Below are 49,474 nucleotides of genomic sequence, written 5' to 3' on the forward strand. Positions count from 1 at the left end.
CTGCGTCGTCTGGCGACAATGGAAGCGGCCCTCAACGAGGGCACGTAACTTGATGCGCCTGGGGCTTAGCGAAGCTCGCGCCTGCAAATCAGCCTTCAATGGCCGAGGCCCATGGTGGAGCTCAGGCGCATCTCATATGAATCAGGCGCTGCCGAAGAAACTATGGGGTCAGCTTGGGTTAGTTTCGGTACTGGATACGATAAACCGGCTTAGCCGCATAGCTTGAACCGCCGTATACGGATCCGTACGTACGGTGGTGTGAGAGGACGGCGGCTGTAAAGCCGCCTCCTACTCGATTGACTCGTAAATTTGTGTAACTTCTTCCTTTCCCCCCGAACCCCAGCAGGTCAGTGTAGAAGTACGACACGGGCAGTCAGTATCGCCGGTGTAAACTAAGGGCAGTCACTAGGGGAGAAAAGCGTGAAATATAGAACAGTATTGTTGTTCAGTCTTGCGCTTATATGGCCCCAGGCGCCGGAGAAGGTTCGCCCATGATCGGTGCCGAACTGCTGTCATCGCAAAGCCTCACAGTGGGTTGGCTGATTTACGTGCCGGTGATGATCTGGGCAGTCTGTCGAGCATCGTGGGTCGAACTGTTCAGCGACAGTCGCCGCCAGCATCTGTTGTTTGGCACGGTGTTCGCGCTGTTCATGCTCTGGCTGGTGCGACAAGACTTCGACACCGGCGTGTCCTACCACTTTATCGGCATGACCGCCGTGACCCTGTTGCTCGACTGGCCGCTGGCGATTGTCGGCGGGTTGGTCGCGCAAGCGGGACTAGTACTGCTCGGGCGGCAAGATCTGGCGGCGATGGGGGTCAACGGCGCGCTGCTGATTCTGCTGCCGGTGCTGGTCACCGAGTGCTGCGCCATCCTGGTGGAGCGAGCGCAACCACGTAATCCCTTTGTGTATATCTTCGTGTCCGGGTTTTTTGCAGCGGCGCTGTCGGCGTTGCTGTGTCTGCTGCTGGCGCTGTGGTTGCTGTGGTTCGACGAACGTTTCGCCATGCCGTATTGGCTGGAAGATTTTGTCGGTTATCTGTGGCTGTTGATTTTCCCGGAAGCGTTCATCAACGGCATGGTGGTCAGCGCACTGGTGGTGTTTTGCCCCGAGTGGCTGGAGACGTTCAATCGTACGCGCTACCTTTCGGCGCCCTGGAAAGACGACGATCCCAAATCTTGATCCACATCAAAGGCAAAAATCGCTCACGAATCCATGCTCTGGAAAACCTTCAGGAGCATCGAAATGAGTGTCTACGAATGGGCAAGGCAGGAGTTGCGTCAGAGTCTGGATGGGGCGCAGGAAGTGGGGTTTGATCCGGGGTTGAGCCTGCGCGCCTTGCTCAGTGCAGTGGTGCAACAGAGCAAGGCAGTGCGCAGCGCCGAAGACCTGGCCGATGAGTTGCGTTTTCTTGCGGAAAACCTCGATGACAGCCAGGACTACGGTTTCATGCGGCCTTGAAGATCAGTGACGCGGGTCGAAGTCTTCGCTGAACAGTTCGTCTTCGGCATCCGGGCTGACCGGAATCTTGTGTTCTTCCGAAGCCCAGGCGCCCAGGTCGATCAGTTTGCAACGGTCCGAACAAAACGGCCGGAAGGTGCTTTCTGGGCTCCATTCAACAGGGGCGCCGCAGGTTGGGCATTCGACGGTTGGGGGTTGGCTCATGACTGGCCTCCACGCAAAGTAAGGTAAAAGTGATGCAGGCGTTCAACCTCGCTGTGCAGCCAGGCGAGGTCGCGGTCGTTGACCACCACATCGTTGGCGTGGCTCACGCGGTCCTGTCGGCTGGACTGGGCCTTGAGGATCGCCTGGACCTGTTGCTCGCTGGTCTGGTCACGCTGCAGGGTGCGCTCGATCTGTAGTTGTTCCGGGGCATCGATCACCAGAACCCGTTGGGTCATGGCGTACTGCCCGGACTCGATCAGCAGCGGCGAAACCAGAATCGCGTAAGGCGATTGTGCCTTGGCCAGATGATCGGCGATTTCCTTGGCGATCAACGGATGCAGTAGCGCTTCGAGCCAGCGGCGTTCGTCTGGCACTTCGAAGATCAGTTTACGCAACGCCGCGCGATCCAGCTGCCCGTCGGCTTGCAATACGCCGGGGCCGAAGTGTTCGGCGATCCTGGCCAGCGCCGGGCGCCCCGGTTCCACCACCCAGCGCGCTGCGTGATCGGCGTCCACCACGTGCACGCCCAGATCGATGAAGTGCCGGGCAGCCGCGCTTTTGCCGCTGCCGATGCCGCCGGTCAGGCCGAGAATCCAGGGTTTTTCCACAGGGGTATTCATTTCAAACCGACAAACTGCCAATAGAAGTCGGTTATTTGACCACCCCAGAGCAAGGCAATCCAGCCGGCAATTGCCAGAAAGGGTCCGAAGGGGATCGGCGTGGAGGTTTTCGCCTTGCGCAGGCGCAGTAAAATCACGCCGACAACGGCGCCCACCATCGACGATAACAGGATGGTCAGTGGCAAGATCTGCCAGCCACCCCAGGCGCCGAACATCGCTAACAGCTTGAAATCACCGTGGCCCATGCCGTCTTTGCCGGTGATCAGCTTGAACAGCCAGAACACCGACCACAACGCAATATAGCCGGCCACCGCGCCCCACAACGCTTCATGCAAGGACACGAAAAGTCCGAAGCTGTTGACGATCAGCCCCAGCCATATCAGCGGCAGCACCAGCACATCCGGCAGCAGTTGGTGCTCGGCGTCGATCAGGCTCATCGTCAGCAACCCCCAGCTCAGGAGCAGCGCCATGCAGGCCTGCCAGCCGAAACCGAAATGCCAGGCGATAAACGCCGAAAGCAGACCGCAGGCCAGTTCGGTCAGCGGGTAGCGTTTGCTGATGGCTGCCGTGCAGTTCGAGCATCGACCCCGTAAGAGCAGATAACTGAGCACCGGAATATTTTCCCAGGCGCGGATTTGATGGCCGCAATGTGGGCACTGGGAATGGGGCAGCATCAGGTTGAAGGTCGATAGCGGTGTTTCGCCTGGCAAGCCCAACACTTCACGAGCCTCCTCACGCCATTCGCGGTCAAGCATTTTTGGCAGGCGCCAGACCACCACGTTGAGAAAGCTGCCAATCAGCAGGCCGACCAACATGGCTGAGATTACGAAGGTCAACGGGTAGAGGGTCAGAATGTCGTTCAAGGGCATGTCAGATCGCTGAGCCAAGTTGGAAGATGGGCAGGTACATCGCAACCACCAGACCACCGACGATAACACCCAGCACCACCATGATGAACGGCTCCATCAGGCTGGTGAGGTTATCGACCATATTATCCACTTCGTCCTCGTAGAAGCTCGCGACTTTGTCGAGCATGTCGTCCAGCGCGCCGGACTCTTCGCCAATGGCGGTCATCTGAATCGCCATGTTGGGAAAGATACCGGAGGTGCGCATGGAAAAATTCAGCTGCATGCCGGTGGATACGTCCTGCTTGATGCGCAGCACCGCACGTTTGAACACGATATTGCCGGTCGCGCCGGCCACCGAATCCAGAGCTTCCACCAGCGGCACTCCGGCAGCGAAGGTGGTCGACAGGGTGCGGGCGTAACGGGCCACCGCAGACTTGTACATCAACGTGCCAATCAACGGCAGTTTCAGCAACCAGGTGTCCATCCAGTCCCGAAAGCCCTGAGACGTTTTAAAGGCGTGGCGCACGCCGAAGATGGCCGCGATCAGCACGCCAAGCATCGCCCACCACCAGTCCTGCATGAATTCCGAGAGGCCGATGACCATCACCGTGAAGGCTGGTAATTCGGCGCCAAACCCTTTGAATACCGATTCGAACTGCGGCACCACTTTGACCAGCAGAATCCCGGTCACAATGATCGCGACGAACACCACTGCCAGTGGGTAGGTCATGGCTTTCTTGATCTTGGCTTTGAGGCTTTCGCTCTTTTCCTTATAGGTCGCCACTCTCTCCAACAGGGTATCGAGGGCACCGGCCTGCTCGCCGGCATCGACCAGGTTGCAGTAGAGCTCATCGAAATACTGAGGCTTTTTGCGCAGGGAAGCGGCGAAGCTGTTACCCGCCGCGACTTCCTGTTTTACCTCGTCTATCAGTGTGCGCATGGCCGGGTTATCGAAGCCTTCACCGATGATGTCGAAGGACTGCAACAGCGGTACGCCGGCTTTCATCATGGTCGCCATCTGCCGGGTGAACAGGGCAATGTCCTGGGCCTTGATGCGCTTGCCCAGGTTGAAAATCGAGGTGGACTTCTTGCGCACCTTGCCGGGGTTGATGCCCTGCTTGCGCAACTGGGCCTTGATCAACGCCGGGCTCTGACCGCTCAACTCTCCCGTCACTTTGGTGCCTTTGCGGTCTGTACCTTCCCAGGCGTAGACGCTGATTTTTGCTGCTTTGACCGCCATATTCAGTCCTTGGTGACCCGGTTGATTTCTTCAAGGCTGGTGATGCCTTGCATGGCCTTGAGCAGGCCCGACGTCCGCAGGTCGTTGAAGCCGTCTTTACGCATCTGGATGTCGATTTCCAGTGAGTTGCCTTCGGCCATGATCAGCCGTTGCAGGTCCGGGGTATTCTTCACCACTTCATAAATCCCTACTCGCCCTTTGTAACCGTTGTTGCAGTGATCGCAACCGACTGGCTCATAGATCGTGAATGAGCCGATCCGTTCCTCGGGGAAGCCTTCCTTGAGCAGCGCCTCCCGGGGAATCTCGATGGGTTTCTTGCAATGGCTGCATAGCTTGCGTGCCAGGCGCTGGGCAATGATCAGGCTGATCGAGGTGGCAATGTTGAAACCCGCAATGCCCATGTTGTGCAGGCGAGTCAGGGTTTCGGCGGCGCTGTTGGTGTGCAGGGTCGACAGCACCAGGTGACCGGTCTGGGCCGCTTTAATGGCGATTTCGGCGGTTTCGAGGTCGCGGATCTCACCGACCATGATCACGTCCGGGTCCTGTCGCAGAAATGAGCGCAGCGCCTGGGCGAAGTCCATTCCCTGCTTGGGATTGACGTTGACCTGGTTGATGCCTTCCATGTTGATCTCCACCGGGTCTTCGGCGGTGGAGATGTTGATGTCCACGGTGTTGAGAATGTTCAGCCCGGTGTAGAGCGACACGGTCTTGCCCGAGCCGGTCGGCCCGGTCACCAGAATCATCCCCTGTGGCTGCTTGAGGGCGGCCATGTACAGGTCTTTCTGGTCCGGCTCATAGCCGAGGGCGTCGATGCCCATTTGAGCGCTGGACGGGTCGAGGATCCGGATTACCACTTTCTCGCCCCATAGGGTCGGCAGGGTGTTGACCCGGAAGTCGATGGACTTGCTCTTGGACAGGCGCATCTTGATCCGCCCGTCCTGGGGCCGACGCCGTTCCGAGATGTCGAGACTGGCCATGACTTTCAGTCGCGAGGCGATGCGGTTGGCCAGTTGAATCGGCGGTTTGGCGACTTCACGCAGCATGCCGTCGGTGCGCATCCGCACGCGGTAGGTTTTTTCGTAGGGCTCGAAATGCAGGTCGGAAGAGCCGCTCTTGATCGCGTCGAGCAACATCTTGTGGACGAAGCGCACCACGGGTGCGTCGTCGGCGTCTTGTCCGCCAATGGAATCCTGTTTGTTGTCATCGATCGACTCGATGTCCACACCATCAAGGTCGACATCGGCCATGTCTTCCAGGCCGGTGCTAGGGCTGTCGAAGAATTTTTCGATGGCATCGGTGAGCTTGTCGTCTTCAACCAGAATGGCTTCGGTATTGAGCCCGGTGCTGAACTGGATGTCATTGATGGCCTGGTGATTGGTCGGGTCGGAAACGCCCACGAACAGTTTGTTGCCGCGTCGCCAGAGGGGCAAGGCGTGGTGCTGGCGGATCAGTTTCTCGCTGACCAGACCCTTGGGTTGGGTTTCCTTGTCCAGGCAGTTGAGGTCGAGCAAGGTCATGCCGAAGTGTTCCGACGCGATCTCGGCGACCAGGCGGCTTTTCACCAGCTTGTTCTGCACCAAATAGGTGACTAGCGGGGTTTTATCACGTTGGGCTTGCTGATACGCCTGTTGCGCGCTTTTGTCAGTGAGCAGTTCGGCCAGGACCAATTGCTTGGTCAGACCGCTAAGGGCGATGTCATTCATTGGGATTCCAAGCGCAGACAGTTCATGACTTATAGCCTAGTCAAGCGGAGGAACCAAACCAGCGACGTTCAGGTGACAAAAAGTGTCAGATAGTGCGGATTCTGGGGGTGGGAAAGGGGTTTGTGTCGCTCGCACGCCCCGCCAACACGGGGTGTAGGGCTTGGCATGGGCTGTGCTGCGGCTAATTCAGATCATGAGATTTCGACTCATGCATGGAGCTTGTCTATGAATACTCAGAAAGGTTTTACCCTGATCGAACTGTTGATCGTGGTGGCGATCATCGGGATTCTGGCGACGGTTGCGCTACCGCAATATTCGAAGTATCAAACGCGGGCGAAAGTAACCGCAGGTCTTGCTGAAATATCGGCACTGAAGGTCTCTTACGAAGACATTATCAATCAAGGTAACGCCCCCACCCTCGCTCTGATCGGCGTTGCCGCGACCACAGGTAATTGCACGATTGCGGTGGCGGGCACCGCCGCTACCGGTGTTGGCAGCATTGGCTGCACGATCCTCAATGCAAACGGTCAGGTGGCCGGCAAGACCATTACGCTTGCACGCACGCTTGACGGTGGCTGGACTTGCACCTCGACGGTACCCAAAGAGTACGCGCCTAATGGTTGCCCTGGCGTCTGATCCAATTCCAAGTCTGTCCCATGCCCCGCGATTCACAACGCGGGGCATTTTTTTGTTCGTCATTTGAGGGGTCGATTCAAATAATCAAGAAAATCCCGACATTTCATGGCCTTAGGCCTGCGACAAAACCCGCAACTTGCATGTAGAGAATCTCGCAGTCATGCATTTTGCATGATTTCGGAAACCCCCTGTTTTTATAAGATACTGATTTATAACGGTTTATTGCTTGGCTGAAAGTTGGCACAGCGTTCGCAATATCTCCAGTAACCCTGCTGACAAGACACGCAGCAGACTTTATGAAAAACAGGAGTTACTCGTATGAAGAAGTTCGCTATCGCTGCCGCTACTGCTACCGCGCTGACCCTGACCATGGCCAACGCTGCATTTGCACAGACCACCACCACCCAAGCCCCGATGACTCTGGCGGCGGGTGAAATGACTAAGGCTAAAGAATCCACTTCCGATACCTGGATCACTACCAAAGTCAAAGCAGACCTGGTGACTGAAAAAGGCATTCCTGGTACCGACATTAAAGTCGAAACCAACAAAGGCGTTGTGTCCCTGTCGTCCACCGTTGCGGTGACCGACGCTCAGAAAACCACCGCAGTGGCCATCGCCAAGAAAATCAAAGGCGTCAAAGCGGTCTCCGCTGACGGCCTGAAAGCCGAGTAAGGCAAGACTTCTCGCCTGGACTGGGAGAAGGCGCGGCAGGCGGGCCGAGCAATACGTCAGCCGCTTCTGGAGAGTTCATGCGAAAGGCCATAAGGATGTGGCCATTACAGGCCCCGGCATTCGTGTCGGGGCCTGTTCTATTTGGGTCAAGGCAAAGCACATGTGGGAGCGGGCTTGCTCGCGAACGCGTCGTGTCAGCCAACATAAATGTTGAATGATCAACCGCATTCGCGAGCAAGCCCGCTCCCACATTAAATTGTGCCCACATAAGATAGTGGTGAGTTCAGTTACCACGCTTGCTGGTGATCTGCTTCAAGCGATTACCTTCAAAACGCAGGTACTGATACATCCCGCCGTTGGGCCCGTAGGTCCATTCCTCGACTTGAAACTCTTCCCGCCGGTTAGCGCTGCGCTTGTAGCCCAACAGATCACGGCTGACCGGTTCACCGCATTTCTGCAGTACTTCGCTGGACCTGTCCCCGACACTGACCAATTGACTGCCGCAGCGTAGGGTATCGGCTGCCGAGGCCTGACTGGCAGCCATTGCCAGTGCCAGGTACATCAGCCATTTCGCGCCCATCACTCGGCGTCCAGATGCAACGGCGTCACCACTCGGCCGTCACTTTGCGCTTCGCCGAGGTTAGCGTCGATGAAGTACACGCGGTCATCGGCCAGCTGACCCTTGTCGACCAGATAGTCCTTGATGCTGCTGGCGCGTTCCTGACCCAACTGACGCAACAGCACGTCGCTGGAACTCCAGAACTTGATCACGCCTTCGCGCATTTTTACCGTGCGTTCTTCCTTGCCAAGATCCTTCCACTCGGCGGGCGGCTGCGTCTTCAGGCGCGTGCGGTAAATTCCTTCCAGCAGCGAACCCTTCTCGTTGTCCGGTACTTGCACCAGCGAGGCCTGAGCCGGCACTTTGTCACCGCGGCGCTGGAGCATTTTGTAGTAGTTGTATTGGTATTCCCGTTCCAGACGTTGCTCGGCGATCAGTGGGCCATCGCTGCTTGCGGCAGCCGTGCCTTCGATTTCCAGGCGCAAGGCCGGACGTTCCTTGAGGGCCTGGGACAGTTTGACCAACGAACCCTCGGCATCCTTGCTCAGGTCGCTTGAACCCGGCGCAAACGAGACAGTGCCCAGATCTTCCGAGCCGCCGCCACTGACCAGCCCGCCAATCATTTTGAACGGCGCTGCAGCAGCTTTGACGATCAGATTGCGCAGGGTCTGCCAGACAATCGGCATGATGCTGAACTGTGGGTTGTTCAGGTCGCCGGTCACCGGCAGTTCAATGGAAATCTTGCCGTCGACGTCCTTGAGCAATGCGATCGCCAATTTCAGCGGCAGGCTCACGGCGTCCGGACTGTCGACTTTCTCACCCAGTTGCAGCTGCTCGACCACCACTTTGTTTTCGGCCTTGAGCTGGCCCTTGGTGATCAGGTAATGCAGGTCGAGATTGAGTCGGCCCTTGCGGATGCGGTAGCCGGCGAACTTGCCGGAGTAGGGCGTCAGCGTGGTCAGTTCAACACGTTTGAAGCTGGTGGCGATGTCGAGGCTGGCCATCGGGTCGAACGGGTTGACCGAGCCCTTGATGGTGACCGGTGCATAGCGGTCGACCTTGCCTTTGATATCGACACTGGCTGGTTTCGCCTGACGGCTGTCGATGGTGCCGATCTGGCCGTTGAGTTGTTGCACGGCGGTGGCGAAGTTCGGGGTCAGGCTGAAGTCGGCGAAGTTCGCCGAACCGTCATTGATGGCAATGCCGCCAATGTGGATGCCCAGCGGTTTTTCCTTGCCGGCAGGTTTGGCAGCAGCCGTTTTGGCGCCGGAGTCGGGCGGTTGCGGAATCAGCAGATCATCGATGTTAGTGGTGCGGTCATCGTTGATCATGAAGCGGGCATAAGGCTGGAACAGTTTGACCTTGTCGATCGACAGGCTATCGCCGTGCTGATAATTCAGGCCTTCGAGCACCAACTGCTGCCACTTGAGGAAGTCGCGGGTTTTGAGGGTGTCGAGGGTATGCAGTTGATCGACCTGAGCTTTGCCTGTGACGCTGAATGCCAGCGGCTCGGTGCTTTTCAGATCGACCGCCAGATCACTGCCGAGCATGCCGCTGCGCAGTTCCAGGCGAATGAACGGGGTGATGTAGGACTGGGCGACGCGTAGGTCGATGTCCTTGGTTTGTACTTTTAACTTGGCGCTGACCGGGGCGAGATTGACGATACCGTCTGCCGTGATCTTGCCTTGCTTGCCCACGCCCGTATCGAGCTTGAGGTTAAAAGGCGAGCCATTGAGGCTGTCGAAATTCTGCAGGTCCAGGTTCAGCGGGCCGACGTCCAGCGCCACGGCGGGTTGCGCCTTGCGATCAGCCAGATGCACCTGGTAATCGCGCAGTTGCACGTCTTTGAGCAGCACCTGCCATGGTTTGCTCGGTGGCGCCGGTTCGGGTTTCGGTGAATCGGCAGCTGCCGGGGTGGTGGCCGGTTCGGCTTTGGCTTTGGTGGCTGCTTTGGACGGTTGGCTGGCGAACAGTTTCTGCCAATCGAGTTGCCCGTCGGCTTCGAGGGCGGCCCAGGTTTCCAGTTTCTGGCTGCGGATCTTGCCGACGACCACTTGCTGCTTGGCCAGGTCTACGGTGGTTTCGCTGATGTCCAGCCGCCCAAGCTTCGCCAGCGGCCGACCGTCCGGTGCCTTGATGTTGAAAGGCGCGACGCTGACGGCGACGTTGCTCAGCAGCAATTCGGTTTCTTTGGACAGGTTCAGCTTGTAATCGGTGCTCAGGTTCAGGGTGCCGTTTTCCAGATCCAGCGGCACCGAATCGCGCACGTATGGCCACCAGACTTTCATGTTGCCATCGGTGACTTTCAACTTACCTTCGGAGGCAATCGGGATCAGGCTGAAATTGCCGGTCCAGTCGATCTGTCCACCGGCAGGGCCGACGGCCACCAGGGTCATGTCGGCGTTATCTTCTGGCAGGGTGCTGAGGTTCTTCAGCTCGAAGTCGAGTTTGTCGTAGAGGAATTCGATTGGCTCGCTGGGCCGTGCATCCTGGAAGTGCACATAGCCGTCGGCCAGTTTGATCCGCTCGATGCGCAACGGGAACGGTTTGGCGTTCGGGTCGGCCGGGGTCGGTTCACTGGCGGGGATTTTGAACAGGCCAAGCAGATTGAGCTTACCGTCCTTGCCGAAGAGGATTTCGGTCTTGGGTTTGTCGATTTCGATATCGGACAGGTGCAGCGCCTTGGTCCAGAGGCTGTCGATTTGGAAGTTGGCATACAGTCGCTCGAAGCCGACCTGTTCCTTGCCCGGCTCGCCGATGATCAGTCCCCAAAGGGTGACTTCAAGGCTGAACGGGTTGAGTTCGATCCGCGAAATCGTGGCGGGCGTCGTTGCGTAACTGGCCAATTGTTGATTGGCCACCCGTAACGCGATGCCCGGCAAAATCAGAAACCCCAGCAGGCTGTAGAGGGCTAGAGCGGTCAACAGAGCGCCAATAGCGCGAATCAATCCTTTGGGCATGTGTGGCTTCATCTGTCTGAATCGGAGTGCGTTGGAGTATGGCACGCGTTTCCGGTTCCGAAGTGATCATGCTTTATAGGATTTATCTGATTTTTCGGACGAATCTCAGAGCTGCAGAATCAGGGTTTTCAGCGGCGGCTGCTCATCCATTGACGGAAAATCGCCGCCCGGTTTCATCACTGTCCACTCGCGCACCGGCCGGCCGGCTTTCTCTGCACAGCGCAAAACTTGCTCGCGCCAGTCGTCCATGCTGACTTTTGCCAGGTTGTTGCAGCAGATCAGCACGCCATTGTCGGCGGTGGTCAGTAGTGCCGGCTTCAGCAGGCTCTGATAGTCGCGCAGCAAGTCGACGGTGCCGAAAGCGCTCTTGGCCCAGGCCGGCGGGTCCAGCAGCACCAGGTCGTACTGACGCTGTTCCAGACGCTGATAGCTCGGCAGTTTTTGCCCGCGGCGCTGGCTGATCGGTAGGCCGGCCAATTGGCGGATTGCCGGGAAGTAGTCGGACTGGATGAAGTCCATGGTCGGCAACTGCGGATTGAGCAGGCCGTTCTCACGGCCGACGGCCAGGTTGCCTTCAGCGAAGTCGAGGTTGCAGACTTCGCTCGCGCCACCGGCCGCAGCACTCAGGCCGACGCCACAGGTGTAGGCGAACAGGTTCAGCACACTTTTGTTTTTGCTGTGCTGCTTGACCCAGCCGCGCGTGTTGCGCAAGTCGAGGAACAGCAGCGGATCCTGGCCGGCGTGGCGGCCGCGAACCCGGTAATTCAAGCCCCATTCGTGGCCGATCAAGTCTTGCAGGGCGGCTTCGTCGGCGCGGTAGACGGTGTCTTCACGGTCGATGCGCGAGTTGCCACGGGAGCGATCGTTGTAGACCAGCAGCGTTTCGAGGCCCAGGTGCTGATTGAGGGTGTCGTGCAGTTGCAGCAGCGCGTCTCGCTCCAGCGACTGGTGAAAGCTTTGCACCAGCAATTGCGGGCCGTAGCGGTCGATTGTCAGGCCGCCGGCGCCTTCCTGGCTGCCGTGGAACAAGCGATAGCAATCGGTGCCTTGCTGATGCAGTTCGGCCAGCAGGTCCTGACGACGATCGAGGGCGGCGCGCAGCGCCTGATTCAAGGAAGACATGCTGGGCGCCTTGCAGGAGGGAATTTGGCGCGGGAGTTTAACAGCTTGGCGCGGGACCGCGGTGCTGCCTTCGCGAGCAAGCTCGCTCCCACAGGGGATTTGTGTCGTTCATCAGTCCAATGTGCGGGCTTGCTCCGGGCGGCGATCCGACGAAGCTTTTCAGCTCTTTCTAGCTGAGCAACCCCATCCGTCGTTTGGCCCGGTGCACCGAGCCGTTACGCACCGCCCAACGCAGCATCGGCGTGCTGCGGTTGACGCCGGCGCGGATCAGCTTGCGTTGCAGCGGGCTCTGTTGGACACCCAGCATGTCACTGGCCCAGTCCGGCAGCAGGTCGATCCCGGCCTGCATCATCAAACTGCCGAAAGGTCTGGCCAAACGGCTGGGGGATGGGGCGTTCAACAACAGCCGTAACACCTCTCGACTGCGCTCGTCGCACAGCAGTTGTGGACGAATGCGCTCAAGGTAATCAGCAATTTCCTGCCGTGAACGTGGCACGTCACGGGCGCCGAGCCGTTCGGCAACCAGCGCGATTTCCGCGTAGTAACGATCCTGATCAGCCAGGGACAGGTCCGGATTGCGGTAACGCAAATGGGCTGCGAGGAAGTTGCTGACTTCGGCCACGTGCACCCAGGTCAACAGATCGGGATCACTGGCGGCGTAGGGCCGGCCATCCGGTGCCGTGCCGGTCACTTGCAGGTGGATGGTGCGGACTTTCTCGATCAGCCAGTCGGCGTCCTTTCGCGAACCGAAGGTGGTGCCGGAAATGAACTGCCCGGTGCGACGCAGTCGGCCGAGCATGTCCTCGCGGAAATTCGAATGGTCCCAGACCCCGGCCAGGGCCAGTGGATGTAGAGCTTGCAGCATCAAGGCGCTGATGCCGCCGATCAGCATGCTGCTGAAGTCGCCATGCACTTGCCAGCTCACCGAATCGGGCCCGAACAGGCCGGGATCGCCCTTGGGGTTTTCCAGGTCGAGCTTGCCCAGAGACAGACCGGTCAGGCTCATGATCTGGGTTTCGATGCGGGTTCGAATGAATTCCATGGCGACTCAGTGGCGGAAAAGGAGGCGCGGCCATTAACGGCCGCGCAGGCTTTTGAAACAAGCGATTATTGGTTCAGGCGTTTATCGACCAACTCCTGGACCACGCTCGGGTCAGCCAGGGTCGAGGTGTCGCCCAGGCTGTCCAGTTCGTTGCAGGCGATCTTGCGCAGAATGCGCCGCATGATCTTGCCCGAACGGGTTTTCGGCAAGGCCGGCGCCCACTGGATCAGGTCCGGTTTGGCGAAGCTGCCGATTTCCTCGCTGACGTGAGCCAGCAGTTCTTTCTTCAGTTCGTCACTGGGCTCGGTGCCGTTCATGGGGGTGACGAAGGCGTAGATGCCCTGACCCTTGATGTCGTGGGGGTAACCGACCACCGCCGCTTCGGCGATGCTGTCGTGCAGCACGAGCGCGCTTTCCACTTCCGCGGTGCCGATGCGGTGTCCGGAGACGTTGATCACATCGTCGATGCGCCCAGTGATCCAGTAATCGCCATCCTCATCGCGCCGGGCGCCGTCGCCGGTGAAGTAGTAACCGGGGTAGGGCTTGAAGTAGGTATCGACCATTCGTTGCGGGTCGCCGTAGACGCTGCGGATCTGCGCCGGCCAACTGGACTTGATCGCCAGCACGCCGCTGCCGGCGCCTTTGATTTCCTTGCCCGCTTCATCGAGCAACACCGGTTGCACGCCGAACATCGGTTGCGTGGCGCAGCCGGGTTTGATCCGTTGAGCGCTGACCAGAGGGCTGAGCATGATGCCGCCAGTTTCGGTCTGCCACCAGGTATCGACGATCGGACAACGCTGTTCGCCGACAGCATTGAAGTACCACTCCCACGCTTCCGGGTTGATGGGCTCACCGACACTGCCGAGTAATCTGAGGCTCGCGCGGGAAGTTTCCTTCAACGGTTCGGGGCCTTCACGCATCAGGGAGCGCAGGGCGGTCGGGGCGGTATAGAAAATGTTCACATGGTGCTTGTCGATCACCTGCCAGAAGCGTGAGCTGCTCGGGTAGCTCGGCACGCCTTCGAAGATCAGCGTGGTCGCGCCGTTGGCCAACGGACCGTAGACGATGTAGCTGTGGCCGGTGACCCAGCCGACATCGGCGGTGCACCAGAAGACTTCGTCGTCACGGTAGTCGAGCACGTACTTGAAGGTCATCGCCGCTTGCAGCAGGTAGCCGCCGGTGGTGTGCAGCACGCCTTTGGGTTTGCCGGTGCTGCCGGAGGTGTAGAGGATAAACAGCGGGTCTTCGGCGTCCATTGGTTCAGGCGGGCAATCGTCGCTGACGTCGCGCAGTGCCTGGTGATACCAGATGTCCCGGCCCTCGACCCAGTCCACTTCGCCCTGAGTGCGCTCGACCACGATGACGGTGCTGACGTTCGGACAACTTTGCAGCGCCTTGTCGACCTTCTGCTTGAGCGGCACGACTTTACCGCCGCGCACGCCTTCATCGGCGGTGATCACGGTGCGGCAGTCGGCATCGAGAATCCGGTCACGCACAGAGTCCGGAGAGAAACCACCGAACACCACCGAATGCACCGCACCAATGCGCGTGCAGGCGAGCATGGCGTAGGCGGCTTCGGGGATCATCGGCATGTAGATGCACACGCGGTCGCCTTTCTTCACGCCACGGCTTTTGAGCACATTGGCCAGGCGACAGACGTTGTGATGAAGTTTTTTGTAGGTGATCTGCGCGGATTCGGCAGGGTCGTCGCCTTCCCAGATGATCGCAATTTGATCGCCGCGCTTTTCAAGGTGACGGTCGATGCAGTTGTAACTGACATTCAACTTTCCGCCGGCGAACCAGCTCGCCTCACCGGTTTTCAGGTTATAGCGCTGGACGGTATCCCACGGCTTACTCCAGTCGAGAAAGCGTGTGGCCTGTTCGGCCCAGAAGGTGCTGGGGTGGTCGATGGATTGGCGGTACAGGCGCGTGTAGTCGTCTTGACTTAATTGTGCAGCCCGGCGGACGGCATCGGCTTGGGGGAACGTGCTGATATCGAACATGACGGTTCCTTATTCTTGTTTTGCGACAAGTAATAAAGATGCGCCGAGTAGCGAAAGGGTTCAAGCCAGACACAAAACCAATGTGGGAGCGGGCTTGCTCGCGAAGGCGGTGGGTCAGTCGACATAAATGCTGAATGACAAACCGTCTTCGCGAGCAAGCCCGCTCCCACAGGGTTAGCCGCGGTGACGACCGCGGAAGTAGTTGATCAGGCCTTGGGTTGAAGCATCGTCAGCCGGGGTTTCTTCGCTGCCGACCAGGCGGTTGTAGACGCCTTTGCCCAGCTCTTTACCCAGCTCCACGCCCCACTGGTCGAAGGCGTTGATGCCCCAGATCACGCTTTGCACGAAGACTTTGTGTTCGTACATCGCCACCAATGCGCCGAGACGACGCGGGCTGATGCGCTCAACCACCAAGGTGTTGCTCGGACGGTTGCCCGGGATCACCTTTTGCGGTGCGATTTTGTGCACCTCTTCTTCGCTCATGCCTTTGTCGCGCAACTCGGCTTCGGCCTCGGCAAGGGTCTTGCCCAGCATCAGCGCCTGGCTTTGCGACAGGCAGTTGGCGTACAGCCACTGGTGGTGGTCAGACACCGGGTTGAAGCTGACGATCGGCACGATGAAGTCGGCCGGGATCAGTTGAGTGCCCTGGTGCAGCAACTGGTGGTAAGCGTGCTGACCATTGCAGCCCACTCCACCCCAGATCACCGGGCCGGTGTCGGTGGACACCGGAGTGCCGTCCTGGCGCACGCTCTTGCCGTTGGATTCCATGTCCAGCTGTTGCAAGTGCTTGGTGATGTTGCGCAGGTAGTGGTCGTACGGCAGGATCGCGTGGCTCTGTGCACCCCAGAAGTTGCCGTACCAGACACCGAGCAAGGCCAGCAACACCGGCATGTTCTGGTCAAAGGGCGCGCTCTGGAAATGCTGGTCCATGGTGTAGGCACCGGACAGCAGTTCCTTGAAGTTCGACATGCCGATGGCCAACGCGATTGGCAAACCGATGGCCGACCACAGCGAGTAACGGCCGCCAACCCAGTCCCACATCGGGAAGATGTTTTCTTCGCGGATCCCGAATGCCACCGCCGCTGCATTGTTGCTGGAGACGGCGATGAAGTGACGGTACAGCTCGGCTTCCGAACCACCCTGAGCCAGGTACCAGGCGCGTGCGGCCTGGGCATTCTTCAAGGTTTCGAGGGTGTTGAAGGATTTTGACGAAACGATGAACAGCGTGGTTTCGGCGCGCAGTTTCATGGTCAGTTCGTGGAACTCACTGCCGTCGATGTTCGCCAGGTAATGGCAACGCACGCCCTTCTGGGCGTAGGACAGCAGCGCTTCGGAGACCAGCTCCGGGCCGAGGAACGAGCCACCGATGCCGATGTTCACCACGTCAGTGATCGGCTTCTCGGAGTAGCCGCGCCACAAACCGTCGTGGATACGGCCCACGAGGTCGGTGATCTGGTTCAGGACCTTGTGCACTTCCGGCATCACGTTGACGCCGTTGACCTTCAGCTTGTCGCCGACCGGACGGCGTAGCGCGGTGTGCAAGGCCGGACGGCCTTCGGAGGAGTTGACGATTTCGCCTTCGAACAGCGCTTTGATCGCGCCCTGGAGGTCGACTTCGTTGGCCAGGCCCACCAGCAGATCGCGGGTCTGGGCGTTGATCAGGTTCTTCGAGTAGTCGAGAAACAGGCCGCAGCTGCTGAGGGTGAATTGGGTAAAGCGCTGCGGATCGGCATTAAAGGCTTCGCGCATGCTGAAATCCTGCATGGCTTGGCGGTGGTCATTCAACGCTTGCCAGGCGGGCAGAGCGGTAACGTCTTGAGGGGTGCGGTAATACGCCATCGCTGCGGGTTTCCTTTTTACTTGAACGGCCTTTTGAACACTAAAAATACCGGAGCGCTGTGGATGGGCGTCCGGTCAACTGCGTCGACACGATTTCATGACACAGGGCGAATACAGTAAACCTCGCGCTGCGATCTGTCTTGACTTTGTCTGACCCGTTCCCGGTACTTTTTTATACATCGAGCAGGGAACGGTCCGACAAACGGAAGGGGGAGGGGCTAAGACTGGATCAGGCGACCTGAACCGGAATGGCATTGCTGGTATGGCTCAGTTCATTACCCGGCGCCATGTAGAGCATGCGTGGCTTGAAATTGAGCAGCTCGGCTTCGCTGTAGTGGGCGTATGCGCAAATGATCACTCGGTCACCGACCTTGGCCTTGTGTGCGGCTGCACCGTTGACCGAGATCATGCGCGAACCTTCTTCGCCACGAATCGCGTAGGTGGTGAAGCGTTCACCATTGTCGATGTTGTAGATCTGGATCTGTTCGTACTCACGGATACCGGACAGGTCCAGCCATTCGCCGTCGATGGCGCAAGAACCTTCGTAATCGAGTACAGCGTGGGTGACTTCGGCGCGATGCAGCTTGGCCTTGAGCATGATGGCGTGCATGAGTGTTTCCCCAGGTCGGAATCGAACGGCGGGCAGTTTGCCCGAAGGCTTGAGGGGCATCAATACAGACTGGAAGCCACCACAAAACCCAATGTGTGAGCGGGCTTGCTCGCGAATGCGGTGGGTCAGTCAACATTTTTGCTGAATGACCCACCGCATTCGCGAGCAAGCCCGCTCCCACAGGGGGATTGTGGTGTTCAGGCAGTAGCGTCGAGATTCAGATGCAGGTTATCGATCAACCGCGTAGTGCCCAGGAACGCCGCCACCAGAATCACCAGATCCCGATCTTGCGCAGTTGCCGGACGCAAGGTCTGGGCATGACGAATCTCCAGATAGTCAGGACGCAAACCCGCCGCTTCAAGCTGCTTGATCTGCGCGCTGATTACGGCCGGGAAATCCCGTTCGCCCTGTTTGATCGCGTCGGCAATCTGGGTCAAACCGCGATACACAACCGGCGCAACGGCCCGCTGTTCTTCGCTGAGGAAACCATTGCGCGACGAGAGCGCCAAGCCATCGGCTGCACGTACCGTCGGTTCGCCGATAATCTGGATCGGCATGTTCAGGTCATGCACCAGGGCGCGGATCACCGCCAGTTGCTGGAAGTCTTTCTGGCCGAAGATCGCCAGATCTGGCTGGACCATGTTGAACAGCTTGGTGACCACCGTCGCCACACCTTCGAAATGCCCGGGACGGCTGGCGCCGCAGAGGCCTTCGGAGAGTTGGGGGACGCTGACGCGGGTCTGGCCGACTATGCCGTCGGGGTACATTTCTTCAACGGTTGGCGCGAACAGCAAGTGGCAACCGGCCTGGAGCAGTTTCTCCTGATCGGCTGCGAGGGTGCGCGGGTACTTGTCGAGGTCTTCGCCGGCGCCGAACTGCAGCGGGTTGACGAAAATGCTCGCGACCACGAAATCCACCCGTTGGGTGGCTTTGGTCACCAGTGCCACATGACCGCTGTGCAGGTTGCCCATGGTCGGCACGAAGCCGATGCGCTTGCCTTCACTGCGGGCACGGGCCACGGCGGCCCGTAATTCGCGTACGGTTTTTACGGTGTTCATGCAGAGAATCCGTGTTCGATGCCAGGGAAAGTCGCCGCTTTGACTTCAGTGACGTACGCACCAAGCGCCGCTTGAATGTTTTGTTGCCCGGCCATGAAGTTCTTCACGAACTTCGGCACGCGGCCAGTGATCGACAGGCCGAGCATGTCGTGCAGAACCAGTACCTGGCCGTCAGTGCCACTGCCGGCGCCTATGCCGATCACCGGGATTTTCACCGCTTGGGTGATTTCTTCAGCCAGTTCGCTCGGTACGCATTCGAGCAGCAACATCGCCGCGCCAGCTTGTTCCAGGGCGATCGCATCGGCACGCATCTGCCGCGCCTGGTTTTCATTGCGACCCTGGACTTTGTAACCGCCGAGGATATTCACCGATTGCGGTGTCAGCCCCATGTGCGCGCACACCGGGATACCGCGTTCGGCCAGCAGACGGATCGAGTCCGCCAGCCACAACGCACCTTCAACCTTGACCATGTGCGCACCCGCCTGCATCAACAGGGCACTGTTGGTCATGGCTTGTTCGGTGGTGGCGTAGGCCATGAAGGGCAGGTCGGCGAGGATCAACGCATCGGTGTTGCCACGTTTGACGCACGCCACGTGGTAAGCCATTTCAGCGGTGGTGACCGGCAGGGTGCTGTCGTGACCTTGCAAAACCATGCCAAGGGAGTCGCCCACCAGCAGCACTTCGACACCCGCCTCATTGCAGGCGTGGGCGAAGGTCGCGTCATAGCAGGTCAGCATGGTGATCTTTTCACCTTTTTGCTTGAGACCTTGCAGAGTGGTCAGGGTGATGGCTGGCATGAAAAGTTCCTCATTCAGGCGCTGTGGAAACTACTGCGAGTAACGCGCGTGATTCTTCGTTAAATACAGGCGCACGGTCTGTTGTCGTACTTTTAAGGCCTGGATTGCGCCCTTCAACGCCGTGTTGGCGGCAGCGGGACGCCTATAGTCGTGAGGAGAACTCGGGAAGTCAATTGCGTGTGTTACCGCATTGTTACGCGTGGGGTGTTACCGGGGTAACTGATGCGATTCAGCAACAGATTTTGTGTTCAACACAAAAACCAATGTGGGAGCGGGCTTGCTCGCGAATGCGGTGTGTCAGTAAACACTTAAGTTGAATGACACACCGCATTCGCGAGCAAGTCGAATCGTCGCACCGCCGCTCCCACAAGGGATTTGCGTCAATTCGGGGGCAGGCGTTCCAGGCCGACGAACGGGCAAGCGGCGAGCAGTTCGCTGAGGCTGCGACCATCGGCCAGACGCAAATCGGCAGACGCCAGTTCGGCCAGAGGATACAGAACGAACGCCCGTTCCTGCATATGGTAGTGAGGCACCTTGAGGCGAGGTTCATCGATCAGCCGATCGCCGAACAGTACGATGTCGAGATCCAGCGTACGCGGCCCCCAACGTTCAAGGCGCTCGCGGCCCTGCCCGTTCTCGATGGCTTGCAGCGCATCCAGCAGCTCCAGCGGCGGGAGCGTGCTGTCGAGGGCGGCAACCGCGTTGGTGTAACGCGGTTGGCCGGGCAGCAGCGAGTCGCTCTGATAAAACCCGGAAACCCCGATCAGTTCGGTCTGCGGCAACTGTGCCAGCGCCTCGACGGCGCTGCGCAATTGTTCGGCGGGGTCAGCCAGATTGCTACCCATGCCGATGTAGATGCGTTCCATGGATTACTCGCCCGTGGCGCTCGGTGCGCCGGCGGTACGTTTGCGCTTGGCGCCACCGCTGCGGCGACGTTTGCGTGGAGCGCCGGTGCCGTCATCCTTGCCGCTGAGGTCGCGGATCATGTCGCGACGTTCGCTGTCGTTGGCGTCCTGATAATCCGTCCACCATTCGCCCAGACCATCAGTCTGCTCGCCAGCGCTTTCGCGCAGCAGCAGGAAGTCGTAACCGGCACGGAACCGTGGGTTGTCCAGCAACAGGTCGGCGCGCTTGCCGCTGCGGCGTGGCAGACGCTCCTGCATGTCCCAGATCTCGCGGATAGGCATGGTGAAGCGTTTCGGAATCGCGATGCGCTGGCACTGTTCGGCGATCAGTTCATGAGCCGCTTCCTGCATCGCCGGAATTGGTGGCATGCCGCGCTCTTGCAGGCGCAGTACACGAGCCGGCAGGGCAGGCCAAAGCAGCGCCGCAAACAGGAACGCCGGGGTTACCGGTTTGTTCTGTTTGATCCGCAGATCAGTGTTGATCAACGCTTCACTGATCAGCGTGTGGGTATAGGTCGGGTTGTATTCCAGCGCCTCGGCACTGGCCGGGAACAGCGGATCGAACAGCTGCAGGTCGACCAGCATCTCGAAGGTGTCCGCGGCATGGCCGGAGAGGAACAGCTTGAGCACTTCTTCGAACAGGCGGGCCGATGGAATCTCGCGCAGCATCGGCGCCAGTTCACGGATTGGCGCGGCGCTGTGTTTTTCGATGCCGAAATTCAGCTTGGCGGCGAAACGCACGGCTCGCAGCATCCGTACCGGATCTTCCTGGTAGCGTTGCTTCGGGTCGCCGATCAGGCGGATCAGGTGATTGCGGATGTCGTGTACGCCGTTGGCGTAATCGAGGATGCGCTCGCTGACCGGATCGTAATACAAGGCGTTGATGGTGAAGTCGCGGCGTTGCGCATCTTCTTCCAGCGTGCCGTAGACGTTATCGCGCAGGATGCGCCCGCTTTCGTTACGGGAAGACTGGTTGCTGTCTTCCTCTTCATCGTTTTGCGGGTGATTGGCGCGGAAGGTCGCGACTTCAATGATTTCGCGGCCAAAGTGGATGTGTACCAACTTGAAGCGACGACCGATGATCCGCGCGTTGCGGAATTCGGCCCGCACCTGCTCAGGCGTGGCACTGGTGGCGACGTCAAAATCTTTCGGCGTGATGCCGAGCAGCATGTCACGCACACAGCCGCCGACCAGATAAGCCTGGTAACCGGCGTTCTGCAGGCGTTCGACGATGTTCACCGCGTAGCGACTGAATTGGGCCTTTTGCAGCGAATGTTGGCCGCTGTTGAGCACTTCAGGCGTACTGCGAATGTGTTGCGTATGACGCTTGGGAGAACGGAATGACTGGAACAGCTTCTTCAGCATGGGATGCACTGTTTGAAGGAATGTTCGGCCAAAACGAAGAATGACCGCATGATGGGCGGGGATTCTAGCATTTAGTCGGGGGATGGTGTAGGAAGCTGCGCAAGCGCTTGAAGGGGGGGCTTGTTGGTGCGGATTGGCTCTGTGGTAGCAGCTGCCGAGCCTGCGAGGCTGCGTTCGACTACGCAGTAGTCGTAAAACCAGAGATTGCGGTGTGTCAGAAGAAACCCGGTGCTTGTATTGGCGACTGCTTCGTCCGAATGCGGCCCAAACCGAACGCAGCCTCGCGTTGCTCGACAGCTGCTACAAAGTCGAACGCACTGCCGCTACAAGGGCCAAACGCCAGAAACTACAAGGGGAGCCGAAGCTCCCCAAGAAAGTAGTTGCGTGCTCTATTTTTATTTTTGATTCGGGCTTCTTGTTTTTGTTGAGTGCCCTCGCCATGAAGTTTTTCCTTCATGACCCTCCCAATCGGGAGCCAAGAGCAAACGGATTGCTTTGGTCGCTGTGTTGCAGTGATCTTGCGATCCAACCAGTTCAGGCTCTGTCTTGTGACAGTTTTTTGTTGTTCTCGGCCTGGTCGTGGGGCAAGCCCCAAATACAACGCCTCTCCAAAAGAATCAGTTAGCTGCGCCTCTCGCCGTCTTGTTTTTATTGTGCGTGAGTCGATACGTCTTATTTTTATTGTCTTGTGCATTGCTTGTTATTGTTCTTGTACCAAACATATAGCAGGGTGCGTGCCAACTTTTGCGAAGCCCAGCAAAACAAGGGGTTAAGCTGGCTGGTGAGGTTTTCAGAGGCCAAAAAAAGCCGGGGCTTCGTTACCGTAAGCCCCGGCTTCTGTTACGTGAAAAATCTGAGGTAACAGTTTCTTCACGAAGTCACGTGTTACCCACGCATCAGACAGGTGACATTCAGCTTTCGCTGGCGACCCCGGTCTTGCGCCGCGGGATGCCCAGGCGCTGACGGCGTTCCCACAGGCATTTGCGACTGACACCGAGTTTGCGCGCCAACTCGGTTTCGGTCATGTGGTCCTGATGCTCGAGAACGAAGTGCTGGAAGTAGTCTTCCAGTGACAGGTCTTCGGTCGGCTCATGGCTATTGTTACCGGCGGCGCTGCCCTGTTGTGGGGGCAGGCCAATGAAATCGTCATCGTCCAGATCGCTCAGTTCGATGTCGATACCCAGCAGCTCGGCGGAAATTTCCGGGCTCTCGCACAGGATGACCGCACGTTCTACTGCGTTTTCCAGCTCTCGAACATTACCCGGCCAGGAGTAATGACGAATGGCTTGCTCGGCATCCGGGGCGAATTTCAGATCGGTGCGGTTGACCCGCGCGCTCTGCCGCGCCAGGAACGCGGTGGCAATTTCGTTAACGTCCGCGCCGCGCTCGCGCAGGGCCGGCAGTTTCAGGGCGATCACGTGAAGGCGGTAATACAAGTCTTCACGGAACTGGCCGATTTTCGCCAGGCTCTTCAGGTCCCGGTGAGTCGCGGCGATCAGGCGCACATCGACTTTCTGGGACTGCACCGAACCCACGCGACGAATTTCACCTTCCTGCAGCACGCGCAGCAGGCGGGCCTGGGCTTCCAGTGGCAGTTCGCCGATTTCGTCGAGGAACAAGGTGCCGCCGTCGGCGGCTTCTACCAGGCCGGCACGCCCGGCGCTGGCGCCAGTGAACGCGCCTTTTTCATGGCCAAACAGTTCGGACTCGATCAGGCTTTCCGGAATGGCCGCGCAGTTCACCGAAATCATCGGCGCCTTGGCGCGTTTGGACAAATTATGCAGGGCGCGCGCCACCAGTTCTTTACCGGTGCCGGATTCGCCCTGGATCAGGACATTGGAGTCGGTTGGCGCGACTTTGCGGATCTTGCTGTACAGATCCTGCATAGGCGGGCAGGAGCCGATGATGCCGATTTCGCCGTTGCTGTTATTGACACCCGGTTTCGCGGCGCCGTTGCCGGCTTTGCCGACGGCAGGTTCACCGCTGGCTTGCACCGATTGCCGGTCACGCAGGATTCGCGCGACGGCCTGAAGCATTTCGTCATGATCGAAAGGCTTGGCGATGTAATCGACCGCGCCCATCTTCATCGAGTCGACCGCCGAACGCAGGCTGGCGTAGCTGGTCATGATCAGCACCGGAGTGCCTTGGCCGAGTTTGATCAACTCGGTGCCAGGCGCGCCAGGCAGACGCAAGTCGCTGACGATCAGGTCGAACGTGGGAATGGTGAAGCGTTCTTGTGCTTCCTGCACTGAACCGGCTTCGCTGACCTGGTACTGGTTACGTTCCAGCAGGCGGCGCAAGGCGGAGCGGATAATTGTTTCGTCTTCGACGATCAAAATGTGCGGCATTGATTCGATACTCTCGACGGTCTCAGTTCACAGCGGACGTCGCTTCGACATGACGCGGCAAGGTCACCCGGATACGGGTGCCGCGTTGGCTTTGAACATCAGCCGGGCTGTCGATGGTGATTTGTCCATAATGCTCTTCAACGATGGAATAGACCAGTGCAAGGCCCAGACCGGTGCCTTCGCCAGGATCCTTGGTGGTGAAGAAAGGTTCGAACAATCTATCCATGATGTTCTTCGGAATACCGCTGCCTTCGTCTTCCACGATCAAGTCGACCGTGTGTTCGCCGGCTTCGCTTTTGACCCGCACCGCACTGCCCGGAGGCGAGGCGTCGCGGGCGTTTGAGAGCAGGTTGATCAGTACTTGTGCAAGCCGCTGGGGGTCGCCTTCGACCCAGTGATCGGGATCGCAGAGGTTGTAGAACTGCACTTCGAAATTGCGTCGGTTCAGGGCCAGCAAACCGATGGCATCCTGGGCCACTTCCGCCAGACAGACGGGCTCGTCACTGTGCTGATGACTGCCGGCGTGGGCGAAGCTCATCAGCGACTGAACGATGCGCGACACGCGTTTGGTCTGCTCCAGGATTTGCCCGCTGATTTCCTTCAGTTCACTGTCTTCTTCGCGCTCTTCGCGCAGGTTCTGCGCCAGACAGGCGATGCCAGTGATCGGGTTGCCGATTTCATGGGCCACGCCCGCCGCGAGTCGACCGATGCTGGCCAGGCGCTCGGAGTGCACCAGTTTGTCTTCGAGCATCTGGGTTTCGGTCAAGTCTTCCACCAGCAGCACCAGGCCGCTGTTGCCGGGCGCAAGCGGTTCATCGATCGCGGCTTTGTGCAGGTTCAGCCAGCGGGTTTGGCCGTCGAGCGCCAGGTGCTGTTTGTGCAAATGCTCGTCCGGCAGATTGATGAAGCCTTGCAGCAGCTCTTTCCAAGGATCGGCAATAGTACTCAGCCGCGAACCGACCACACGCTGCGCGGCAATCCCGGTCAGCTCCTCCATGGCTTTGTTCCACATGAGGATTTCCTGATCCTTGGCCAGCGAGCAGACGCCCATCGGCAATTCCTGCAAGGTCTGGCGGTGATAGCGGCGCAGGGCATCTAGTTCGGCGGCAAGCCCGGTCAGGCGCGAGTGGTAATCCTCGAGACGACTTTCGATGAAGTGGATGTCTTCGGTGACGTAGTTTTCGCCGCCGGCCTTATAAGGCAGGAATGTTTCGACCATGTCCTGAGCCACACTCGGCCCCATCAGGCCGGAGAGGTTGGCTTCGATACGGTCGCGCAAACGGCGCAAGGCATAAGGCCGGCGCTCGTCGAATGGCAGATAGAGGTCGCGCAGGGCCTGTTCGACTTCTTTCTGCGCGGCCTTGGCGCCCAAGGGTTTTGCAAGCTGCGTGGCGAATTCCTGGGGTGAGGCGGCGTGCAGTTCGCGGCGTTGCGGCCGGCGTACGTTGTCCACGGCGCAGGCTTCTGCCGCGCTGGCCTCTTCGCTGCTGGCATTGGTGAACAGCGAGATCAGGGTGAACATCAGCACGTTGGCCGCCAGCGAGGCGATCGCCGCCATGTGCCAACTGGTGTCGTCCAGCACGTAGATCATGTTCAGCAGCGGTATGTAGAAGCCTTGCAGATTGCCGACCAGCGGCAGCAGCATGGTCACCAGCCACACCAGAATCCCCGCGAGCAAACCGGCGATGAAGCCACGGCGGTTGGCGGTCGGCCAGTACAGTACCGACAGCACGCCCGGCAGGAACTGCAGGGTGGCGACGAAGGCGACAATGCCCAGATTCGCCAGATCCTGCTCTGCGCCCAGCAGCAGGTAGAAACCGTAACCGGCCATGATGATCGCGACGATCAGCGCCCGGCGGGTCCACTTCAACCAACGGTAGATATTGCCTTCGGCGGGTGGCTGATAAAGCGGTAGCACCAAGTGGTTCAGCGCCATCCCGGACAGCGCCAGGGTGGTGACAATGATCAACCCGCTGGCCGCCGACAATCCACCGACATAGGCCAATAGCGCCAGGGCCTTGTTATTGGCGGCGATGCCGATGCCCAGCGTGAAATATTCCGGGTTGGTGGTGGCGCCGAGTTTCAGTCCGGCCCAGAGAATCAGGGGTACCGCCAGGCTCATCAACAGCAAGAACAGCGGCAAGCCCCAGCTCGCACTGACCAGCGAGCGCGGGTTGAGGTTTTCGGTAAACGTCATGTGGTACATGTGCGGCATCACAATCGCCGAGGCGAAGAACACCAGCAGCAACGTGCGCCATGGGCCTTCCTGCAATGGCGTGTGCAAAGCGGCGAGGGCGGTCTGGTTTTGCAGTAGCCACAGTTCCAGTTGTTGCGGGCCATCGAACACGCCATACAGCGCATAGAGGCCAACGCCACCGATGGCGATCAGTTTGATCACCGACTCGAAAGCAATCGCGAACACCAGGCCTTCGTGTTTCTCGCGGGTGGCAATGTGGCGGGAGCCGAAGAAGATGGTGAACAGCGTAATCAGTGCGCAGAAGCTCAGGGCTACGCGATGTTGCACCGGCTCGCGGGTGAGAATGCCGATGGAATCGGCCACCGCCTGAATCTGCAACGCCAGCAGCGGCAGCACGCCGATCAGCATGAAGATCGTGGTCAGTGCGCCGGCCCAGGTGCTGCGGAAGCGGAAGGCGAACAGATCGGCGAGCGACGACAGCTGATAAGTGCGGGTGATCTTCAGAATCGGATACAACAGCACCGGCGCCAGCAGAAACGCGCCGGAGACGCCCAGATAGCTGGATAAAAATCCGTAGCCGTATTGATAGGCCAGGCCCACCGTGCCGTAAAACGCCCACGCACTGGCGTAAACGCCCAGCGACAGGGTGTACGTCAGCGGGTGGCGAATGATCGCCCGGGGGATCATGCCCCGTTCGCTGACCCAGGCTACGCCGAACAGCACCGCCAGGTATGCGGCGCTGATCAGGATCATCTGGGTCAGGCTAAAGCTCATCGGCATCTTTTTGGCTCTGCAGGATGAAGGTCACGACGATCAGAATCAGCCAGAGCAGATAAGGGCGATACCAGGCGCCAGTGGCGTCGATCCACCAATCCATGATGGCCGGGGAGAACAGATAAATCCCCACTACCAGGAGCAGGACCAAGCGATAGATGTACATCCCGGCCTCTCTTTTTTATGCGCGTGCCCGAAAACGTGCGGCGATGGTAACGGATGGGCGCGCCACTGCAAGTGTGATCACTGTAGTTGTGCTTCGGGCAGGTTGAGTGCGCGCGGGATCAGCACTGCATCCCAGTGGGCGATGCCCCAGTTCAACACTTCCCGTGGGGTGGCGTAAGCCAGTTCGGCACCGGGATTGTGCCCCAGTGCGCGCAATGCACGCAGCAACAAGGGGGTTGCCTGATCTTCGGTCAACGGCGGCGAGCGATAGGACTTGCCGAGCTTGTTGCCATCGGGCTGGGTAATCAGCGGGATATGCAGATAACGCGGTTGCGGCAGGCCAAGCAGTTCTTGCAGGTAGAGCTGGCGCGGCGTGGAGTCGAGCAGGTCGGCGCCACGGACGATATCGGTGATGCCTTGCCAGGCGTCGTCCAGCACTACCGCCAATTGATAGGCGTAGAGCCCGTCGCGGCGACGAATCACGAAATCGCCGACTTCCCGGCCCAGGTGTTGGCGGTATTCGCCTTGCACCCGGTCGATGAAGTGGTATTCCAGCTCGGGGACACGCAGGCGAATCGCGGCGTCTTTAGTGCCATGGCCGGCGTTGCGGCACAGCCCCGGATAAATCCCGTGATAGGGCGCAAGTGTTTTGCGTGAACAGGTGCAAGCGTAGGCCAGGCCATGATTGAACAGGCGATTGAGGACTTCGGCGTAGGCATCGTGCCGGTCACTCTGTCGGACCATTTCACCATCCCACTCGAAACCGTAGCTTTCCAGGGCTTTAAGGATCGCTGCTTGAGCGCCGGGCTCTTCCCGTGGCGGATCGAGATCTTCCATGCGCATCAGCCAGTGGCCACCCACCGAGCGCGCGTCGAGGTACGAGGCCAGCGCTGCGACCAGCGAACCGAAATGCAGATGTCCACTGGGCGTGGGGGCGAAGCGCCCGATGTAGGTGGGGGCGGTCATAAAGGCGACGTTACTTTCCAGGCTTGCACCAATCACCCTGTGGGAGCGGGCTTGCTCGCGAATGCGTTGGGTCAAACACCATCAATTTTGAATGTCAGATCGCATTCGCGAGCAAGCCCGCTCCCACAGGTTTCGTGTCGAGGCGAATGTCAGAAACAAAAACGGAGCGTTCGCACGCTCCGTTTTTCGTTCAAGTCGAGATTACTTGCCGACTTGCTTTTCCTTGATTTCCGCCAGGGTCTTGCAGTCAACGCACATGTCGGCGGTAGGGCGGGCTTCCAGTCGCTTGACGCCGATTTCGACGCCGCAGGACTCGCACCAGCCATATTCTTCGTCTTCGATCAGTTGCAGCGTCTTGTCGATCTTTTTGATCAACTTGCGCTCGCGGTCGCGGGCACGCAGCTCGAGGCTGAATTCTTCTTCCTGGCTGGCACGGTCTGCCGGGTCCGGGAAGTTGGCCGCTTCGTCTTTCATGTGATCAACCGTACGGTCGACTTCCTGCATCAAGTCCTGTTTCCACTTATTCAGGATCTTGGTGAAGTGAGCGCGCATGGGCTTGCCCATGTATTCCTCGCCCTTTACTTCTTTGTAGGGTTCGAAGCCGCTGATCGACTGGTTTTGCTGCTTTGCTTGGGTGGGCATGAAATGGACCGCCTCTACTCTTGTAATCCATTGCGCAGGATTGCTCCATCACCGACACCTGCCGGCCCTGCGGCTGCAAGCGGGCGAACTTACCAGATCAAATCGGGCCGCGCTACTCCCGGATGTCGAGGTAGTGGCCCGCTGTGCTTGCAAATGATTGCAAAGCCTTGTCTGGTGGCGCTGGAGACCTGATCAATTATTGATTTTAGTCAAACCTGGGACACACGCTTGAGTCGTTTGAGACCAGCGTTATAACGGTCTGACCGCTTTAGGTTCTCGCTCGTTCCTGCGCTTGGGTAGAATCAGTTTTTTTCCCCGTTGAAGGAAAGCTAATGGCTCAGTCCTACAGTGCCCGCAGTCGCGCGATCGAACCTTTCCATGTCATGGCGCTGCTGGCGCGGGCCAATGAACTGCAAGCCGCTGGCCACGACGTGATCCACCTGGAAATCGGCGAACCCGACTTCACCACCGCCGAGCCGATCATTCAGGCCGGCCAAGCCGCCCTGACGGCGGGGAAGACCCGTTACACCGCCGCGCGTGGCATTCCCGAGTTGCGTGAGGCCATTTCCGGCTTTTATCAGCAACGTTACGGTTTGAGCATCGACCCGCACCGAATCCTCATCACGCCTGGCGGTTCTGGTGCGCTGCTGCTGGCCAGCGCCTTGTTGGTGGATCCGGGCAAGCACTGGCTGTTGGCGGACCCGGGATACCCCTGCAACCGGCACTTTTTGCGGTTGGTGGAAGGCGCAGCGCAACTGGTGCCGGTCGGTCCAGACGTGCGCTATCAGCTGACGCCGGACCTGATTGCACGCCATTGGGATCACGACAGCGTCGGCGCCCTGGTGGCGTCGCCAGCCAATCCGACCGGGACGATCCTGACCCGCGATGAGCTGGCAGGCCTGTCGGCTGCGATCAAGGAGCGCCACGGTCATCTGGTGGTGGATGAGATCTATCACGGTCTGACCTACGGCACTGATGCGGCCAGCGTGCTGGAAGTCGATGACAGTGCCTTTGTGCTGAATAGTTTTTCCAAGTATTTCGGCATGACGGGATGGCGACTTGGTTGGCTGGTGGCGCCTGAAGCGGCGGTCGGTGAACTGGAAAAACTCGCCCAGAATCTCTACATCAGCGCCCCGAGCATGGCTCAGCACGCCGCTTTGGCCTGCTTCGAACCGGCCACGATCAGCATTCTGGAAGAGCGTCGCGCCGAATTCGGCCGTCGTCGGGATTTCCTGCTGCCAGCCCTGCGAGAGTTGGGCTTTGGTATCGCCGTTGAGCCTGAAGGCGCGTTCTACTTGTATGCCGATATCAGCAAGTTCGGCGGCGATGCCTTCGCGTTCTGCCGACATTTCCTGGAAACCGAACACGTGGCGATTACTCCGGGTCTGGACTTCGGTCGTTATCAGGCCGGCCATCATGTGCGGTTTGCCTACACCCAAAGTCTCCCGCGCCTACAAGAAGCGGTCGAGCGGATTGCGCGCGGCTTGAAGAGCTGGCAAGGCTGATGCGTTTTCATCCTCCCCTCGAAGAAGGCCGTTTGATTCGTCGTTACAAGCGTTTTCTCGCCGATATCGAAACCGTTAGCGGCGAGTTGCTGACCATTCACTGCCCGAACACCGGCTCGATGCTCAATTGCCAGGTCGAAGGCGGGCAGGTCTGGTTCAGCCGTTCCAACGACCCCAAGCGCAAGTTGCCCGGCACCTGGGAAATCGGCGAAACGCCGCAGGGGCGCTTGTTTTGTGTGAATACCGGGCGGGCCAACGGCTTGATCGAAGAAGCACTGCGAGCCGGTGTCATCACCGTATTGAACGGCTTTACCGAGCTGAAGCGCGAAGTGGCCTACGGTCAGGAGAGCAGTCGCATCGACTTCCGTCTCGATTACCCGAGCGGGCCGGCTTATGTGGAAGTCAAAAGCGTCACTTTGGGCTTCGATGGTTCTTTGGTGGCAGCATTTCCCGATGCGGTGACCCAGCGCGGGGCCAAGCATTTGCGCGAATTGGCGCATTTGGCCCGGGACGGAATTCGTGCGGTGCAGTTGTATTGCGTCAATCTCACCGGCATCGACGCTGTGCGTCCTGCAGAAGAAATCGATTCGGCCTACGCCGCAGCCTTGCGTGAGGCGGTGTCGTGCGGGGTTGAGGTGCTGGCCTATGGCGTGCACTTGACCCACGAAGAAATGGTGGTCGATCGGCGTCTGGAGGTGTTGCTGAACGGCTAAAGACTGACCCAGATCCCTTGCTCGTCTTCGCGGCAGGCGACTGTGGTCAGGGACTGCCCGGCACAAGGGCCGGCGACGCATTCGCCGTCTTCGATCAGAAACAGTGCGCCGTGGGTCGCGCACTGGATGAGGCTGTTGCTGGGGTCGAGAAACTGGTCAGGCTTCCATTCCAGTCCGACGCCACGGTGCGGGCAGCGATTGATGTAGACGTAAACCTGGCCGCCACGGCGCACGGCAAAGAGCTTCTGGCCGTCGATGTCGAAACCGCGACTGCTGGCATCGGCCAGCTCAACACCTGCACAAAGAAACTTCATGTCTATCCTCAAGTCCTGCGGCTCGTGACTGGATATGTCCGAGCTTGACGTTCAAATGCAAACAATTATCAAATGGCCGCCTTGCCCTTCGGGTACAGATGCCAGGCGCCAAGGATACGTGGCCTGTCATCTCGATGCCCGGGAAAACCCTTAAAGGAAGCTGTTTATGCGCCTGAGTACCCGCGTTGCTGCGCTTTGTGTCGGACTCCTCGTCAGCCACCACGCCGCAGCGGCCGAGTTGCCACAACGTTGGGTCAGTGCCGGTGGTGCTTTATCGGAATGGATCAGCGCGCTGGGCGGTGAATCGAAACTGGTGGGTGTCGACACCACCAGTCAGCACCCGGAATCGCTCAAGGCATTGCCGAGCATCGGGTATCAGCGGCAATTGTCGGCGGAGGGTATTTTGAGCTTACGCCCGCAGATACTGGTCGGCACCGAGGAAATGGGACCGCCACCGGTACTTTCGCAGGTTCGCAGTGCAGGCGTGCAGGTCGAACTGTTCTCGGCCCAGCCGGACCTGCCGACCTTGCAGGGTAATTTGCAGCATTTGGGCAAGTTACTCGGCGCTGAAGATCAGGCCTCACAATTGTTTCAGACGTATCAACAGCAACTCGATCAACAAAAGATCCGGGTCACTCGGGCGCAGTTGAAGGAAAAATCGCCGGGCGTGCTGTTGTTGCTTGGCCACGCGGGCGGCAAACCGCTCATCGCCGGCAAGGACACCGCCGCCGATTGGTTGCTGCAACGGGCCGGTGGGCACAATCTGGCCACGCATACCGGCTATAAACCCTTTTCTGTTGAATCCCTGGTCAGTCTGGATCCCGAGGTGCTGGTGTTTGCCGATCGTGCACTGACCGGCAATGCGGCACGTGCGGCGTTGTTCAAGGAGAACCCCATCCTGTCCTCGACCCGCGCGGCCAAGGGCGGGCGAGTCATGGAGCTTGATCCGACCTTGTTGGTTGGGGGCTTGGGGCCGCGGCTACCCGAGGCGTTGAAAAAACTGTCTGGCGCTTTCTACCCCGGTTCGGCCGGCCAATGACCATCCTGGTTAAACCACGCGCTTTATTCATTGGTCTGATCCTGCTGTGTGTGGTGGCTATCTGGCTGTCGTTGGCGCTTGGGCCGGTGAGCTTGCCGTTGTTCGACACCTTGCGTGCAGCCCTGCGGCTGGTGGGTGTACCGATCGCTCCCGACGGGCTGGAACAGGCCGAGCTGATCCTCGGGCAGATTCGTTTGCCGCGAACCTTGCTGGGTTTGGCTGTGGGTGGCGTATTGGCACTGTCCGGCGTGGCGATGCAGGGGTTGTTTCGAAATCCTCTGGCCGATCCGGGGCTGGTCGGCGTCTCCAGCGGTGCGGCATTGGGCGCGGCGATCGCGATTGTCGGAGGCTCGGTATTCGGCGGACTGCCCGAATCCTTCGGGCCTTATCTGTTATCGCTGTTCGCATTTCTCGGCGGGCTGGGCGTGACGGCATTGGTGTATCGACTGGGCCGGCGCAACGGGCAGACCAATGTCGCGACCATGCTGCTGGCCGGAATTGCGTTGACTGCGCTGGCCGGCTCCGCCGTGGGACTGTTCACGTATCTGGCGGATGACGCGACGCTGCGCACCCTGACGTTCTGGAACCTAGGCAGCCTCAATGGCGCCAGCTATTCGCGGCTCTGGCCGTTACTGCTGATCAGTGCCGGCGTGGCGCTGTGGCTGCCGCGCCGGGCCAAGGCCTTGAATGCGTTGTTGCTGGGTGAGTCTGAGGCGGGTCACCTGGGCATCGACGTCGAAGGGCTCAAGCGCGAGTTGGTGTTCTGCACGGCGCTGGGTGTCGGTGCCGCGGTGGCTGCGGCGGGGATGATCGGGTTTGTCGGTCTGGTGGTGCCGCATCTGGTGCGACTGCTGGCCGGTCCGGATCATCGGGTGCTGTTGCCTGCGTCAGTATTGGCGGGTGCCAGTCTTTTGTTATTTGCCGATCTGGTGGCGCGACTGGCCCTGGCGCCGGCTGAATTGCCGATCGGGATCGTCACGGCTTTTATCGGTGCGCCGTTCTTTCTGTACTTATTGCTCAGAGGGCGTGCCTGATGTTGCGAACGCAAAATCTGCAAATCCGTAGGGGCCGAAAGATTGTCCTGGCGGACATTACGCTTGAGCTCAAACCGGGCGAAGTCCTCGGTGTGCTGGGACCTAACGGCGCCGGCAAAAGCACCTTGCTCGGCGCCTTGTGCGGCGAGTTGCAGGCTCATCATGGCAGCGTCTGGCTCGACGAGCGCGAGTTGAGCGATTGGGCGGGGACGGCGCGAGCGCAGCGTTTGGCGGTATTGCCGCAGGTGTCGACCTTGGACTTCGCCTTTCGTGTCGAAGAGGTGGTCGGCATGGGCCGCTTACCCCATCAAAGCGGTCGGGTCCGCGATGACGAGATCGTTGCCGCCGCATTGCACGCTGCCGATGCCGGGCATTTGAGTGGCCGCAGCTATCTGGCCTTGTCCGGTGGCGAACGTCAGCGGGTGCATCTGGCGCGGGTTCTGGCGCAGCTCTGGCCGGGCGAAGCGGGGCAAACGTTGTTGCTTGATGAGCCAACGTCGATGCTCGACCCGCTTCATCAGCACACCACGTTGCAAGCCGTGCGCGAGTTCGCCAATCGTGGCGCAGCGGTGCTGGTGATCCTGCATGATCTGAACCTGGCAGCGCGCTATTGTGATCGCCTGTTACTGCTCGAAGGCGGGCGCCCTGTGGCGCTCGATACACCGGAGCAGGTGTTGCGCCCGGAACCACTCAAGGCCGTGTTCGGGCTGGAAGTTCTGGTGCAGCAGCACCCGGAGCGTGGGCATCCGCTGATCATCGCCCGCTGAGTTTTTTATGGAGTGAAAACATGCGTGGGATTTTGATGCTGGCCTTGCTGTTGCTGAGTGCCTGTCAGCATGTTTCGACTCCGCCACCGGTTGTGGGCGAGATTCGGGACTTGCGCAGCGGCCAGGTTCTGACGGCAGAGGAGCTGGTTGAGCGGTTGGAGTCGCCTTCACGACTGATCGTGGGCGAGCAGCATGACAATCGCGATCACCATCAACTGCAGTTGTGGTTATTGAAGTCGCTGGGTGAACGGCGAGCTCAAGGCAGTCTGCTGCTGGAAATGCTCACGCCGGATCAACAGCTGCGCGTCGATGACGTCCGTCACGCCTCGACACCACCGACGGATTTACCCGGTGCATTAGCGTGGCAGTCGGGTTGGGACTGGAATCTGTACGGACCCATCGTTCGCTTCGCGCTTTCCCAGCCATACCCGCTGCTGGCAGCCAATCTGGACACGCCTGAAGTGCGTGCCGTTTACGCCAATCCTCCGACATTGAGCGGTTCGCGTTCCAACGTAGCGTCAGTCAAGGGCGAGTTGCTGAAGCAAGTCAGCGACTCCCACTGTGGTCTGCTGCCCGAATCGCAAATGCCGGCGATGCTGGCGGTCCAGCAACAACGTGACCGACGGATGGCCGAGCGCCTGCTGGCGGCACCCACGCCTTCACTGCTGTTTGCCGGCGCTTACCATGCGCGCAAGGATGTCGGCGTGCCGATTCATGTGCTTGATCTGGGAGAGCCCCAGGCGCCTGTGGTGTTGATGCTGGCGGAGCAGGGCAGCGAGGTCACACCGGCCATGGCTGATTACGTCTGGTACACGCCTGCAACGCCGCCCCAGGATTACTGCGCGCAAATGCGTAAGCAATTTGGCAAGTGATCGAACGACTTTTCTCCAGGCAAAAAAAGACCCGGCAAGAGCCGGGTCAAATAACCGTGATTAGCCTGATGAGGAGATATCTGAGAGTCCGAACCAAGGGCTTTTCAAATATCGACCAGTCTCGCGACCAGTTGTGATAATCATAGCGATTCTCATTACCGAGTCAACCGCTGATTTCTCAATTATTTGAAATGCGCTGTCCGTTCGCTGGAAACGCCCGTAATCATTGGGTTTCAGCCTGTGCGGTTGAGTGAGCTCAGTTGAATGATCTGCTTGTTCAGCAGATCAATGCGTCGGGCCATGCTCTCGATCAGGCTGTGGGCGATCTTCGGATTGCTTTGGGTCAGGCTGAGAAACTGGTCCTTGGGGATCAGCATGACAGTGCTGGGTTCGCTGGTGATCACGCTGGCGTTACGCTTCTCGCCAGTGAACACCGCCATGGCGCCAAAAATCTCGTCCTTGGGTATATCGCCGACTTTATGCCCGTCGACAAAGGCTTCGGCATGGCCATCGATGATGACGAATACGTGATCCGCGTCTTCGCCCTGATGGATCAACACTTCGCCACTGGCCACGCGCTGAAAACCATTGGTGCTTCGAAACTCGGGTTGTTTCAGGCGGGCGAGTGCGTCGGACAGCAGGGCGGACTGACCGGCCATGTATTGAAGGAACAACTCCGACCGCTCCGGGTCGGCATAGATATGCTGAAAAACCTCGGAGCGCAGATACGGCGTCAGTGCCAAGGGGCTATCGCTGCGAAAGCGGCAACGCGGCAGCTCTGTGCCCTGGCGCAAGCCGATCAGATCTCCCTCGTGCAGATAGAACAATGCCCGCTCGTCAACGCACCCATGCAGCAGGCCATTTTCCAGCACAAACAGTTGATCGCCGGGTAACAGGACGGCCAGGTCATCGACGGCTGAAAATTCCAGGCTCGGTCCGCAGGGCATCAAACCTTCCAGCAGCCGGACGGGAATATGTTGCAGTCGGTTGATCAGCGCGTCGGCGTAAGCCGGTTGTTCCCCAAGTAGGTACATGGCTGCTGCGTCCGTTCAGTTCTTGTGACGTGACGAGATAGCTTCCAGCTGTTTGTTCAAGGCGTCCTTGCGCTCGGCGGGAATGTCATTCCAGTGCACATCCATCAGGGCACCTTCGATGGCATACAACAACACTTTGGACGCCCGAAACCCGCGCGTGCGCACGGCCCGATAAGCATCCACCGCCCCCAGGCGACGCAAGTCCGAGGCGCTGTGGATGCCCACGGCATGCAGCCACTGCGCCGACGTCTTGCCAAGATTCTTCAGGTGCTGCAGTTCATCATTCATCAAGCCTCCTTGCGACGGCCGAACGGTGCGTGGGCGAGCTTCTCAGGAGTGTAGCCATCAGTAGGAAAAGCGTGATTGTTTGGTCGGTTTCGACGCAAAAGCTTCTAAGAGGCAGATGTCTGGAGAGAGGAAATGTCTGCGAGTGCAGTAGAGGCAGGCAACGCAATCCCTGTGGGAGCGAGCTTGCTTGCGAAGACGTAGTGTCAGTCGACATCAATGTTGAATGTCATACCGCCTTCGCGAGCAAGCTCGCTCCCACAGGGATCGTGTCATATCGGGGAGGCGATGCGGGTATTAGCGGGTGCGATAACGCAGGCGTGTACCGAAATTCATCGACATCAGGATCTCGTCAGCACTCAGCTCTGGCGGGAAGTAGGCGCCGGAGATCTGTGCATGAGCAAGGCTCGCGCCTTCCAGGGAGGCGTTGCGAAAGTCGATGCCGCGCAAGTCGGCGGAGCGGAAGTAGGCATCGGTAAAGTCGACGCCGTCGGCGTTCAGTTCACGCAGGTCCAGACCCCGGAAATCGCCACCGACCATGTCGATAGGTCCGTCTTTGGGGCGCTCGTTGTTGAAACCTGTGATGTCGTCTTTGTGCAGCAACGCATAAAGCGGGGTGTCGAGAAGTTTCGGCTGGCTCATGTCACATCACCTGTTGGTTTTATGACGCCAGTATAGTGCCACTATTTGGCAGCCGTGAAGCCGGCGAAGGCTTCACGGCTGAAATAGTTTCTTACAGGCCCGGCAGGCGCTGGCGAATCTGTGCAACGACTGTGTCGAGGGTTCCGCTTTCATTGGTCTGAACGCGTTTGCTGCAAAGAATCTCTTCAGGCGTCAGGGCCTCACGAGTGGCTTGCTGGGCTTCGATAACCGCCAGGTTGGCGTCGGACGGGTCCTTTTTGTCTGCCTGGCGCAGGGCCAGCCAGCTCTCGATCACCGCTTGCGGCGCATTGCAATCGAGGATCAGGAATGGCGCGCCGGTAGCTTCGGCGATTTTCGCTGCGCCGTCACGCTGGTCGCGCTTGAGGTACGTCGCATCGACTACCACCGGGAAACCAGCACGCAGGATCACTGCGGCAATTTCATGCAGGTGGGTGTAAGTGGCGGCGCTGGCGTCGGCGCTATAGATGCCGGCCTGCGGGTCGTTTGGCACGGTTTGCTCGCCGAACAGACGTTTGCGCTCTACATCGGAACGCAGGCGAATGGCGCCCAACGCTTCCACCAGACGCATGGCCACGTGGCTCTTGCCGACGGCAGAAACACCGTGGGTGATGGCCATGAAGCGCGAAGGAATGGTGCTGTAGCTTTCCGCCAGGTTGGCGTAATTGCGGTACTGACGCAGGGTGGTGGCTCGCTGAACCGGGTCGGCCTCGGCCGGCATGCTGAACAGGCTGACCTTGGCGCGAACCAGTGCGCGATAGGCTTTATAGAAGTTCAGCAACTCAAGGCCCTGGTAATCGCCGGTCAGTTCCAGGTACTGGCTGATGAAGCGGCGTGCCAGACTCTTCAGGCCACGGTCTTCCAGGTCCATCGCCAGGAAGCCGGTGTCGGCGTAAACGTCGGTGAAGCGGAACGGTTCGTTGAACTCGATGCAGTCGAAGATCACGACCTTGCCGTCGATCACGGTGGCGTTGCCCAGGTGGATGTCACCGTGGCATTCGCGGATGAAACCTTCGGTCTTGCGCTGGGCGAACAGTGGCTTGAGGCGTTCGAAGCTGCTTTCGGCCCAGGCTTGCAGCGCATCCAGTTGCAGCAGATCGGCCTTGTCGCTGAGGAACGGGCGGATCTGTTCGAAGTTCTGGCGTACCGGCGCCATCACGCTGTCCGGCGTGCCGGCTTCGTGTTCGGCAGGCACTTTCGGTGCACTGAGGTGGAATTGGGCGATCTGCGCGGCCATCTCATCGATGTGCGCAGTGGTCAATTCGCCGTTGGCTTGTAGGGTGCTGAGTAACCCGCTTTGTGGGAATTGACGCATCTTCAGTGCGTAATCGACAACCGGACCATCGCCGCCCAATTGTGGCGCTTCGGCGCTGCCAGTGATCGGCAACACTTCGAGGTACAAATCGTTGGTCAGGCGCTGGTTCAGGCGTAGCTCTTCAGCGCAGAAATGCTCGCGGGCGTCGAGGCTGGTGAAGTCGAGGAAGCCGAAATTCACTGGCTTCTTCACTTTATAAGCAAAGGGGCCGGTGAGGATTACCCAGGAAATATGGGTTTCGATGACCTGGAACCCGTCTACGGGATGCGGGTAGAGGGCCGGGTTTTGCAGGGCAGCGATCAGGGACTGGCTCACAGGCGATCCTTCAGAGTCTGGGGAAAATTCACGGCCGTCATTATGGCCGCAAGTCCGTCTGACGCAAACCTCGGAGGGCTCCTGTTGAGTATGAATAAAGTGCGTATAATCCGCCGCCATGACTCGTACTCGATCCCCCCGCACCCCCAAAAAACCACCTTCCAAGGGCCTGCGCCCCTGGCTGGGCTGGGCCCTTAAACTCAGTCTGGTCGGCCTTGTGGTGCTGGCCGGGTTCGCGGTTTACCTCGACGCGATCGTCCAGGAGAAGTTCTCCGGCAAGCGCTGGACCATTCCGGCCAAGGTGTACGCGCGCCCGCTGGAGCTGTTCGTCGGACAAAAGCTCAGCAAGGACGATTTTCTGACCGAACTCGATGCCTTGGGCTATCGACGCGAAAGCGTGAGCAATGGACCCGGCGCGGCGGCGGTCAGCGGCAATACCGTCGACTTGAATACCCGTGGCTTCCAGTTCTATGAAGGCATGGAGCAAGCGCAACCAGTACGGGTGCGTTTCTCTGGCGACTACGTGGCCGAACTTTCGGCGACCAACGGTTCGAAACTCTCAGTGGTGCGATTGGAACCGCTACTGATTGGCGGGATTTACCCGAAAAATCTCGAAGATCGCATTTTGATCAAAATTGATCAGGTCCCGCCGTATCTCCTGGAAACGCTGGTCGCTGTGGAAGACCGGGATTTCTACAGCCACTGGGGCGTGTCGCCCAAGTCGATTGCCCGAGCCATCTATGTCAACACCTCTGGCGGCAAGATGACCCAGGGCGGCAGTACGCTGACGCAACAACTGGTCAAGAACTTCTACCTGACCAGCGAACGCAGCCTGACCCGTAAACTCACCGAAGCCATGATGGCGATGTTGCTTGAGCTGCATTACGACAAACGAGACATTCTTGAGGCTTACCTCAATGAGGTGTTCGTCGGTCAGGATGGCCAGCGCGCGGTGCACGGTTTCGGCTTGGCAAGCCAGTTTTTCTTCGGGCAGCCGTTGTCTGAACTGAAGCTGCATCAAGTCGCGATGCTGGTGGGCATGGTCAAGGGGCCGTCCTATTACAACCCTCGTCGCAACCCTGAACGGGCGCTTGAACGGCGCAATCTCGTGCTCGATGTACTTGAGCAACAAGGTGTTGCCACCGTCGATCAGGTCGCTGCTGCGAAGAAAATGCCACTGGGTGTGACGACTCGCGGCAAGCTGGCTGACAGCTCGTTCCCGGGTTTCCTCGATCTGGTCAAGCGTCAGCTGCGCGAAGACTATCGCGACGAAGACTTGACCGAAGAAGGTCTGCGGATCTTCACCAGTTTCGACCCGATCCTGCAAATGAAAGCCGAAGCGTCGGTCAACGACACCTTCAAGAGACTCTCCGGGCGCAAGGGTTCCGATGAGGTTGAAGCGGCCATGGTCGTGACCAACCCGGAAACCGGTGAAGTCCAGGCCATGATCGGCAGCCGCCAGGCGAGTTTTGCCGGCTTCAACCGTGCGCTGGATGCTGTACGACCGATCGGCTCTTTGATCAAGCCGGCGGTTTATCTGACAGCCCTTGAGAAGCCGAGCCAGTACACATTGACCAGTTGGCTGTCGGACGATTCCTTCTCGATCAAAGGCGCGGACGGTCAAGTCTGGAAACCGCAGAACTACGATCGCCGTTCCCATGGCACCGTATTTCTGTATCAGGGCCTGGCGCACTCCTACAACCTGTCGACCGCGCGTCTCGGGTTGGCGGTGGGCGTACCGAATGTCTTGAAGACCCTGGCACGTCTCGGTGTGAGTCGCGAGTTCCCGGCGTTCCCGTCGATGTTGCTGGGCGCTGGCGGTCTGACCCCGATCGAAGTGGCGACGATGTACCAGACCCTGGCCAACGGTGGTTTCAATACTCCGATGCGCGGGATCCGTAGCGTATTGACCGCTGAAGGCGAACCGCTCAAGCGTTATCCGTTCCAGATTCAGCAGCGTTTTGATCCGGCCTCCATTTACCTGATCCAGAGCGCCATGCAGCGGGTCATGCGTGAAGGTACCGGTAGTTCGGTTTACAACGTGTTGCCGAAAACCCTGACCCTGGCCGGTAAGACCGGCACCAGTAACGATTCGCGGGACAGCTGGTTTGCCGGTTTCAGCCAGGACCTGCTGGCCGTGGTCTGGCTGGGTCGCGATGACAACGGCAAAACTCCGTTCACCGGCGCCACCGGTGCGCTGCAGGTCTGGACCAGTTTCATGCGCAAGGCCGATCCGTTGCCGCTGGACATGCCGCAGCCAGACAACATTGTTCAGGCCTGGGTCGATTCGCGTACCGGACAAGGCTCTGATGCCAACTGCCCAGGCGCGGTGCAGATGCCGTATATTCGCGGCAGCGAACCGCCTCCCGGTGCCGCTTGCGGTGGCGAAAGCCCTGTTTCCGGCGAAACGGTGATGGATTGGGTCAAGGGCTGGATGAATTAAGCAAAGAGGGTTTCAAGTGAACAAGTGGTTGATTCCAGCGGTTACCGCCGTGGCTTTGCTCAGCGGTTGCTCCTCCGTACAACGCGGGTCGATTCCGGTTGTGGATTCCGGTAGCGCCGTTTCGAACAGTGAACGGGTTTCGGCGAATGGCGGTTTCCGTCAAACGACGACTAAACGTCCTGCGCAAGCCCAGACTCAGGCAATCCCGCAAGGTGATACCGGCGTCGTCGTGATGGTGCCAGGTGGTGGCGCTGTGACGTCGGCACCGATCAGCACTGCGCCGATCACACCAGGCCCGATCACCCCGGGGCCGATCGATACCTCGCCGGTCCAGTCGGCACCGGTCAATCAAGGCAGCTACAGCATGCCGTCGACGCCGAGCGGGATTCCTTCGGCAAGCTCCGGTGGCTTGTCTGCCGACGAGCAATTGGACGGTCCGGTTCTGGCCTTGCTGACCACCGCTCAGCAGCAACAGGCGAGCGGTGATCTCAACGGTGCTTCCTCCAGCCTCGAGCGCGCCCAGCGTGTTGCGCCGCGTGAGCCGCAAGTGCTTTATCGTCTGGCTCAGGTGCGTATGGCCCAAGGCGATGCGCCACAAGCCGAGCAGTTTGCTCGTCGTGGCCTGACCTTCTCCAACGGTCGTCCGGCACTTCAGGCCAGCCTGTGGGGATTGATCGCTCAGGCGCGTGAGAAACAGGGTGATTCTGCTGGCGCAGCATTGGCCCGTCAGAAGGCCAAGGTATCGCTGTGATGGATGCACGCTTTCCGAAGATTGCCGAACAGTTGCTATTGATCGAGTGCGAGCTGCGGGTTCAGGGTTGGTGGGACGAGGTCTCGCCCTCCGCCGAAGCGCTTTCCAGTGTCGAACCATTCTCTGTCGATACGCTGGATTTCGAGCAGTGGCTGCAATGGATCTTCCTTCCGCGGATGAAGGTGATCCTCGAGCAGGATCTGCCCTTGCCAAACGCTTCGGGAATTCAGGAGATGGCCGAAATGGTCTTCGCCGCCCGTAATGTCCAGGGCAAGGACCGGCAGTTGCAGGTGCTGCTCAAAGAGTTTGATCTTCTGATCACCGCCTCTCGCTAACGCCGATCCGTTGTAGGAGTTGTCGAGTGAAACGAGGCTGCGATCTTTTGACTTTGCTTTTAAAAAGATCGCAGCCTCGTTTCACTCGACAGCTACTACAGGTGTTTATTGGCAATTATCCGCAATCTGTTTCTGTGCTTCGCTAATGCGCTCCTGCCGCTGCTGGTCGGTCAGGCGGCGCATCTCACCTTCGACATCCTCCCGTATTCGCGGATTGTTCTGCAGCTGAGCCAGGTTCGTCCGCGCCTGTTCGCAGAATGCCTTTAGCTGGGCTTGCTGCTCGGTCACCTGCTTTTTAACTTTATTGTCGATAGCCTGTTGATCACCAATGGTGCCGCTGCGTGGTGGCGGGGGCTGGTTGCTTGCAGGCGAGGAGGGCGTGACCACGGTGGTGGCTTCCCGGCCTTGGGGCGGCTGGGCGTCGAAGTGGGTAACGCCCTGGGCGTCGACCCATTTGTAGATCTGAGCGGCCATGCACAAAGGGCTGATGCCAATCAGCAGGCTGGCGGTCAGGAAAAACGTTCGCATGCCATTTCCTTGTATTGGGTTGCGCAATTGAAGCTAACACAGTTGCTGTTTAGCGGTTTTTTCTTGCTTTCTCATGTGCTTAGTTCAATAAAGCACATAGACGACTTGACTTGGAGAGGACGAAACAGAAGAATCCAAAGTCCGCTGTAGAGGGACTGCCAGAAGCAGGCCCGCTCAGCAGATCATGAGGCGCACATCCGCGCCGACCTGTTACACCCGCAACGCGTTACCTCGCGCTGGGTGGGAAAGGCCCGCAACACTTGGGACGATCCCAATACTTGCTCAGTCAGTGCTGACGTAGTCGGCGACCACCGTCGCTCATGCTCTGCTGAGAAGTAAACCTATTAAGACCCGTCCCCTTTTATGTGGGCGGTATTCTGGCGTTTTAGAGGTGAACAACGTGGAGCTTTTATCTGGCGGTGAGATGCTCGTCCGCTTTTTGCGTGACGAAGGCGTCAAATATATCTACGGGTACCCGGGTGGTGCTCTTCTTCATGTTTACGATGCCCTGTTCAAAGAACCGGAAGTGACCCACATCCTGGTTCGTCACGAACAGGCTGCGACCCATATGGCTGACGGCTATGCCCGTGCCACCGGTAAAGCCGGTGTGGTACTGGTGACCTCCGGCCCGGGCGCAACCAACGCCATCACCGGTATTGCCACGGCCTACATGGACTCCATTCCGATGGTGGTCATTTCCGGCCAGGTGCCTAGCAACATGGTTGGTACCGATGCGTTCCAGGAAACCGACATGATCGGTATCTCCCGGCCGATCGTGAAGCACAGCTTCATGATCAAACACGCGTCGGAAATCCCGGAAGTCATGAAGAAAGCGTTCTACCTCGCGCAATCCGGTCGTCCTGGGCCGGTCGTTGTCGATATCCCGAAAGACATGACCAACCCGGCCGAGAAGTTCGAATACATCTTCCCGAAAAAAGCCAAGCTGCGTTCCTACAGCCCGGCCGTTCGCGGTCACTCCGGGCAAATCCGCAAGGCGGCAGAAATGCTCCTGGCGGCCAAGCGTCCTGTGATGTACGCAGGCGGTGGCGTGATTCTCGGAGGCGGCTCCGCGCCGCTGACCGAGCTGGCGAAGATGCTCAACCTGCCAGTAACCAATACCCTGATGGGCCTGGGTGCCTACCCTGGCACCGACCGTCAGTTCATTGGCATGCTCGGCATGCACGGCAGCTACACCGCTAACCTGGCGATGCACCATGCCGACGTGATCCTCGCGGTCGGCGCGCGTTTCGATGATCGCGTGATCAACGGTCCGGCGAAGTTCTGCCCGAATGCCAAGATCATTCACATCGACATCGACCCGGCTTCGATTTCCAAGACCATCAAGGCAGACGTACCTATCGTCGGTCCGGTCGAGAGCGTCCTGACCGAAATGGTCGCGATCCTCAAGGAAATCGGCGAGACCCCGAACAAGGAGTCTGTTGCCAGTTGGTGGAAGCAAGTTGACGAGTGGCGCGGTGACCGCGGCCTGTTCCCTTACGACAAGGGCGACGGCAGCGTCATCAAGCCGCAGACCGTGATCGAAACCCTGTGCGAAGTCACCAAGGGCGATGCCTTTGTGGCCTCCGACGTGGGCCAGCACCAAATGTTTGCGGCGCAGTACTACACGTTCAACAAGCCGAACCGCTGGATCAACTCCGGTGGCCTGGGCACCATGGGCTTCGGTTTTCCGGCGGCCATGGGCATCAAGCTGAGCTTCCCGGATGACGACGTCGTCTGCGTGACGGGCGAGGGCAGTATCCAGATGAACATTCAGGAACTGTCCACCTGTCTGCAATATGGCTTGCCGGTGAAAATCGTCATCCTGAACAACGGTGTTCTGGGTATGGTTCGCCAGTGGCAAGACATGAGCTATGGCAGCCGTCACTCGCATTCCTACATGGAGTCTCTGCCTGACTTCGTCAAGCTGGCAGAGGCCTATGGTCACGTCGGCATGCGCATCACCGACTCCAAAGATTTGAAGTCGAAGATGGAGGAAGCGTTCGCCATGAAGGATCGTCTGGTGATCATCGATGTTTCGGTCGATACCAGCGAGCACGTCTACCCGATGCAGATCAAAGACGGCTCCATGCGCGATATGTGGCTGAGCAAGACGGAGCGTACATAATCATGCGGCACATTATTTCCTTGCTTCTGGAAAACGAACCGGGTGCTCTGTCTCGTGTAGTCGGCCTGTTCTCGCAGCGCAACTACAACATCGAAAGCCTGACCGTGGCACCGACCGAAGACCCGACCCTGTCGCGTCTGACGCTGACCACTGTTGGTCACGATGAAGTTATCGAGCAGATCACCAAGAACCTGAACAAGCTGATCGAAGTGGTCAAACTGGTCGACCTGTCGGAGAGTGCTCACATCGAGCGCGAACTGATGCTGGTCAAGGTCAAGGCTACCGGTGCCCAGCGCGCCGAGATCAAACGCACTACCGATATTTATCGTGGGCAGATCGTTGACGTCAGCGCTAGCGTGTATACCGTTCAATTGACCGGTACAAGCGATAAGCTCGACAGCTTCATTCAGTCCATTGGCACCGCCTCGATTCTGGAAACCGTCCGCAGCGGCGTAACCGGCATTGCCCGCGGCGACAAAGTACTCAGCATCTAAACCAAATTAGCGAATGGCCTGAACGGCTTGGATATATAGGGGAATTTCATGAAAGTTTATTACGAAAAAGACTGCGACCTGTCGATCATCCAGGGCAAGAAAGTTGCCATCATCGGTTACGGTTCCCAGGGCCACGCTCAAGCGTGCAACCTGAAAGACTCCGGCGTTGACGTTACTGTTGGCCTGCGTAAAGGTTCGGCGACTGTTGCCAAAGCCGAAGCTCACGGCCTGAAAGTGACCGACGTTGCTTCCGCTGTTGCGGCTGCCGACCTGGTCATGATCCTGACCCCGGACGAGTTCCAGTCCGCTCTGTACAAGAACGAAATCGAGCCGAACATCAAGAAAGGCGCCACCCTGGCCTTCTCCCACGGCTTCGCGATCCACTACAACCAGGTTGTTCCGCGCGCTGACCTCGACGTGATCATGATCGCGCCGAAAGCTCCGGGCCACACCGTGCGTTCCGAGTTCGTCAAAGGCGGCGGTATCCCTGACCTGATCGCTATCTATCAGGATGCTTCCGGCAACGCCAAAAACGTTGCACTGTCCTACGCCGCTGGCGTTGGTGGCGGTCGTACCGGCATCATCGAAACCACCTTCAAGGACGAGACTGAAACCGACCTGTTCGGCGAACAAGCCGTTCTGTGCGGCGGTACCGTTGAGCTGGTTAAAGCCGGTTTCGAAACCCTGGTTGAAGCTGGCTACGCGCCGGAAATGGCCTACTTCGAATGCCTGCACGAACTGAAACTGATCGTTGACCTTATGTACGAAGGCGGTATCGCCAACATGAACTACTCGATCTCCAACAACGCTGAATACGGCGAGTACGTGACCGGTCCGGAAGTGATCAACGCCGAATCCCGTCAGGCCATGCGCAACGCCCTGAAACGTATTCAGGACGGCGAATACGCCAAGATGTTCATCAGCGAAGGCGCTACCGGCTATCCTTCGATGACCGCCAAGCGTCGTAACAACGCCGCTCACGGTATCGAAATCATCGGCGAGCAACTGCGCTCCATGATGCCGTGGATCGGTGCCAACAAGATCGTCGACAAAGCTAAAAACTAAGTCGCGCACTTGTACGAAAAACGCGGCCTAGGCCGCGTTTTTTCGTTTGGGTGGCTGGTTCTGGTATAAAGCTGCATCGTTTGCGGCCGAACCGTCGTCCCAGACACCTGTCCAAACTTTCCACCCCGTTGCAAGGTAATGTCCATGAGCGAACGTCCCGAAGAGCCAAACCAGGCTTCTGACGCCGAAAGCCTGCTGCCCATCGATGAACACATCGAGGAAGGGCATGACGCTGAAGGTCGTAAAGTCCGGCATCGTGGTATCTATCTTCTGCCGAATCTGTTTACCACTGCGAATCTGTTCGCAGGGTTTTATTCCATCATCAACTCGATGAGCGCCCAGAGCGCCTTGAGTGCCGGTGATTCGATTGGTGCGAGCAAGTATTTTGCTTTTGCAGCGATCGCGATTTTTGTCGCGATGGTGCTCGACGGCCTCGATGGTCGCGTTGCCCGTATGACCAATACCCAGAGCGCCTTCGGTGCCGAGTACGACTCGTTGTCGGACATGGTCGCCTTTGGTGTCGCGCCGGCATTGCTGGCGTTCGGTTGGGCCTTGGGAGATATGGGTAAGGTCGGCTGGATGGTTGCCTTCATTTATGTAGCCGGTGCAGCGTTGCGTCTGGCGCGTTTCAATACCCAGGTCGGCACTGCGGACAAGCGCTACTTCATTGGTCTGGCCAGTCCGGCTGCTGCTGGTGTGGTTGCAGGCATCGTCTGGGCGTTCAGTGATTACGGCATTCAGGGCTCGAAGATGTCCTTCCTGGTTGCGCTGATGGTCGCTGCCGCCGGCATGCTGATGGTCAGCAACATCAAGTACAACAGCTTCAAGGAGCTGGACTTGAAGGGACGTGTACCTTTCGTGGCCATCCTCGCGGTGGTATTGGTGTTTGCCGTAGTGTTCAGCGATCCGCCGCGCATCCTGCTGCTGGTTTTCCTCGCTTATGCAGCCTCTGGCCCGGTTCAATATCTGTTACGTCTTCGTCGGCACAAAAACGCCGAGTGATGTAATTTCCCTCATACTCCGCAGTCTATGGGTGCATCTGTCCTCCAATGCTGCGGAGTTGTCATGCTGATCAAAATCCCCAAAACGTCTGACTGCCATGAGTCGGACGTCACGCCTGAATCCTTCTATCTATCTCGTCGCAATGTTCTCGGTGCCGCCGTTGCCGGTTTGGCTGTTAGCGGCTTGCCGCGTTGGGTTAGTGCTGCCGATGCTGCGCGTTATGCGGATGTTGAGCCTGGCAAGGCGCCTTCCTGGTTTGCCGAAAAACTTCCTTCTACCAAGTGGGGCGCGGTCAGCGTCAAGGATGAGGCGATCACGCCATTCAAGGACACGACCCATTACAACAACTTCTATGAGTTCGGCACCGATAAAGGTGATCCTGCCGCCAATGCCGGCGCGTTGAAAACCGAACCTTGGAGTGTGGTGGTGGACGGGGAGGTGGGCAAGCCGGGACGGTACGCACTGGAAGACTTCATGAAGCCTTATCAGTTGGAGGAGCGCATCTATCGTCTTCGCTGTGTAGAGGCCTGGTCAATGGTCATTCCATGGATCGGATTTCCCATCTCGGCCTTGCTCAAGGAAGTTGAGCCAACGTCCAAAGCCAAATTCATTCGCTTCGAAACCCTGGAAGATCCCAAGAGCATGCCCGGGCAACGTTCCGGTTTTGCCTTGATTGACTGGCCTTATGTGGAAGGGCTGCGCCTGGATGAGGCGATGAACCCGTTGGCGATTCTTGCCGTGGGTATGTACGGGCGGGAGTTGCCGAATCAGAACGGCGCGCCTCTGCGTTTGGTGGTGCCGTGGAAATACGGCTTCAAGAGCATCAAATCCATCGTGCGGATCAGTTTGGTGAGTGAGCAGCCGAAAACCACCTGGCAGAGCATTGCCTCGGATGAGTATGGTTTTTATGCGAACGTAAATCCTGCGGTCGACCATCCGCGTTGGACTCAGGCGCGTGAGCGGCGTTTGCCGAGCGGGCTGTTCAAGCCCAATGTGCGGGACACGCAGATGTTCAATGGCTACTCGGATGAAGTCGCCTCCTTATATACAGGGCTCGATTTGCGGAAGAACTACTGATGCGATTTCCGTTTTGGCGAATTGGCGTCTTTATAGCTGCTGCGGTCTGGCCGCTGCTTTGGTTGTATCAGGCCTGGGAGGATGTGCTGGGGCCTGATCCGGGCAAGGTGCTGGTTGACCGGTTGGGGCTGGGGACGCTTGTCCTGCTGCTCATTACGTTAAGCATGACACCTGTGCAGAAGCTTACCGGTTGGGCGGGGTGGGTTGCTGTCCGGCGGCAACTGGGGTTGTGGTGCTTCGCTTATGTGGTTTTGCATTTGAGTGGGTATACGGCGTTCATCCTCGGCTTTGATTGGTCGCAGTTGGGTGTCGAGTTGCGCAAACGGCCGTACATTATTGTCGGGACGCTTGGGTTTCTCTGTTTATTGGCCTTGGCGGTGACCTCAAATCGCTATAGTCAGCGGAGTTTGGGGTCTCGCTGGAAGAAATTGCATCGTCTTGCCTATGTGGTTCTCGGGCTTGGATTGCTGCATATGTTGTGGATCGTGCGTGCTGATCTTAAGGAGTGGGCGGTTTACGCCTCTATAGGTGCATTGCTATTAGTGTTGCGACTACCCCCTGTAACCCGCCGAATCCCCCGTTTAATGGCTAAAAGGTCAACTTCTGCAAGAAAGGCGTAATTAAGGGTTGACGGCAGATTCTGGAAGTCTATAATTCGCCCCACTTCCGGCGCAGTCGAAACGGAAAACTCCTTGGTAAACAATGAGTTACGCAGTTTTCGGCAGCGAGTTGCTTCAGGTCGTCGAAGCCCAGAAGGAGTTGAAGGAGCAGGGTGGTTTGGCTCTTTTGACGATTCGATCTTCTCGGTCGAAAGCGGTGTAAAAGAGGTGTTGACAGCAGCGAGTAACGCTGTAGAATTCGCCTCCCGCTAACGAGAGATCGCAAGCGCAAGTGGTTGAAGTTGCAAAGGAAACTTTGAAAACTTCGAAAAATAACCGCTTGACAGCAACAGAGGCTGCTGTAGAATGCGCGCCTCGGTTGAGACGAAAGATCTTAACCAACCGCTCTTTAACAACTGAATCAAGCAATTCGTGTGGGTGCTTGTGGAGTCAGACTGATAGTCAAC

46 protein-coding genes and 1 pseudogene are annotated in these 49,474 nt (G+C 58.7%); 20 read left to right on the forward strand and 27 right to left on the reverse strand.

All coding sequences use genetic code 11. From position 1 onward, the window contains the following. From CUN63_RS32235 to CUN63_RS17545, 3 genes and pseudogenes are all read left to right on the forward strand, one after another. Nucleotides 1–226, forward strand: a pseudogene (locus CUN63_RS32235) (group II intron reverse transcriptase/maturase); the annotation flags it as partial. A 265-nt stretch (nucleotides 227–491) separates the two neighbouring features. Continuing rightward, a complete protein-coding gene (locus CUN63_RS17540) occupies nucleotides 492–1,181 on the forward strand; it encodes an energy-coupling factor ABC transporter permease (RefSeq protein WP_129441145.1) in 690 nt (229 codons plus the stop codon). Nucleotides 1,182–1,244: 63 nt separating this feature from the next. Continuing rightward, on the forward strand, nucleotides 1,245–1,460 hold the full coding sequence (locus CUN63_RS17545; RefSeq protein ID WP_033054332.1) for a hypothetical protein: 216 nt from the start codon (nucleotides 1,245–1,247) through the stop codon (nucleotides 1,458–1,460). A 3-nt stretch (nucleotides 1,461–1,463) separates the two neighbouring features. On the opposite strand, the gene yacG is transcribed toward CUN63_RS17545, so the two are convergent. From yacG to pilB, 5 genes are read right to left on the reverse strand one after another with little or no spacing between them, the layout of a single operon-like run. Beyond that, nucleotides 1,464–1,664, reverse strand: a complete 201-nt coding sequence (gene yacG, locus CUN63_RS17550; RefSeq protein WP_129441147.1) for a DNA gyrase inhibitor YacG — start codon at nucleotides 1,662–1,664, stop codon at nucleotides 1,464–1,466. Next, the gene (gene coaE, locus CUN63_RS17555; RefSeq protein WP_129441148.1) at nucleotides 1,661–2,284 is read right to left on the reverse strand and encodes a dephospho-CoA kinase; all 624 of its coding nucleotides are present in this window, start codon (nucleotides 2,282–2,284) and stop codon (nucleotides 1,661–1,663) included. Before coaE ends, yacG begins: the two co-directional genes overlap by 4 nt. Next, nucleotides 2,281–3,153 (reverse strand): A24 family peptidase, encoded by an 873-nt coding sequence (locus tag CUN63_RS17560; RefSeq protein WP_129441149.1) that lies wholly within the window; start codon nucleotides 3,151–3,153, stop codon nucleotides 2,281–2,283. The genes coaE and CUN63_RS17560 overlap by 4 nt, the downstream gene beginning before the upstream one ends. A 1-nt stretch (nucleotide 3,154) precedes the next feature. Continuing rightward, entirely contained in the window at nucleotides 3,155–4,372 is a 1,218-nt protein-coding gene (locus tag CUN63_RS17565) for a type II secretion system F family protein (protein ID WP_129441150.1), read from the reverse strand. Nucleotides 4,373–4,374: 2 nt separating this feature from the next. After that, nucleotides 4,375–6,075 carry a type IV-A pilus assembly ATPase PilB gene (pilB, locus tag CUN63_RS17570; RefSeq protein ID WP_129441151.1) on the reverse strand — a complete coding sequence of 567 codons (1,701 nt, stop codon included), beginning with the start codon at nucleotides 6,073–6,075 and terminating at the stop codon, nucleotides 4,375–4,377. 225 nt (nucleotides 6,076–6,300) lie between these two features. Here pilB and CUN63_RS17575 point away from each other — a divergent pair, with 225 nt between their 5' ends. Continuing rightward, a complete protein-coding gene (locus CUN63_RS17575; RefSeq protein ID WP_129441153.1) occupies nucleotides 6,301–6,711 on the forward strand; it encodes a pilin in 411 nt (136 codons plus the stop codon). A gap of 318 nt (nucleotides 6,712–7,029) precedes the next feature. Next, a complete protein-coding gene (locus CUN63_RS17580) occupies nucleotides 7,030–7,383 on the forward strand; it encodes a BON domain-containing protein (RefSeq protein ID WP_129441155.1) in 354 nt (117 codons plus the stop codon). A gap of 283 nt (nucleotides 7,384–7,666) precedes the next feature. Here CUN63_RS17580 and CUN63_RS17590 read toward each other — a convergent pair whose 3' ends face one another. The 16 genes from CUN63_RS17590 to dksA form a co-directional block, all read right to left on the reverse strand. Further along, on the reverse strand, nucleotides 7,667–7,963 hold the full coding sequence (locus CUN63_RS17590; RefSeq protein ID WP_129441159.1) for a DUF2845 domain-containing protein: 297 nt from the start codon (nucleotides 7,961–7,963) through the stop codon (nucleotides 7,667–7,669). Beyond that, a complete protein-coding gene (locus CUN63_RS17595) occupies nucleotides 7,963–10,902 on the reverse strand; it encodes a DUF748 domain-containing protein (protein ID WP_129441161.1) in 2,940 nt (979 codons plus the stop codon). The genes CUN63_RS17590 and CUN63_RS17595 overlap by 1 nt, the downstream gene beginning before the upstream one ends. 105 nt (nucleotides 10,903–11,007) lie before the next feature. Then, nucleotides 11,008–12,024 (reverse strand): class I SAM-dependent rRNA methyltransferase, encoded by a 1,017-nt coding sequence (locus CUN63_RS17600; RefSeq protein WP_129441163.1) that lies wholly within the window; start codon nucleotides 12,022–12,024, stop codon nucleotides 11,008–11,010. A 169-nt stretch (nucleotides 12,025–12,193) separates the two neighbouring features. Further along, nucleotides 12,194–13,066 (reverse strand): oxygenase MpaB family protein, encoded by an 873-nt coding sequence (locus CUN63_RS17605; RefSeq protein WP_129441165.1) that lies wholly within the window; start codon nucleotides 13,064–13,066, stop codon nucleotides 12,194–12,196. Between the two features lie 65 nt (nucleotides 13,067–13,131). Continuing rightward, nucleotides 13,132–15,069, reverse strand: a complete 1,938-nt coding sequence (gene acs, locus CUN63_RS17610; RefSeq protein ID WP_129441167.1) for an acetate--CoA ligase — start codon at nucleotides 15,067–15,069, stop codon at nucleotides 13,132–13,134. Nucleotides 15,070–15,243: 174 nt separating this feature from the next. Continuing rightward, complete coding sequence (gene pgi, locus CUN63_RS17615) at nucleotides 15,244–16,908, reverse strand: glucose-6-phosphate isomerase (protein WP_129441169.1); 1,665 nt, start codon at nucleotides 16,906–16,908, stop codon at nucleotides 15,244–15,246. Between the two features lie 229 nt (nucleotides 16,909–17,137). Then, the gene (gene panD, locus CUN63_RS17620; protein ID WP_008153310.1) at nucleotides 17,138–17,518 is read right to left on the reverse strand and encodes an aspartate 1-decarboxylase; all 381 of its coding nucleotides are present in this window, start codon (nucleotides 17,516–17,518) and stop codon (nucleotides 17,138–17,140) included. Nucleotides 17,519–17,715: 197 nt separating this feature from the next. Further along, a complete protein-coding gene (gene panC, locus CUN63_RS17625; RefSeq protein ID WP_129441171.1) occupies nucleotides 17,716–18,576 on the reverse strand; it encodes a pantoate--beta-alanine ligase in 861 nt (286 codons plus the stop codon). Continuing rightward, nucleotides 18,573–19,373: a 3-methyl-2-oxobutanoate hydroxymethyltransferase gene (panB, locus tag CUN63_RS17630; RefSeq protein WP_033054352.1), complete on the reverse strand. Its 801-nt coding sequence runs from the start codon at nucleotides 19,371–19,373 to the stop codon at nucleotides 18,573–18,575. Before panB ends, panC begins: the two co-directional genes overlap by 4 nt. A 380-nt stretch (nucleotides 19,374–19,753) precedes the next feature. Further along, nucleotides 19,754–20,239 carry a 2-amino-4-hydroxy-6-hydroxymethyldihydropteridine diphosphokinase gene (folK, locus tag CUN63_RS17635; RefSeq protein WP_129441173.1) on the reverse strand — a complete coding sequence of 162 codons (486 nt, stop codon included), beginning with the start codon at nucleotides 20,237–20,239 and terminating at the stop codon, nucleotides 19,754–19,756. Between the two features lie 3 nt (nucleotides 20,240–20,242). After that, nucleotides 20,243–21,643, reverse strand: a complete 1,401-nt coding sequence (locus CUN63_RS17640) for a polynucleotide adenylyltransferase PcnB (protein WP_008153304.1) — start codon at nucleotides 21,641–21,643, stop codon at nucleotides 20,243–20,245. A gap of 911 nt (nucleotides 21,644–22,554) precedes the next feature. After that, the gene (locus CUN63_RS17645; protein ID WP_129441175.1) at nucleotides 22,555–23,991 is read right to left on the reverse strand and encodes a sigma-54 dependent transcriptional regulator; all 1,437 of its coding nucleotides are present in this window, start codon (nucleotides 23,989–23,991) and stop codon (nucleotides 22,555–22,557) included. A gap of 22 nt (nucleotides 23,992–24,013) precedes the next feature. Next, nucleotides 24,014–26,968 (reverse strand): sensor histidine kinase, encoded by a 2,955-nt coding sequence (locus tag CUN63_RS17650; RefSeq protein WP_162247459.1) that lies wholly within the window; start codon nucleotides 26,966–26,968, stop codon nucleotides 24,014–24,016. Continuing rightward, nucleotides 26,952–27,128: a hypothetical protein gene (locus CUN63_RS17655; RefSeq protein ID WP_003176118.1), complete on the reverse strand. Its 177-nt coding sequence runs from the start codon at nucleotides 27,126–27,128 to the stop codon at nucleotides 26,952–26,954. The genes CUN63_RS17650 and CUN63_RS17655 overlap by 17 nt, the downstream gene beginning before the upstream one ends. A 77-nt stretch (nucleotides 27,129–27,205) precedes the next feature. Further along, nucleotides 27,206–28,093: a tRNA glutamyl-Q(34) synthetase GluQRS gene (gene gluQRS / locus CUN63_RS17660; RefSeq protein ID WP_129441177.1), complete on the reverse strand. Its 888-nt coding sequence runs from the start codon at nucleotides 28,091–28,093 to the stop codon at nucleotides 27,206–27,208. 201 nt (nucleotides 28,094–28,294) lie between these two features. Next, nucleotides 28,295–28,735 (reverse strand): RNA polymerase-binding protein DksA, encoded by a 441-nt coding sequence (dksA, locus tag CUN63_RS17670; RefSeq protein WP_007902025.1) that lies wholly within the window; start codon nucleotides 28,733–28,735, stop codon nucleotides 28,295–28,297. Between the two features lie 332 nt (nucleotides 28,736–29,067). On the opposite strand from dksA, the gene CUN63_RS17675 reads away from it, so the two are divergent. Beyond that, nucleotides 29,068–30,240 carry a pyridoxal phosphate-dependent aminotransferase gene (locus CUN63_RS17675; RefSeq protein WP_129441181.1) on the forward strand — a complete coding sequence of 391 codons (1,173 nt, stop codon included), beginning with the start codon at nucleotides 29,068–29,070 and terminating at the stop codon, nucleotides 30,238–30,240. Continuing rightward, complete coding sequence (sfsA, locus tag CUN63_RS17680; protein ID WP_129441183.1) at nucleotides 30,240–30,953, forward strand: DNA/RNA nuclease SfsA; 714 nt, start codon at nucleotides 30,240–30,242, stop codon at nucleotides 30,951–30,953. The genes CUN63_RS17675 and sfsA overlap by 1 nt, the downstream gene beginning before the upstream one ends. Here sfsA and CUN63_RS17685 read toward each other — a convergent pair. Continuing rightward, nucleotides 30,950–31,267 (reverse strand): Rieske (2Fe-2S) protein, encoded by a 318-nt coding sequence (locus CUN63_RS17685; protein WP_008153288.1) that lies wholly within the window; start codon nucleotides 31,265–31,267, stop codon nucleotides 30,950–30,952. The genes sfsA and CUN63_RS17685 overlap by 4 nt on opposite strands. A gap of 166 nt (nucleotides 31,268–31,433) precedes the next feature. Here CUN63_RS17685 and CUN63_RS17690 point away from each other — a divergent pair, with 166 nt between their 5' ends. Genes CUN63_RS17690 through CUN63_RS17705 form a run of 4 tightly spaced genes read left to right on the forward strand, consistent with a single transcriptional unit; the run spans nucleotide 31,434 to nucleotide 34,979 of the window. Then, a complete protein-coding gene (locus CUN63_RS17690; RefSeq protein ID WP_129441185.1) occupies nucleotides 31,434–32,306 on the forward strand; it encodes a hemin ABC transporter substrate-binding protein in 873 nt (290 codons plus the stop codon). Nucleotides 32,307–32,356: 50 nt separating this feature from the next. Then, nucleotides 32,357–33,340, forward strand: coding sequence for an iron ABC transporter permease (locus CUN63_RS17695; protein ID WP_178082708.1), 984 nt, complete (start codon nucleotides 32,357–32,359; stop codon nucleotides 33,338–33,340). After that, on the forward strand, nucleotides 33,340–34,107 hold the full coding sequence (locus CUN63_RS17700; RefSeq protein ID WP_129441189.1) for a heme ABC transporter ATP-binding protein: 768 nt from the start codon (nucleotides 33,340–33,342) through the stop codon (nucleotides 34,105–34,107). Before CUN63_RS17695 ends, CUN63_RS17700 begins: the two co-directional genes overlap by 1 nt. Nucleotides 34,108–34,127: 20 nt before the next feature. Next, nucleotides 34,128–34,979 carry a ChaN family lipoprotein gene (locus tag CUN63_RS17705; RefSeq protein ID WP_129441191.1) on the forward strand — a complete coding sequence of 284 codons (852 nt, stop codon included), beginning with the start codon at nucleotides 34,128–34,130 and terminating at the stop codon, nucleotides 34,977–34,979. A gap of 233 nt (nucleotides 34,980–35,212) precedes the next feature. On the opposite strand, the gene CUN63_RS17710 is transcribed toward CUN63_RS17705, so the two are convergent. The 4 genes from CUN63_RS17710 to CUN63_RS17725 form a co-directional block, all read right to left on the reverse strand. Next, the gene (locus CUN63_RS17710; RefSeq protein ID WP_129441193.1) at nucleotides 35,213–36,013 is read right to left on the reverse strand and encodes a Crp/Fnr family transcriptional regulator; all 801 of its coding nucleotides are present in this window, start codon (nucleotides 36,011–36,013) and stop codon (nucleotides 35,213–35,215) included. Between the two features lie 15 nt (nucleotides 36,014–36,028). Next, complete coding sequence (locus CUN63_RS17715; protein WP_003228231.1) at nucleotides 36,029–36,301, reverse strand: TfoX/Sxy family protein; 273 nt, start codon at nucleotides 36,299–36,301, stop codon at nucleotides 36,029–36,031. 294 nt (nucleotides 36,302–36,595) lie between these two features. Continuing rightward, nucleotides 36,596–36,940: a pentapeptide repeat-containing protein gene (locus CUN63_RS17720; RefSeq protein ID WP_008015079.1), complete on the reverse strand. Its 345-nt coding sequence runs from the start codon at nucleotides 36,938–36,940 to the stop codon at nucleotides 36,596–36,598. A 91-nt stretch (nucleotides 36,941–37,031) separates the two neighbouring features. Beyond that, the gene (locus tag CUN63_RS17725; protein WP_129441195.1) at nucleotides 37,032–38,588 is read right to left on the reverse strand and encodes a bifunctional aminoglycoside phosphotransferase/ATP-binding protein; all 1,557 of its coding nucleotides are present in this window, start codon (nucleotides 38,586–38,588) and stop codon (nucleotides 37,032–37,034) included. Between the two features lie 118 nt (nucleotides 38,589–38,706). Between CUN63_RS17725 and mrcB the strand changes: the two genes are divergently transcribed. Genes mrcB through CUN63_RS17740 form a run of 3 tightly spaced genes read left to right on the forward strand, consistent with a single transcriptional unit; the run spans nucleotide 38,707 to nucleotide 42,117 of the window. Further along, on the forward strand, nucleotides 38,707–41,031 hold the full coding sequence (gene mrcB, locus CUN63_RS17730) for a penicillin-binding protein 1B (protein WP_129441197.1): 2,325 nt from the start codon (nucleotides 38,707–38,709) through the stop codon (nucleotides 41,029–41,031). 16 nt (nucleotides 41,032–41,047) lie between these two features. Beyond that, entirely contained in the window at nucleotides 41,048–41,782 is a 735-nt protein-coding gene (locus CUN63_RS17735; RefSeq protein WP_129441199.1) for a M48 family metallopeptidase, read from the forward strand. Then, complete coding sequence (locus CUN63_RS17740) at nucleotides 41,782–42,117, forward strand: YqcC family protein (protein WP_129441201.1); 336 nt, start codon at nucleotides 41,782–41,784, stop codon at nucleotides 42,115–42,117. Before CUN63_RS17735 ends, CUN63_RS17740 begins: the two co-directional genes overlap by 1 nt. A 105-nt stretch (nucleotides 42,118–42,222) precedes the next feature. Here the strand turns inward: CUN63_RS17740 and CUN63_RS17745 are convergent, their stop codons facing one another. Further along, nucleotides 42,223–42,645: a DUF4124 domain-containing protein gene (locus CUN63_RS17745; RefSeq protein WP_129441203.1), complete on the reverse strand. Its 423-nt coding sequence runs from the start codon at nucleotides 42,643–42,645 to the stop codon at nucleotides 42,223–42,225. Between the two features lie 400 nt (nucleotides 42,646–43,045). Here CUN63_RS17745 and CUN63_RS17750 point away from each other — a divergent pair, with 400 nt between their 5' ends. From CUN63_RS17750 to msrQ, 6 genes are all read left to right on the forward strand, one after another. Then, nucleotides 43,046–44,770, forward strand: a complete 1,725-nt coding sequence (locus tag CUN63_RS17750; RefSeq protein ID WP_129441205.1) for an acetolactate synthase 3 large subunit — start codon at nucleotides 43,046–43,048, stop codon at nucleotides 44,768–44,770. Between the two features lie 2 nt (nucleotides 44,771–44,772). After that, nucleotides 44,773–45,264 (forward strand): acetolactate synthase small subunit, encoded by a 492-nt coding sequence (gene ilvN / locus CUN63_RS17755; protein ID WP_003176102.1) that lies wholly within the window; start codon nucleotides 44,773–44,775, stop codon nucleotides 45,262–45,264. 48 nt (nucleotides 45,265–45,312) lie between these two features. After that, nucleotides 45,313–46,329 carry a ketol-acid reductoisomerase gene (ilvC, locus tag CUN63_RS17760; protein ID WP_007948647.1) on the forward strand — a complete coding sequence of 339 codons (1,017 nt, stop codon included), beginning with the start codon at nucleotides 45,313–45,315 and terminating at the stop codon, nucleotides 46,327–46,329. A gap of 144 nt (nucleotides 46,330–46,473) precedes the next feature. Next, the gene (gene pssA / locus CUN63_RS17765; RefSeq protein WP_056746100.1) at nucleotides 46,474–47,331 is read left to right on the forward strand and encodes a CDP-diacylglycerol--serine O-phosphatidyltransferase; all 858 of its coding nucleotides are present in this window, start codon (nucleotides 46,474–46,476) and stop codon (nucleotides 47,329–47,331) included. A gap of 63 nt (nucleotides 47,332–47,394) precedes the next feature. Next, nucleotides 47,395–48,408 carry a protein-methionine-sulfoxide reductase catalytic subunit MsrP gene (gene msrP, locus CUN63_RS17770; RefSeq protein ID WP_129441207.1) on the forward strand — a complete coding sequence of 338 codons (1,014 nt, stop codon included), beginning with the start codon at nucleotides 47,395–47,397 and terminating at the stop codon, nucleotides 48,406–48,408. Then, nucleotides 48,408–49,028, forward strand: coding sequence for a protein-methionine-sulfoxide reductase heme-binding subunit MsrQ (gene msrQ / locus CUN63_RS17775; RefSeq protein WP_129441209.1), 621 nt, complete (start codon nucleotides 48,408–48,410; stop codon nucleotides 49,026–49,028). Before msrP ends, msrQ begins: the two co-directional genes overlap by 1 nt. The last annotated feature ends 446 nt before the right edge of the window (nucleotides 49,029–49,474 follow it).

Origin of the sequence: Pseudomonas sp. ACM7, from assembly GCF_004136015.1 — a bacterium.
In the GTDB taxonomy this organism is placed as follows: Bacteria; Pseudomonadota; Gammaproteobacteria; order Pseudomonadales; family Pseudomonadaceae; genus Aquipseudomonas; species Aquipseudomonas frigoris.

Bases quoted from the DNA above. Each gene is read 5' to 3' on its own strand.
- panB (WP_033054352.1), bottom strand. From the start codon at position 19,373: ATGCCAGCCATCACCCTGACCACTCTGCAAGGTCTCAAGCAAAAAGGT.
- ilvN (WP_003176102.1), top strand. From the start codon at position 44,773: ATGCGGCACATTATTTCCTTGCTTCTGGAAAACGAACCGGGTGCTCTG.
- pilB (WP_129441151.1), bottom strand. From the start codon at position 6,075: ATGAATGACATCGCCCTTAGCGGTCTGACCAAGCAATTGGTCCTGGCC.
- coaE (WP_129441148.1), bottom strand. From the start codon at position 2,284: ATGAATACCCCTGTGGAAAAACCCTGGATTCTCGGCCTGACCGGCGGC.
- CUN63_RS17705 (WP_129441191.1), top strand. From the start codon at position 34,128: ATGCGTGGGATTTTGATGCTGGCCTTGCTGTTGCTGAGTGCCTGTCAG.
- ilvC (WP_007948647.1), top strand. From the start codon at position 45,313: ATGAAAGTTTATTACGAAAAAGACTGCGACCTGTCGATCATCCAGGGC.
- pssA (WP_056746100.1), top strand. From the start codon at position 46,474: ATGAGCGAACGTCCCGAAGAGCCAAACCAGGCTTCTGACGCCGAAAGC.
- CUN63_RS17645 (WP_129441175.1), bottom strand. From the start codon at position 23,991: ATGCCGCACATTTTGATCGTCGAAGACGAAACAATTATCCGCTCCGCC.
- acs (WP_129441167.1), bottom strand. From the start codon at position 15,069: ATGTTCGATATCAGCACGTTCCCCCAAGCCGATGCCGTCCGCCGGGCT.
- CUN63_RS17655 (WP_003176118.1), bottom strand. From the start codon at position 27,128: ATGTACATCTATCGCTTGGTCCTGCTCCTGGTAGTGGGGATTTATCTG.
- CUN63_RS17740 (WP_129441201.1), top strand. From the start codon at position 41,782: ATGGATGCACGCTTTCCGAAGATTGCCGAACAGTTGCTATTGATCGAG.
- CUN63_RS17590 (WP_129441159.1), bottom strand. From the start codon at position 7,963: ATGGGCGCGAAATGGCTGATGTACCTGGCACTGGCAATGGCTGCCAGT.
- CUN63_RS17745 (WP_129441203.1), bottom strand. From the start codon at position 42,645: ATGCGAACGTTTTTCCTGACCGCCAGCCTGCTGATTGGCATCAGCCCT.
- panD (WP_008153310.1), bottom strand. From the start codon at position 17,518: ATGCACGCCATCATGCTCAAGGCCAAGCTGCATCGCGCCGAAGTCACC.
- CUN63_RS17540 (WP_129441145.1), top strand. From the start codon at position 492: ATGATCGGTGCCGAACTGCTGTCATCGCAAAGCCTCACAGTGGGTTGG.
- CUN63_RS17715 (WP_003228231.1), bottom strand. From the start codon at position 36,301: ATGAATGATGAACTGCAGCACCTGAAGAATCTTGGCAAGACGTCGGCG.
- yacG (WP_129441147.1), bottom strand. From the start codon at position 1,664: ATGAGCCAACCCCCAACCGTCGAATGCCCAACCTGCGGCGCCCCTGTT.
- CUN63_RS17605 (WP_129441165.1), bottom strand. From the start codon at position 13,066: ATGGAATTCATTCGAACCCGCATCGAAACCCAGATCATGAGCCTGACC.
- folK (WP_129441173.1), bottom strand. From the start codon at position 20,239: ATGGAACGCATCTACATCGGCATGGGTAGCAATCTGGCTGACCCCGCC.
- CUN63_RS17640 (WP_008153304.1), bottom strand. From the start codon at position 21,643: ATGCTGAAGAAGCTGTTCCAGTCATTCCGTTCTCCCAAGCGTCATACG.
- CUN63_RS17565 (WP_129441150.1), bottom strand. From the start codon at position 4,372: ATGGCGGTCAAAGCAGCAAAAATCAGCGTCTACGCCTGGGAAGGTACA.
- pgi (WP_129441169.1), bottom strand. From the start codon at position 16,908: ATGGCGTATTACCGCACCCCTCAAGACGTTACCGCTCTGCCCGCCTGG.
- mrcB (WP_129441197.1), top strand. From the start codon at position 38,707: ATGACTCGTACTCGATCCCCCCGCACCCCCAAAAAACCACCTTCCAAG.
- CUN63_RS17560 (WP_129441149.1), bottom strand. From the start codon at position 3,153: ATGCCCTTGAACGACATTCTGACCCTCTACCCGTTGACCTTCGTAATC.
- CUN63_RS17650 (WP_162247459.1), bottom strand. From the start codon at position 26,968: ATGCCGATGAGCTTTAGCCTGACCCAGATGATCCTGATCAGCGCCGCA.
- CUN63_RS17700 (WP_129441189.1), top strand. From the start codon at position 33,340: ATGTTGCGAACGCAAAATCTGCAAATCCGTAGGGGCCGAAAGATTGTC.
- msrQ (WP_129441209.1), top strand. From the start codon at position 48,408: ATGCGATTTCCGTTTTGGCGAATTGGCGTCTTTATAGCTGCTGCGGTC.
- CUN63_RS17720 (WP_008015079.1), bottom strand. From the start codon at position 36,940: ATGAGCCAGCCGAAACTTCTCGACACCCCGCTTTATGCGTTGCTGCAC.
- dksA (WP_007902025.1), bottom strand. From the start codon at position 28,735: ATGCCCACCCAAGCAAAGCAGCAAAACCAGTCGATCAGCGGCTTCGAA.
- CUN63_RS17545 (WP_033054332.1), top strand. From the start codon at position 1,245: ATGAGTGTCTACGAATGGGCAAGGCAGGAGTTGCGTCAGAGTCTGGAT.
- gluQRS (WP_129441177.1), bottom strand. From the start codon at position 28,093: ATGACCGCCCCCACCTACATCGGGCGCTTCGCCCCCACGCCCAGTGGA.
- msrP (WP_129441207.1), top strand. From the start codon at position 47,395: ATGCTGATCAAAATCCCCAAAACGTCTGACTGCCATGAGTCGGACGTC.
- CUN63_RS17580 (WP_129441155.1), top strand. From the start codon at position 7,030: ATGAAGAAGTTCGCTATCGCTGCCGCTACTGCTACCGCGCTGACCCTG.
- CUN63_RS17575 (WP_129441153.1), top strand. From the start codon at position 6,301: ATGAATACTCAGAAAGGTTTTACCCTGATCGAACTGTTGATCGTGGTG.
- CUN63_RS17685 (WP_008153288.1), bottom strand. From the start codon at position 31,267: ATGAAGTTTCTTTGTGCAGGTGTTGAGCTGGCCGATGCCAGCAGTCGC.
- sfsA (WP_129441183.1), top strand. From the start codon at position 30,240: ATGCGTTTTCATCCTCCCCTCGAAGAAGGCCGTTTGATTCGTCGTTAC.
- CUN63_RS17595 (WP_129441161.1), bottom strand. From the start codon at position 10,902: ATGCCCAAAGGATTGATTCGCGCTATTGGCGCTCTGTTGACCGCTCTA.
- CUN63_RS17710 (WP_129441193.1), bottom strand. From the start codon at position 36,013: ATGTACCTACTTGGGGAACAACCGGCTTACGCCGACGCGCTGATCAAC.
- CUN63_RS17675 (WP_129441181.1), top strand. From the start codon at position 29,068: ATGGCTCAGTCCTACAGTGCCCGCAGTCGCGCGATCGAACCTTTCCAT.
- panC (WP_129441171.1), bottom strand. From the start codon at position 18,576: ATGAACACCGTAAAAACCGTACGCGAATTACGGGCCGCCGTGGCCCGT.
- CUN63_RS17600 (WP_129441163.1), bottom strand. From the start codon at position 12,024: ATGTCTTCCTTGAATCAGGCGCTGCGCGCCGCCCTCGATCGTCGTCAG.
- CUN63_RS17690 (WP_129441185.1), top strand. From the start codon at position 31,434: ATGCGCCTGAGTACCCGCGTTGCTGCGCTTTGTGTCGGACTCCTCGTC.